General features: G+C 69.4%; 54 protein-coding genes (2 of these 54 cut by a window edge). 39 read left to right on the top strand and 15 right to left on the bottom strand.

The window, feature by feature from the left end; translation table 11 throughout:
* Both bagB and bagA read right to left on the bottom strand, forming a co-directional pair.
* A protein-coding gene (bagB, locus tag ACZ3H8_RS20265; RefSeq protein ID WP_467403678.1) for an ATPase BagB crosses the window boundary here: on the bottom strand, nucleotides 1–573 show its 5' portion. It extends 729 nt beyond the left edge of the window; 573 of the gene's 1,302 nt are visible here — the first part of the coding sequence; it begins with the start codon at nucleotides 571–573; its stop codon lies beyond the left edge, outside the window.
* Entirely contained in the window at nucleotides 570–1,532 is a 963-nt protein-coding gene (bagA, locus tag ACZ3H8_RS20270; protein WP_467403680.1) for an ATPase BagA, read from the bottom strand. Before bagA ends, bagB begins: the two co-directional genes overlap by 4 nt.
* Before the next feature lie 96 nt (nucleotides 1,533–1,628).
* Between bagA and ACZ3H8_RS20275 the strand changes: the two genes are divergently transcribed.
* The 6 genes from ACZ3H8_RS20275 to ACZ3H8_RS20300 all read left to right on the top strand — a co-directional run bounded on the left by ACZ3H8_RS20275 (nucleotide 1,629) and on the right by ACZ3H8_RS20300 (nucleotide 8,418).
* Nucleotides 1,629–1,790 (top strand): DUF4177 domain-containing protein, encoded by a 162-nt coding sequence (locus ACZ3H8_RS20275; RefSeq protein ID WP_307661985.1) that lies wholly within the window; start codon nucleotides 1,629–1,631, stop codon nucleotides 1,788–1,790.
* A 91-nt stretch (nucleotides 1,791–1,881) separates the two neighbouring features.
* Entirely contained in the window at nucleotides 1,882–2,352 is a 471-nt protein-coding gene (locus tag ACZ3H8_RS20280) for a RidA family protein (RefSeq protein ID WP_467403683.1), read from the top strand.
* Nucleotides 2,353–2,704: 352 nt separating this feature from the next.
* Nucleotides 2,705–5,623, top strand: coding sequence for a PQQ-dependent sugar dehydrogenase (locus ACZ3H8_RS20285; RefSeq protein WP_467403685.1), 2,919 nt, complete (start codon nucleotides 2,705–2,707; stop codon nucleotides 5,621–5,623).
* A gap of 70 nt (nucleotides 5,624–5,693) precedes the next feature.
* A complete protein-coding gene (locus tag ACZ3H8_RS20290) occupies nucleotides 5,694–6,575 on the top strand; it encodes an NUDIX hydrolase (protein ID WP_467403687.1) in 882 nt (293 codons plus the stop codon).
* Nucleotides 6,576–6,615: 40 nt separating this feature from the next.
* Entirely contained in the window at nucleotides 6,616–7,446 is an 831-nt protein-coding gene (locus ACZ3H8_RS20295) for an MBL fold metallo-hydrolase (protein WP_307661981.1), read from the top strand.
* Between the two features lie 87 nt (nucleotides 7,447–7,533).
* On the top strand, nucleotides 7,534–8,418 hold the full coding sequence (locus ACZ3H8_RS20300) for a prohibitin family protein (RefSeq protein WP_467403690.1): 885 nt from the start codon (nucleotides 7,534–7,536) through the stop codon (nucleotides 8,416–8,418).
* Nucleotides 8,419–8,511: 93 nt separating this feature from the next.
* Here ACZ3H8_RS20300 and ACZ3H8_RS20305 read toward each other — a convergent pair whose 3' ends face one another.
* Complete coding sequence (locus ACZ3H8_RS20305; RefSeq protein WP_215097273.1) at nucleotides 8,512–9,186, bottom strand: Crp/Fnr family transcriptional regulator; 675 nt, start codon at nucleotides 9,184–9,186, stop codon at nucleotides 8,512–8,514.
* A gap of 271 nt (nucleotides 9,187–9,457) precedes the next feature.
* Between ACZ3H8_RS20305 and nth the strand changes: the two genes are divergently transcribed.
* The 3 genes from nth to ACZ3H8_RS20320 all read left to right on the top strand — a co-directional run bounded on the left by nth (nucleotide 9,458) and on the right by ACZ3H8_RS20320 (nucleotide 12,383).
* Nucleotides 9,458–10,300 (top strand): endonuclease III, encoded by an 843-nt coding sequence (gene nth, locus ACZ3H8_RS20310; RefSeq protein WP_467403692.1) that lies wholly within the window; start codon nucleotides 9,458–9,460, stop codon nucleotides 10,298–10,300.
* 70 nt (nucleotides 10,301–10,370) lie between these two features.
* Nucleotides 10,371–11,066 carry an NUDIX hydrolase gene (locus ACZ3H8_RS20315; protein WP_467403695.1) on the top strand — a complete coding sequence of 232 codons (696 nt, stop codon included), beginning with the start codon at nucleotides 10,371–10,373 and terminating at the stop codon, nucleotides 11,064–11,066.
* 117 nt (nucleotides 11,067–11,183) lie between these two features.
* The gene (locus ACZ3H8_RS20320; RefSeq protein ID WP_398990752.1) at nucleotides 11,184–12,383 is read left to right on the top strand and encodes a MarP family serine protease; all 1,200 of its coding nucleotides are present in this window, start codon (nucleotides 11,184–11,186) and stop codon (nucleotides 12,381–12,383) included.
* Between the two features lie 16 nt (nucleotides 12,384–12,399).
* Here the strand turns inward: ACZ3H8_RS20320 and ACZ3H8_RS20325 are convergent, their stop codons facing one another.
* The 3 genes from ACZ3H8_RS20325 to ACZ3H8_RS20335 all read right to left on the bottom strand — a co-directional run bounded on the left by ACZ3H8_RS20325 (nucleotide 12,400) and on the right by ACZ3H8_RS20335 (nucleotide 14,217).
* Nucleotides 12,400–12,588 carry a hypothetical protein gene (locus ACZ3H8_RS20325; RefSeq protein WP_356227423.1) on the bottom strand — a complete coding sequence of 63 codons (189 nt, stop codon included), beginning with the start codon at nucleotides 12,586–12,588 and terminating at the stop codon, nucleotides 12,400–12,402.
* Between the two features lie 132 nt (nucleotides 12,589–12,720).
* Nucleotides 12,721–13,650 carry an alpha/beta fold hydrolase gene (locus ACZ3H8_RS20330; RefSeq protein WP_467403696.1) on the bottom strand — a complete coding sequence of 310 codons (930 nt, stop codon included), beginning with the start codon at nucleotides 13,648–13,650 and terminating at the stop codon, nucleotides 12,721–12,723.
* 117 nt (nucleotides 13,651–13,767) lie between these two features.
* Nucleotides 13,768–14,217 (bottom strand): phage holin family protein, encoded by a 450-nt coding sequence (locus ACZ3H8_RS20335; RefSeq protein ID WP_467403699.1) that lies wholly within the window; start codon nucleotides 14,215–14,217, stop codon nucleotides 13,768–13,770.
* Nucleotides 14,218–14,522: 305 nt separating this feature from the next.
* Between ACZ3H8_RS20335 and ACZ3H8_RS20340 the strand changes: the two genes are divergently transcribed.
* Complete coding sequence (locus ACZ3H8_RS20340) at nucleotides 14,523–14,864, top strand: DUF6233 domain-containing protein (protein ID WP_467403700.1); 342 nt, start codon at nucleotides 14,523–14,525, stop codon at nucleotides 14,862–14,864.
* Nucleotides 14,865–15,139: 275 nt separating this feature from the next.
* On the opposite strand, the gene ACZ3H8_RS20345 is transcribed toward ACZ3H8_RS20340, so the two are convergent.
* Nucleotides 15,140–15,862, bottom strand: a complete 723-nt coding sequence (locus ACZ3H8_RS20345) for an SDR family oxidoreductase (protein ID WP_175257269.1) — start codon at nucleotides 15,860–15,862, stop codon at nucleotides 15,140–15,142.
* Between the two features lie 96 nt (nucleotides 15,863–15,958).
* On the opposite strand from ACZ3H8_RS20345, the gene ACZ3H8_RS20350 reads away from it, so the two are divergent.
* Nucleotides 15,959–16,906: an AraC family transcriptional regulator gene (locus ACZ3H8_RS20350; protein WP_467403703.1), complete on the top strand. Its 948-nt coding sequence runs from the start codon at nucleotides 15,959–15,961 to the stop codon at nucleotides 16,904–16,906.
* Nucleotides 16,907–17,097: 191 nt separating this feature from the next.
* On the opposite strand, the gene ACZ3H8_RS20355 is transcribed toward ACZ3H8_RS20350, so the two are convergent.
* Both ACZ3H8_RS20355 and ACZ3H8_RS20360 read right to left on the bottom strand, forming a co-directional pair.
* Nucleotides 17,098–17,766, bottom strand: coding sequence for a YdcF family protein (locus ACZ3H8_RS20355; protein WP_467403704.1), 669 nt, complete (start codon nucleotides 17,764–17,766; stop codon nucleotides 17,098–17,100).
* Nucleotides 17,763–18,557 (bottom strand): GntR family transcriptional regulator, encoded by a 795-nt coding sequence (locus tag ACZ3H8_RS20360; protein ID WP_467403705.1) that lies wholly within the window; start codon nucleotides 18,555–18,557, stop codon nucleotides 17,763–17,765. The genes ACZ3H8_RS20355 and ACZ3H8_RS20360 overlap by 4 nt, the downstream gene beginning before the upstream one ends.
* 453 nt (nucleotides 18,558–19,010) lie before the next feature.
* Here ACZ3H8_RS20360 and ACZ3H8_RS20365 point away from each other — a divergent pair, with 453 nt between their 5' ends.
* The 15 genes from ACZ3H8_RS20365 to ACZ3H8_RS20435 all read left to right on the top strand — a co-directional run bounded on the left by ACZ3H8_RS20365 (nucleotide 19,011) and on the right by ACZ3H8_RS20435 (nucleotide 32,477).
* On the top strand, nucleotides 19,011–19,277 hold the full coding sequence (locus ACZ3H8_RS20365; protein WP_467403708.1) for a DUF6284 family protein: 267 nt from the start codon (nucleotides 19,011–19,013) through the stop codon (nucleotides 19,275–19,277).
* Nucleotides 19,274–19,504 carry a hypothetical protein gene (locus ACZ3H8_RS20370; protein WP_467403709.1) on the top strand — a complete coding sequence of 77 codons (231 nt, stop codon included), beginning with the start codon at nucleotides 19,274–19,276 and terminating at the stop codon, nucleotides 19,502–19,504. The genes ACZ3H8_RS20365 and ACZ3H8_RS20370 overlap by 4 nt, the downstream gene beginning before the upstream one ends.
* On the top strand, nucleotides 19,501–20,373 hold the full coding sequence (locus tag ACZ3H8_RS20375; protein ID WP_467403712.1) for a DUF2637 domain-containing protein: 873 nt from the start codon (nucleotides 19,501–19,503) through the stop codon (nucleotides 20,371–20,373). The genes ACZ3H8_RS20370 and ACZ3H8_RS20375 overlap by 4 nt, the downstream gene beginning before the upstream one ends.
* Nucleotides 20,370–21,215 carry a phosphoadenosine phosphosulfate reductase gene (locus tag ACZ3H8_RS20380; RefSeq protein WP_467403713.1) on the top strand — a complete coding sequence of 282 codons (846 nt, stop codon included), beginning with the start codon at nucleotides 20,370–20,372 and terminating at the stop codon, nucleotides 21,213–21,215. The genes ACZ3H8_RS20375 and ACZ3H8_RS20380 overlap by 4 nt, the downstream gene beginning before the upstream one ends.
* A gap of 11 nt (nucleotides 21,216–21,226) precedes the next feature.
* On the top strand, nucleotides 21,227–21,448 hold the full coding sequence (locus ACZ3H8_RS20385; RefSeq protein ID WP_467403714.1) for a hypothetical protein: 222 nt from the start codon (nucleotides 21,227–21,229) through the stop codon (nucleotides 21,446–21,448).
* 98 nt (nucleotides 21,449–21,546) lie between these two features.
* On the top strand, nucleotides 21,547–23,733 hold the full coding sequence (locus tag ACZ3H8_RS20390) for a hypothetical protein (RefSeq protein ID WP_467403716.1): 2,187 nt from the start codon (nucleotides 21,547–21,549) through the stop codon (nucleotides 23,731–23,733).
* A 219-nt stretch (nucleotides 23,734–23,952) separates the two neighbouring features.
* Nucleotides 23,953–24,258 carry a hypothetical protein gene (locus ACZ3H8_RS20395; protein ID WP_467403718.1) on the top strand — a complete coding sequence of 102 codons (306 nt, stop codon included), beginning with the start codon at nucleotides 23,953–23,955 and terminating at the stop codon, nucleotides 24,256–24,258.
* Between the two features lie 83 nt (nucleotides 24,259–24,341).
* Entirely contained in the window at nucleotides 24,342–25,070 is a 729-nt protein-coding gene (locus tag ACZ3H8_RS20400) for a DNA methylase (RefSeq protein ID WP_467403719.1), read from the top strand.
* The gene (locus ACZ3H8_RS20405) at nucleotides 25,067–25,936 is read left to right on the top strand and encodes a bifunctional DNA primase/polymerase (protein ID WP_467403721.1); all 870 of its coding nucleotides are present in this window, start codon (nucleotides 25,067–25,069) and stop codon (nucleotides 25,934–25,936) included. The genes ACZ3H8_RS20400 and ACZ3H8_RS20405 overlap by 4 nt, the downstream gene beginning before the upstream one ends.
* On the top strand, nucleotides 25,933–26,265 hold the full coding sequence (locus ACZ3H8_RS20410; protein ID WP_467403724.1) for a hypothetical protein: 333 nt from the start codon (nucleotides 25,933–25,935) through the stop codon (nucleotides 26,263–26,265). The genes ACZ3H8_RS20405 and ACZ3H8_RS20410 overlap by 4 nt, the downstream gene beginning before the upstream one ends.
* The gene (locus ACZ3H8_RS20415; protein WP_467403726.1) at nucleotides 26,262–27,809 is read left to right on the top strand and encodes a YfjI family protein; all 1,548 of its coding nucleotides are present in this window, start codon (nucleotides 26,262–26,264) and stop codon (nucleotides 27,807–27,809) included. Before ACZ3H8_RS20410 ends, ACZ3H8_RS20415 begins: the two co-directional genes overlap by 4 nt.
* A 302-nt stretch (nucleotides 27,810–28,111) precedes the next feature.
* Nucleotides 28,112–28,339 (top strand): helix-turn-helix domain-containing protein, encoded by a 228-nt coding sequence (locus tag ACZ3H8_RS20420; protein WP_467403728.1) that lies wholly within the window; start codon nucleotides 28,112–28,114, stop codon nucleotides 28,337–28,339.
* Nucleotides 28,340–28,413: 74 nt separating this feature from the next.
* Nucleotides 28,414–29,655, top strand: coding sequence for a site-specific integrase (locus ACZ3H8_RS20425; protein WP_467403730.1), 1,242 nt, complete (start codon nucleotides 28,414–28,416; stop codon nucleotides 29,653–29,655).
* An 80-nt stretch (nucleotides 29,656–29,735) separates the two neighbouring features.
* Nucleotides 29,736–29,969, top strand: a complete 234-nt coding sequence (locus tag ACZ3H8_RS20430) for a hypothetical protein (protein ID WP_467403731.1) — start codon at nucleotides 29,736–29,738, stop codon at nucleotides 29,967–29,969.
* Between the two features lie 414 nt (nucleotides 29,970–30,383).
* Nucleotides 30,384–32,477, top strand: coding sequence for an NACHT domain-containing protein (locus ACZ3H8_RS20435; RefSeq protein ID WP_467403733.1), 2,094 nt, complete (start codon nucleotides 30,384–30,386; stop codon nucleotides 32,475–32,477).
* A gap of 335 nt (nucleotides 32,478–32,812) precedes the next feature.
* On the opposite strand, the gene nhaA is transcribed toward ACZ3H8_RS20435, so the two are convergent.
* The 3 genes from nhaA to ACZ3H8_RS20450 all read right to left on the bottom strand — a co-directional run bounded on the left by nhaA (nucleotide 32,813) and on the right by ACZ3H8_RS20450 (nucleotide 39,058).
* Nucleotides 32,813–34,210, bottom strand: coding sequence for a Na+/H+ antiporter NhaA (gene nhaA / locus ACZ3H8_RS20440; RefSeq protein ID WP_467403735.1), 1,398 nt, complete (start codon nucleotides 34,208–34,210; stop codon nucleotides 32,813–32,815).
* Nucleotides 34,211–34,424: 214 nt separating this feature from the next.
* A complete protein-coding gene (gene acs / locus ACZ3H8_RS20445) occupies nucleotides 34,425–36,380 on the bottom strand; it encodes an acetate--CoA ligase (protein WP_467403736.1) in 1,956 nt (651 codons plus the stop codon).
* Between the two features lie 203 nt (nucleotides 36,381–36,583).
* Complete coding sequence (locus tag ACZ3H8_RS20450; RefSeq protein ID WP_467403739.1) at nucleotides 36,584–39,058, bottom strand: bifunctional SulP family inorganic anion transporter/carbonic anhydrase; 2,475 nt, start codon at nucleotides 39,056–39,058, stop codon at nucleotides 36,584–36,586.
* A 286-nt stretch (nucleotides 39,059–39,344) separates the two neighbouring features.
* Between ACZ3H8_RS20450 and ACZ3H8_RS20455 the strand changes: the two genes are divergently transcribed.
* Nucleotides 39,345–40,628, top strand: coding sequence for a polysaccharide deacetylase family protein (locus tag ACZ3H8_RS20455; protein ID WP_467403740.1), 1,284 nt, complete (start codon nucleotides 39,345–39,347; stop codon nucleotides 40,626–40,628).
* 31 nt (nucleotides 40,629–40,659) lie between these two features.
* On the opposite strand, the gene ACZ3H8_RS20460 is transcribed toward ACZ3H8_RS20455, so the two are convergent.
* Nucleotides 40,660–41,646, bottom strand: coding sequence for an ATP-binding protein (locus ACZ3H8_RS20460; RefSeq protein ID WP_467403742.1), 987 nt, complete (start codon nucleotides 41,644–41,646; stop codon nucleotides 40,660–40,662).
* Nucleotides 41,647–41,748: 102 nt separating this feature from the next.
* Between ACZ3H8_RS20460 and ACZ3H8_RS20465 the strand changes: the two genes are divergently transcribed.
* Entirely contained in the window at nucleotides 41,749–42,579 is an 831-nt protein-coding gene (locus ACZ3H8_RS20465; RefSeq protein ID WP_467403744.1) for a Fic family protein, read from the top strand.
* Nucleotides 42,580–42,941: 362 nt separating this feature from the next.
* Here ACZ3H8_RS20465 and ACZ3H8_RS20470 read toward each other — a convergent pair whose 3' ends face one another.
* Nucleotides 42,942–43,796: an HAD family hydrolase gene (locus ACZ3H8_RS20470; RefSeq protein ID WP_467403747.1), complete on the bottom strand. Its 855-nt coding sequence runs from the start codon at nucleotides 43,794–43,796 to the stop codon at nucleotides 42,942–42,944.
* Between the two features lie 479 nt (nucleotides 43,797–44,275).
* Between ACZ3H8_RS20470 and ssd the strand changes: the two genes are divergently transcribed.
* From ssd to ACZ3H8_RS20505, 7 genes are read left to right on the top strand one after another with little or no spacing between them, the layout of a single operon-like run.
* Complete coding sequence (ssd, locus tag ACZ3H8_RS20475) at nucleotides 44,276–45,376, top strand: septum site-determining protein Ssd (protein WP_467403748.1); 1,101 nt, start codon at nucleotides 44,276–44,278, stop codon at nucleotides 45,374–45,376.
* Nucleotides 45,373–46,521, top strand: coding sequence for a TadA family conjugal transfer-associated ATPase (locus tag ACZ3H8_RS20480; protein WP_467403751.1), 1,149 nt, complete (start codon nucleotides 45,373–45,375; stop codon nucleotides 46,519–46,521). Before ssd ends, ACZ3H8_RS20480 begins: the two co-directional genes overlap by 4 nt.
* A complete protein-coding gene (locus ACZ3H8_RS20485; protein WP_467403752.1) occupies nucleotides 46,521–47,369 on the top strand; it encodes a type II secretion system F family protein in 849 nt (282 codons plus the stop codon). The genes ACZ3H8_RS20480 and ACZ3H8_RS20485 overlap by 1 nt, the downstream gene beginning before the upstream one ends.
* Nucleotides 47,366–48,136: a type II secretion system F family protein gene (locus ACZ3H8_RS20490; RefSeq protein ID WP_467403755.1), complete on the top strand. Its 771-nt coding sequence runs from the start codon at nucleotides 47,366–47,368 to the stop codon at nucleotides 48,134–48,136. Before ACZ3H8_RS20485 ends, ACZ3H8_RS20490 begins: the two co-directional genes overlap by 4 nt.
* 38 nt (nucleotides 48,137–48,174) lie before the next feature.
* The gene (locus tag ACZ3H8_RS20495) at nucleotides 48,175–48,375 is read left to right on the top strand and encodes a DUF4244 domain-containing protein (RefSeq protein WP_467403756.1); all 201 of its coding nucleotides are present in this window, start codon (nucleotides 48,175–48,177) and stop codon (nucleotides 48,373–48,375) included.
* Nucleotides 48,362–48,889, top strand: a complete 528-nt coding sequence (locus ACZ3H8_RS20500) for a TadE family type IV pilus minor pilin (RefSeq protein WP_467403758.1) — start codon at nucleotides 48,362–48,364, stop codon at nucleotides 48,887–48,889. Before ACZ3H8_RS20495 ends, ACZ3H8_RS20500 begins: the two co-directional genes overlap by 14 nt.
* A gap of 38 nt (nucleotides 48,890–48,927) precedes the next feature.
* On the top strand, nucleotides 48,928–49,305 hold the full coding sequence (locus ACZ3H8_RS20505) for an Rv3654c family TadE-like protein (RefSeq protein WP_467403760.1): 378 nt from the start codon (nucleotides 48,928–48,930) through the stop codon (nucleotides 49,303–49,305).
* Here the strand turns inward: ACZ3H8_RS20505 and ACZ3H8_RS20510 are convergent.
* A complete protein-coding gene (locus ACZ3H8_RS20510; RefSeq protein ID WP_467403761.1) occupies nucleotides 49,229–51,724 on the bottom strand; it encodes a DEAD/DEAH box helicase in 2,496 nt (831 codons plus the stop codon). The two genes, ACZ3H8_RS20505 and ACZ3H8_RS20510, sit on opposite strands and share 77 nt — an antisense overlap.
* A gap of 79 nt (nucleotides 51,725–51,803) precedes the next feature.
* On the opposite strand from ACZ3H8_RS20510, the gene ACZ3H8_RS20515 reads away from it, so the two are divergent.
* The 4 genes from ACZ3H8_RS20515 to ACZ3H8_RS20530 form a co-directional block, all read left to right on the top strand.
* Nucleotides 51,804–52,157: an STAS domain-containing protein gene (locus tag ACZ3H8_RS20515; RefSeq protein ID WP_266533145.1), complete on the top strand. Its 354-nt coding sequence runs from the start codon at nucleotides 51,804–51,806 to the stop codon at nucleotides 52,155–52,157.
* A 91-nt stretch (nucleotides 52,158–52,248) separates the two neighbouring features.
* Nucleotides 52,249–52,695, top strand: coding sequence for an ATP-binding protein (locus ACZ3H8_RS20520; RefSeq protein ID WP_467403764.1), 447 nt, complete (start codon nucleotides 52,249–52,251; stop codon nucleotides 52,693–52,695).
* Nucleotides 52,696–52,966: 271 nt separating this feature from the next.
* Nucleotides 52,967–55,372 (top strand): sodium-translocating pyrophosphatase, encoded by a 2,406-nt coding sequence (locus ACZ3H8_RS20525; RefSeq protein ID WP_307661958.1) that lies wholly within the window; start codon nucleotides 52,967–52,969, stop codon nucleotides 55,370–55,372.
* 208 nt (nucleotides 55,373–55,580) lie between these two features.
* Nucleotides 55,581–55,801, top strand: the beginning of a protein-coding gene (locus tag ACZ3H8_RS20530; protein WP_467403766.1) for a small secreted protein. 406 nt of this gene lie beyond the right edge of the window; only the first 221 of its 627 coding nucleotides appear in the window; the start codon lies at nucleotides 55,581–55,583; the stop codon falls past the right edge of the window.

The following is a 55,801-nucleotide window of genomic DNA, read 5'->3' on the forward strand; positions in this document are numbered from 1 at the left end:
GCCGCCCATCTTCGCCGGGGCCATCAGCAGCTTGATGAACTTCCCGTCCAGGAACGACCCGAGGCGCTTGGGCGCGTCCAGGAAGTCCAGCGCGGAGCGCGACGGTGGGGTGTCGACGACGATCAGGTCCCACTCGTCGCGGGCGCGAAGCTGGCCCAGCTTCTCCATCGCCATGTACTCCTGCGTGCCCGCGAAACCGGCCGACAGGGACTGGTAGAAGGGGTTCTCCAGTATCGCGCGGGCCCGCGCGGCGTCCGCGTGCGCCTCGACGATCTCGTCGAAGGTCCGCTTCATGTCGAGCATCATGGCGTGCAGTTCGCCGTCGCCCTCGATGCCCTTGACCCGGCGCGGGGTGTTGTCGAGGGAGTCGATGCCCATGGACTGCGCGAGCCTGCGGGCCGGGTCGATGGTGAGGACGACGACCTTGCGGCCGCGCTCGGCCGCCCGTACGCCAAGAGCCGCGGCGGTTGTCGTCTTGCCGACGCCGCCCGCGCCGCAGCACACGATGATGCGGGTGGCGGGGTCGTCGATCAGCGGGTCGACCTCGAGAGCGGCCGACGCGTCCAGGGTCATGAGCCGGTCCCTTGCTTTCGCAGTTCCTTCGCCAGTTGGTAGAGCCCGGCCAGGTCGACTCCCTCGCTCAGCAGGGGGAGTTCGTACGCGGGCAGGCCGAGGACGGACAGCGCCGCGCGCTGCTCGCGCTCCAGCTCGACACGCTGGGCGTGGTCGGCGGCCTGCTCCAGGAGCGGTGTGACGAGCTTCGCCGAGCCGCTGACGCCGGCCGTGGTGAGCGCCTTGGCGATGTCCGTGCGCCGGTCGCTCGACGCGCTGCGCACCGCCCCCTCGTCGAGGATGTGCGGACGCACCATGTTCACGATCACCTTGCCGACGGGGAGGTCGGCGGCGCGCAGCTCTGCGACGCCGTCCGCGGTCTCCTGGACCGGCATCTCCTCGAGCAGCGTCACCATATGGACGGCCGTCTCGGGGGACTTGAGGACACGCATCACGGCCTGGGCCTGATTGTGTATCGGGCCGAACTTGGCCAGGCCCGCCACCTCGTCGTTCACGTTCAGGAAGCGGGTGATGCGGCCGGTGGGCGGGGCGTCCATCACCACGTAGTCGTACGCGAATGTCCCCTGCCTGGTCTTGCGGCGTACGGCTTCGCAGGCCTTGCCGGTCAGCAGTACGTCCCGGACTCCGGGTGCGACGGTCGTCGCGAAGTCGATCGCGCCGAGCTTCTTGAGCGCACGGCCCGCGCTGCCCAGCTTGTAGAACATCTGGAGGTAGTCGAGGAGCGCGCGCTCGGCGTCGATGGCCAGCGCGAACACCTCGCCGCCGCCCGACGAGACGGCGATTTTCCGCTCCTCGTACGGAAGCGCTTCCGTCTCGAAGAGCTGCGCGATGCCCTGCCTCCCCTCGACCTCGACGAGGAGAGTCCGCTTTCCCTCGGTCGCGAGGGCGAGCGCGAGGGCGGCGGCGACCGTCGTTTTACCGGTACCGCCCTTGCCGCTGACGACCTGGAACCTGCTCACGTATTCGAGCCTAACCAGTCGGGCCGCCGCCTACGCACGAGGCTACCTGCGGACTGCGTCACGAGGCTGCCCCTCGGGACGGCTACAGTCGGCTCCATGACCAAGTGGGAATACGCGACCGTGCCCCTTCTCGTGCACGCGACCAAGCAGATTCTGGACACCTGGGGCGAGGACGGCTGGGAGCTCGTCCAGGTCGTTCCCGGGCCGAACAATCCCGAGCAGCTCGTGGCGTACTTGAAGCGGGAGAAGACTCCGTGAGCGATGCACGCGCGGCTGCCGGGCTGCAGTCGAACACGATGCCGGCACCTCTGCGCCGCGTGGGCGGAGAAGCGATCGAAAGGGTAGGGGCATGAGCGGTGTTGTCGACGCGAAGCTCGCCGAACTCGGGCTGACGCTGCCGCAGGTCGTGCCGCCGCTGGCCGCGTACCAGCCGGCTGTGATCTCGGGTGCGTACGTCTACACCGCGGGCCAGCTCCCGATGGTGGAGGGCAAGCTTCCGGTCACCGGCAAGGTGGGCGGTGAGGTCACCCCGGAGGAGGCCAAGGAGCTCGCCCGCACCTGTGCGCTGAACGCGCTGGCCGCCGTGAAGTCGGTCGTCGGCGATCTGGACCGGGTCGCGCGGGTTGTGAAGGTCGTCGGCTTTGTCGCCTCGGCCGCGGACTTCACCGGCCAGCCCGCCGTGATCAACGGCGCGAGCGAGCTGCTGGGCGCGGTGTTCGGCGACAAGGGTGTGCACGCGCGCAGTGCGGTGGGCGTCGCGGTGCTGCCGCTGGACTCTCCGATCGAGATCGAGATCCAGGTGGAGCTCGTCCAGGACTGAACCTCGGGACTGAACCTGGACTGAACCCCAGGGCTGAGCCTCGGGACTGAATCCCCAGGGCTGAACCCGGACTGAACCGCCGGTCAGCCTGCATATGGCCCCGTGCCTGCCGATTCTCCGGCGGGCACGGGGCCTTGTTCGTCTGTGGCAATCCCCTGCATCGCTCTTGACGTGGACGCGTCGGCTGGTGTGATCTGTCCATGGTTAGGAATGTTTCCTAACCATCTGAACGCCGTACGTCTCCATCTCCCTCGTCCCCCAACGAAAGCGGGAGGGATCCGTGGCACCAATCCCCCGTCGGTCGCGCAGAGCGATCGGCGTTCTCGCGGCTGCGGCCACCGCAGCGTTAACCGTGGCCTTACCGACCCCGAGCAACGCCCAGCCCGCCGACCCCGCAAAGGCAGGGGCCGTCAAGGCCGCACCCGTCCGCTACGAAGCCGAAGCGGCGACCATCTCGCAGGGCGCCGCCGAGTCCAACCACACCGGCTTCTCCGGCACCGGTTTCGTCAACTACACCAATGTCGCCGGTGGCTATGTGGAGTTCACCGTCAACGCCCCGGCGGCGGGCAGCGCCACCCTGGCACTCGGCTTCGCCAACGGCACCACCGGGAACCGCCCGCTGGACATCTCCGTCAACGGAGCCGTCGCCGCCGGCAACGTGGCCTTCCAGCCCACCGGCGCCTGGACCACCTGGTCCTCCGTCACCACCACGGTCACGCTCAAGGCCGGCGCCAACACCATCCGGGCCACCGCAACCGCCGCCGAGGGCGGCCCCAACCTCGACTTCATCGACGTCACACCCGCCGACGGCCAGGCAGGCACGGACTACGAGGCCGAGTCCGGGACGATCTCCCAGGGCACCGTCGAGTCCAACCACGCCGGCCACTCCGGCACCGGCTTCGTCAACTTCCAGGCCGTGACGGGCGCGTATGTGGAGTTCACCGTCGACTCCACGCAGGCTGCGCCCGCCAAGCTGGACTTCCGCTACGCCAACGGCACCACCGCCAACCGTCCGCTGGACATCACCGTGAACGGCACCTCGGTCGCCGACGACCTCGCCTTCCCCGGCACCGGCGCCTGGACCACCTGGAAGACGGCCACCGCCAACGCGACCCTCAAGGCGGGCGCCAACAAGATCCGCGCCACCACGGCAGCGGGCGACGGCCCGAACCTGGACAAACTCACGGTCACCGCGAGCGGCCCGGCCGACACCGAGAAGCCGACGCCGCCCGGGAACCTGCGCAAGGACAAGGAGCCGACGGCGTCCACCGTTTCGCTGGCCTGGGACGCGTCCACCGACAACGTCAAGGTCACCGGTTACGACATCTACCAGCACGGCCAGCTGATGAAGCAGGTCGACGGGAACACGCTCGCCGCCACGGTGGAGAACCTCAGCCCGGAGACCTCGTACGACTGGACCGTCTTCGCCCGCGACGCGGCAGCCAATGTCTCGGCCGCGAGCAACGCCGTCACCATCGCCACGCTGCCCGCCCCGCCGGACAACGAGCCGCCGAGCGTACCGGGCAACCTGCGCTCCACCGGCAAGACCGCGACCAGCGTCGACCTCGCCTGGAACGCCTCCACGGACAATGTGAAGGTCACCGGTTACGAGATCCACCGCGACGGCGCGGCCGCCGGAACCGCCGACTCGACCTCGACGACCATCGCGGGCCTGAAGGCCAACACCGCGTACAAGTTCAAGGTCAGGGCCTTCGACCTGAAGGGCAACAAGTCCGACTTCAGCCCGGAGATCACCGTCACCACCGGCGGCAGCCAGCCGGGCGGTGTCCCGGACCCCGGCAATGTCTCGACCCTCGCCGGCGGCGTGGATGTCGGCTGGGGACTGGGTTTCCTGCCCGACGGCACCGGCGTCTACACCGAGCGGAACACCTTCAACGTCTACAAGCTCACCAAGGCGGGCCAGAAGACCCTCCTCGGCAAGGTGCCCAACTCCCAGACCACGGGCGGCGAGGGCGGCCTGATGGGCATCGAGATCAGCCCGAACTTCAACACCGACCACTATCTGTACTTCCTGCACACCTCCTCGGACGGCAACCGCCTCGCGCGGATGAAGCTCGAGAACAACGCCCTGAGCGGCTACACGGTCCTGCTCGACGGCATGGAGAAGAGCCGCTTCCACAACGGCGGGCGGCTGCGCTTCGGCCCCGACGGCAAGCTGTACGCATCCATGGGTGACGCCCAGAGCAGCAGCCGGGCGCAGGACAAGAACTCCCTCAACGGCAAGATCCTCCGTATCAACCAGGACGGCTCCATCCCGTCGGACAACCCGTTCGGCAACGCTGTCTGGTCGCTCGGTCACCGCAACCCGCAGGGGCTCGACTTCGACTCCAAGGGCCGGCTGTGGCAGGCGGAGTTCGGCAACAGCAACATGGACGAGGTCAACCTCATCCAGAAGGGCGGCAACTACGGCTGGCCCAACTGCGAGGGCACTGCCGGTGACTGCTCCGGCTACATCGCGCCGAAGAAGACCTGGCCGACCGCCTCGGCCTCACCCAGCGGCCTGACGATCATCAACGACCATGTCTTCGTCGCAACGACGAGGGGCGAGCGCGTCTACCGGCTGCGCATCGACTCCAGCAGCAACCTGGTCGAGCAGAAGACGTACTTCCAGGGGACGTACGACCGGCTGCGCACGGTCGAGGTCGACCACGACGGCGACATCTGGCTCACCACGTCGACCGACAAGGACGGCACGAACGGAAACGACCGGATCCTCTTGATCGACATCGTCTACTCGGGCGGCAATCCGCAGCCCGGCGACTTCAAGCTGACCAGCAGTGCCTTCAGCGACAACGCCACCATCCCGGCCAGGTACACCTGTGCCGGCGACGGCACGGCGGGCCAGGATCCGTCGCCGCCGCTGGCCTGGGGCGCGGGAAGTGCCGGGGCGAGGAGCTACGCGGTCGTCTTCGCCGACGTCGCGAGCGGCGGCAACAAGCTGCACTGGGCGATCTGGGACATCCCGGCGGCGAACCTCTCCCTGCCGGAGGGTCTCGGGTCGGGCTTCAACGTCCCGGGCCAGGACGGCGCGAAACAGAAGGCCATGGGCAGCGGGGCCAACTCGCAGAAGTTCTTCGGACCCTGCCCGGGCGGCTCCACGCACCCGTACACCTTCACGCTGTACGCGGTGAACGCGGTGACCGTGCCGGGGCTCACCTCGGGCTCGTCCATGGCTCAGATCGAGACGGCGATCAAGAACGCGAGCACCGCGAATGTGAAACTGCGCGGCAACTCCAACGCCGGTACGTGACGGATGGCTCGAGGGGCGGCCTGCCTGGCCGCCCCTCGAACATCCCGACGGATGCGCATAGCATCCGTCCATGTCCAATGGTCAGTGGTACCCACCGGAGTGGCCGGACCGGATTCGTGCGCTCGCGAGCGGTGAGCTCACCGCCGTGCCGCCGAAGCGGGCCGCGACCGTGATGCTGCTGCGCGACACGCCGGACGGCCCTGCCGTCCACATGCTGCGCCGACGCGCCTCCATGGCTTTCGCCTCGGGCGCGTACGTATATCCGGGCGGCGGCGTCGACCCGCGCGACGACGACCATCTGGTGCGGTGGGCGGGCCCCTCGCTGGACGACTGGGCGGCCCGGCTGGGAACCGGTCGGGCCGAGGCCCAGGCCATTGTGTGCGCGGCGGTCAGGGAGACGTACGAGGAAGCGGGCGTCCTGCTCGCGGGCCTCACGCCCGACACGGTCGTCGGCGACACGACGGGCGACGACTGGGAGGCCGACCGCAAGGCGCTGGTCGACCGGGACCTCTCCTTCGCGGACTTCCTGGACCGGCGGGGCCTGGTGCTGCGCTCGGACCTGCTGGGCGCGTGGGCGCGCTGGATCACCCCGGAGTTCGAGCCGCGCCGCTACGACACGTGGTTCTTCGTGGCCGCGCTGCCGGAGGGACAGCGGACGCGGAACGCCTCGACGGAGGCGGACCGCACGGTCTGGATCCGCCCGGCGGACGCGACGGCCGGCTACGACAAGGGCGATCTGCTGATGATGCCGCCGACGGTCTCGACGCTGCGGGGGCTTCAGCCCTACGGAACGGCGGCCCAGGCGCTGGCGGCGGCGGGGGAGCAGGATCTCACTCCCGTACTGGCGAAGGCGCGGCTGGAGGGCGGGGAGCTGGTGCTGAGCTGGCCGGGCCACGATGAATTCACCAAGCACGTGCCGACGGGCGGCATCACGGCGGAGGGCGAGCGATGACGGAAGCCGCCGCGTCCCGCCGCCACACCGGAGGTGTGCGATGACCGACGCCGCTGCCCTGCCCGGACAGCCCCGTGGTGGCGTGCTCTCCGGGCCCGCCACCGCACGCGCCGTCAATGTCCTCGCGCCCAACGCCTCCGTGATGACTCTCGACGGCACCAACACCTGGATCGTCTCCGAGCCGGACTCCGAACTCGCCGTCGTCATCGACCCCGGGCCCCTCGACGACATACACCTCCAGGCCGTCATCGCCACCGCCGAGAAGGCGGGCAAGCGGGTCGCCCTGACCCTCCTCACCCACGGCCACCCCGACCACGCCGAGGGCGCCGCGCGCTTCGCCGAGCTGACGCGTACGCACGTCCGCGCCCTCGATCCGGCGCTGCGGCTCGGCGACGAGGGGCTCGCGGCGGGCGATGTGATCCGTGTCGGCGGGCTGGAGATGCGCGTGGTCCCCACCCCCGGCCACACCGCCGACTCGCTCTGCTTCCATCTCCCCGCCGACCGGGCCGTGCTGACCGGCGACACCATCCTGGGGCGGGGTACGACGATGGTCGCGCACCCGGACGGGCGGCTCGGCGACTACCTCGACTCGCTGCGCAGGCTGCGCTCGCTGACGGTCGACGACGGGGTGCGCACGGTGCTGCCGGGCCACGGGCCCGTACTCGACGACGCACAGGGCGCGGTCGAGTTCTATCTGGCGCACCGGGCGAACCGGCTCGCCCAGGTGGAGACGGCGGTCGAGGCCGGTCATGTCACGCCGGCGGACGTGGTCGCCCATGTGTACGCGGACGTGGACAGGTCGCTGTGGCCGGCGGCCGAGCTGTCGGTGCGGGCGCAGCTGGAGTATCTGCGCGAGCACGGCCTGATCTGAAACCGCCGCCGGGCCCCAGGCGTCGGATGCCTTGACCCATGCTTTACGCTCCGCTTACTTCTGGCATCCGTTCCTGGGGGGAACCACGTGTTTGTCCTGTTCATCGTGCTCGTCATAGCCGCAGCCGTGATGTTTTTCGCCGCCCGCGGCAGCGAGCGCCGCGGCCTGAAGCTCGGCGCCCTCGGCGCGCTGATCGCCGGCCTGTTCTCCGGGATCTTCAGCTGTGTGCACATCGTCAGCGCCTACGAGGTCGGCGTCCCGGTCACCTTCGGCAAGGTCGGCGCCCCCATGAACCCCGGGGTGAACCTCACCTCGCCGTTCACGAACGTCACCACGTTCTCCACCCGCCCGGTGGACCTCAACCTCTCCGACAAGGACGTGGTCGAGGTGCGGTCCTCGCAGGGCGGCGTGATGTACGTGGAGCTCACCGTGAAGTGGGCGGTCACCCCGGCCAAGGCCGTCGAGCTCTACAGGCTCGCCGGCAGCGAGGACGCCATCCAGCAGCGGCTGGTCTTCCCGGACAGCCGCGAGATCATCCGTAACGTCTTCGCCCGCCACACCAGTGAAGAGGGCTACACCTCGGCCCGCGAGAAGATCAACACCGAGATCGGCGACCTGATCAAGGAGCGGCTCGCCCCGCGCGGCATCGACGTCACCACCGTCAACCTGCGCAATGTGAAGCCGTCCGACCGGCTGCAGGACCAGATCGACCGCAAGATCCAGCAGCAGCAGGCGACGGAGCGGGCGACGGAGGCGGCGCGCACCGCCAAGGCGGAGGCCGAGCGCCGCAGGATCGAGGCCGAGGGCATCGCCAGGGCCAACAAGATCCTGAACGAGTCGCTCACCGACAGGGTGCTCACCAACCAGTGCATCGACGCCTTCAAGGAGGCCGCGGCGAAGCACCCGGTGTACGCGGTGCCGTGCGGCGGCGGCAGCGGAAACCCGCTGATCGTCGACGGCACGAAGAACTGACGGCACCAAGAACTGACGTAACGCCCGTACGGAAGCGAAAGGGCCGCCCCGGTCGACTCCGGGGCGGCCCTTTCGCGTTCGTACGTCAGACGCTCAGCGTGAACGCTTGGCGAGGCGCTCCACGTCCAGCAGGATCACGGCCCGCGCCTCCAGTCGCAGCCAGCCGCGCTGCGCGAAGTCGGCCAGCGCCTTGTTCACCGTCTCGCGGGAGGCGCCGACCAGCTGGGCCAGCTCCTCCTGAGTGAGGTCGTGGACGACGTGAATGCCCTCCTCCGACTGCACGCCGAAGCGGCGCGACAGGTCGAGGAGCGCGCGGGCCACGCGGCCCGGCACGTCGGAGAAGACCAGGTCGGACATCTGGTCATTGGTCTTGCGCAGCCGGCGGGCGACCGCGCGCAGCAGCGCGGTGGCCACCTCGGGGCGTGCGTTCAGCCAGGGCTGGAGGTCACCGTGGCCCAGGCCGAGGAGCTTGACCTCGGTCAGCGCGCTGGCGGTGGCGGTGCGCGGCCCCGGGTCGAAGAGCGACAGCTCACCGATCAGCTCGCCCGGGCCGAGGACGGCGAGCATGTTCTCGCGGCCGTCGGGGGACGTGCGGTGGAGCTTGACCTTGCCATCCGTGACCACGTACAGGCGGTCGCCGGGGTCGCCCTCGTGGAAGAGAGCATCGCCGCGGGCGAGCGTCACTTCACTCATCGAGGCGCGGAGCTCCGCGGCCTGCTCGTCATCGAGCGCCGCGAAGAGCGGGGCGCGCCGCAGAACGTCGTCCACGAGTTCTCTCCTTGTCGACCTGCTCAGGGGACCGTGGCCCCCATGATGCCGGACCGCGCTGTGCTGGTCCGGAGGACAACCCCCGGACCCCCGGCAGTAAAAATTCGTGCGATCAGTCACAACAAGTTTGACGCACGGGAGCGCCTGTTCGTACGGCAGGGGCCCGATTGGGTCCTGATTACCAGGGACCGGGGCGGATGTCAGCGGTGGCCCGTAGGCTGACCGGGTGTCCAATTCGCCGGTGAGAGCGCAGGCCAAGGGGGCTGGGAGAGTGTCCGGAAAGCAGAATTCCGCTGTGGGCGAACAGTCCTCGCCCAACCCTGAGAAAGCGACAAAAGCCCCCAAACCGGAATCGCGACTGGCGATGGTCCGCCGCGCCCGCCGGATCAACAGAGAGCTGGCCGAGGTCTATCCGTACGCCCATCCGGAGCTCGACTTCCGAAATCCCTTCGAGTTGCTGGTCGCTACCGTCCTGTCCGCCCAGACGACGGACCTGAGGGTGAACCAGACCACGCCCGCGCTCTTCGCGAAGTACCCCACGCCCGAGGACCTCGCCGCCGCGAATCCGGAAGAGGTCGAGGAACTCATCCGCCCGACCGGCTTCTTTCGCGCCAAAACCAAGTCGATCATGGGACTCGCGGCCGCTGTCCGGGACGATTTCGCGGGCAAGGTCCCCGGCCGCCTCGACGACCTGGTGAAGCTGCCCGGAGTGGGCCGCAAGACGGCGTTCGTGGTTCTCGGCAATGCGTTCGGAGTGCCCGGACTCACTGTCGACACCCACTTCCAGCGCCTTGTGCGCCGCTGGAAGCTGACCGAGCAGCAGGACCCGGTGAAGATCGAGGCCGAGATCGCCGCGATGTTCCCCAAGAGCGAGTGGACGATGCTCTCGCACCGGGTGATCTTCCACGGCCGCCGGATCTGCCACGCCCGCAAACCGGCCTGCGGCGCCTGCCCCATCGCGCACCTCTGCCCTTCGTACGGAGAGGGTGAGACGGACCCTGTGAAGGCGAAGAAGCTGCTGAAGTACGAGATGGGCGGCCAGCCGGGCCAGCGCCTGAACCCGCCCCCGGACTACCCGGGCAAACCGGCTCCGGCCCTGGGAGCGGCCGGGTGACCTCGCACGTCGTACGACTCACGGAACGATCCAAGCGCCCCAAGGCGTTGTGAATGAGGGGGTGCCAAAGATGCGCGCTGAAGGAGAAACGTACGACCGCGATGTGGCCGTCACGACCGACGGCCTGCCCGCGTGGCTCGACCCCGTCGTGGGCGCCGCGGACACCGTCGAGCCCCAGCAGCTCAGCCGCTTCCTGCCGCCCGAGAGCGGCGGCGGCCGGCAGTCCGCCGTCCTGATCCTGTTCGGCGAGGGCGCCAAGGGCCCCGAGCTGCTGCTCATGGAGCGCGCCGGCAGCCTCCGTTCGCACCCCGGGCAGCCCTCCTTCCCCGGCGGCGCGCTCGACCCCGAGGACGGCGACCCGGCCACCACCGGACCGCTGCGCGCCGCGCTGCGCGAGGCCGAGGAAGAGACCGGCCTCGACCCGACGGGCGTCCAGATCTTCGGCGTACTGCCCAAGCTCTACATCCCGGTGAGCAGTTTCGTCGTCACGCCCGTACTGGGATGGTGGCGCACCCCGAGCCCGGTCGGAGCGGTCGATCCCGCGGAAACCGCGCGGGTCTTCACCGTGCCCGTGGTGGATCTCACGGACCCGGCCAACCGTGCGACGGCCGTGCACCCAAGCGGCCACACAGGACCGGCGTTTATGGTCGAGGGGGCTCTGGTCTGGGGTTTTACCGCCGGTGTGATCGATCGCATTGTGCACTTCGCAGGATGGGAACGACCATGGGACCGCGCCAAGCAGGTCCCGCTCGACTGGCGCTCATGACAGGCTGACCCCGTGCCGCGCCCCCAGGGGCGCGGCATCGAAGGCGGCTCGGCAGCGGGCGGCCAGGACCCCCAGCCGGACGGAGCACCCGGCGACGAATCTGCGAGGCTAATGACGGTGAACGTGCTGGACATCCTGTTGCTGGTCGCCGCCGTGTGGTTCGCGATCGTCGGCTATCGCCAGGGCTTCGTCGTCGGCATCCTGTCGGTGATCGGTTTCCTCGGCGGCGGACTTGTGGCGATCTATCTGCTGCCCGTCATCTGGGGCCAACTGACGAACGATTCCGAGGTGTCCACCACGGCCGCGGTCATCGCCGTCGTACTGGTGATCGTCTGTGCCTCGGTCGGCCAGGCCTTCACCACCCACCTCGGCAACAGACTGCGCCGGCACATCACCTGGTCGCCCGCCCGCGCCCTGGACGCCACCGGCGGCGCGCTGGTCAACGTGGTCGCGATGCTGCTGGTCGCCTGGCTGATCGGCTCCGCGCTCGCCGGGACCTCGCTGCCCACGCTCGGCAAGGAAGTCCGTAACTCCAAGGTGCTCCTCGGGGTCTCCCGGGTGATGCCAAGTCAGGCGAACACCTGGTTCACGGACTTCTCCTCCGTCCTCGCGCAGAACGGCTTCCCACAGGTCTTCAGCCCGTTCGCCAACGAGCCCATCACCGAGGTCCAGGCCCCGGACCCGGCGCTCGCGGGCAGCCCGGTGGCCGCCCGGGCCCAGCAGTCCATCGTCAAGGTCGTCGGCACCGCGCAGAGCTGCGGCAAGGTCCTCGAAGGCACCGGCTTCGTCTTCTCCGACCGCCGGGTCATGACCAACGCGCACGTCGTCGGCGGCGTGGACGAGCCGACCGTGCAGATAGGCGGCGAGGGCAGGCTGTACGACGCGAAGGTCGTGCTCTACGACTGGCAGCGCGACATCGCCGTACTGGACGTACCAGACCTGAGGGCGCGGCCGCTCCAGTTCGCCGACTCCGACGCGCGCAGCGGCAACAGCGCGATCGTCGCGGGCTTCCCGGAGAACGGCTCGTACGACGTGCGCTCGGCCCGCGTCCGCGGCCGGATCAACGCCAACGGCCCCGACATCTACCGCCGCGGCACCGTGCAGCGCGACGTCTACTCGCTCTTCGCGACGGTCCGTCAGGGCAACTCCGGCGGTCCGCTGCTCACGCCCGACGGCAGGGTGTACGGCGTCATCTTTGCCAGGTCACTGGACGACCCGGACACCGGCTACGCCTTGACGGTCGACGAGATCCGCGACGACATCGCAGTCGGCCTGACCGCCAACCAGCAGGTCGACAGCCAGGGGTGCGCGCTGTAGCGGGAGGGGGCCGACGTCAGCTTCGGGTATGCCGCAGTCGCGCCGAGACCCAGCGGGCCCGGCGCCTCAGGATGCGGGAAATGCCGATCCCTTGCCCCGGATGCTCATGGCCCTCGCTCTGAGGGCCACCTCTCTCGTGGGTGATCGGCCCACTGGCCGAGCGGCGGTTGCGTGCTGCGTCACCATAGTCGTGCGTCCAGCCCATACCCCGAGGTTTGCCCGTGCCCCATGGTCGGTAATCGCGTCAGGGGCGGCCAATTGGCCTATGCGCCGGGCATTTGGCCACTGGTCGTACAAGCGTTCACGGGGGTGTGTGGCGGCGGGGCCGTAGCAGCGACTACCGGTCGGGCTCGGGGTCCTTCAGCCAGTTGATGAGCTCGGTGGAGAACGCCACGGGGTCCTCCTCATGAGGGAAGTGACCGAGGCCGTCAAACAGCCGCCAGCGGTACGGCGCTTCCACGTACTCGCCCGACCCCGCGGCGCTGCGCGTCCGCATCGCCGGGTCCAGCGAGCCGTGCAGATGCAGCGTCGGAACCCGCACCGGCCGCTTCATCCGGCGGTTGAACTGGATCCCGTCCGGCCGTGCCATCGACCGCACCATCCACCGGTACGGCTCGATCGAGCAGTGCGCCGTCGACGGGATGCACATCGCCCGCCGGTAGACGTCGACCGCGTCCTCGTCCGGCAGCTGCGGCCCGGACCAGTCCTGGATCAGCTTGCCGACCAAGGCCGCGTCGTCCGTCACCAGCTGACGCTCCGGCAGCCACGGCCGCTGGACGCCCCAGATGTACGACCCCGCACGGCTCTGCGAGAAGTCGGAGAGCATCGCCGAACGCCACCGGCGCGGATGCGGCATCGAGGAGACCGCGAGCCGGCGCACCAGCTTGGGCCGCATCACCGCCGCGGTCCACGCCAGATAGCCGCCCAGGTCGTGCCCGACCAGCGCGGCGTCCGGCTCGCCCAGCGAGCGCACCACGCCGGTGATGTCGAGCGCGAGGTTCGCGGGGTCGTAACCCCGCGGCGTACGGTCGCTGCCGCCCACACCCCGCAGATCCATCGCCACCGCCCGGAACCCGGCGTCGGCGAGCGCGGTCAGCTGATGCCGCCATGTCCACCAGAACTGCGGAAAGCCATGGAGCAGCAACACAAGCGGCCCATCGCCCATCTCGGCGATATGGAAGCGCGCACCATTGGCAGCCACGTCGCGATGTGTCCAGGGACCATCGATGCGTACGGGGCTTCCAGTACCGGTATCAGGGGCCGTCATGCAGACGAGCGTGCCACAACTGAGCACCCCACGGTCACCAAGCCCGTCCCCAACAGGGCGACGGGCCGCCCCCGAGGCCCGCTGCGCCGGTGCTCACCGGCTCCACGACCGCGGGCCTCAGACCGGGACCTTGTCCTGCGCCGGCCGGGGGTGCGGCTTGACGCCCTGCAGTACGGTCGCCGTCTGCTTGGCCGAAGCGATGGACCTCTCCGGCGGCTTGACCTTCTTGAACTTGGCGACGGCGAGCAGCGCCAGCAGCCCCGCAAGCAGCAGGAATGCCACGCCCACGATCAGGAAGGACCAGGCCAGACCGAGCCCCAGATTGTGAATCCCGTACGCCGCCGCGAAGCTCAGAACCGGCAGCGAGAAGAGCACGAACACTCCAGCGATGGTGATGGCCAATCCGCCGATCGCGCCGCGCTTGACGTCCTGTCGCAGCTCCGCCTTGGCCAGGGCGATCTCGTCGTGCACAAGCGCGGACATCTCGGCGGTCGCCGAGGCAACCAGCTGGCCGAGACTGCGTTCGGCGCCGACAGCCTTCGCCGCGCTGTTGCCGGGGTCGCTCATCGCTGACTCCCTCTCCTCATCAACGGATCCGTCGTCAGATCATGCCGGACTGTCGAGCATTGTGCCCCGCCAGGGGGGTTGTGGCGCTGCCTGCGCCTGACATGCTGCCGGGCGGTGAACGTTGGTCGTTGCTGGTCGCCGTCGGCGGCTCTCCGACGGCCCACAGACGGCCCGCGTTCGGCAGCCCACGCAGCGTCTGGACGACAGCATTGCTTTCCATCGCGGGCGGAGGGTGACCCCTTGTCCTCCTTAATAAGAGGGGAGCCCTGTGGTGCGAGCGGGTGCCCGAGTCTAGGATCGAATGCATGTCCGAATTTTTGTCCCGCCTGGATCGTCTGCGCATCGTGCGTGAGTGGCAGGCGTACCAGCTGGGCCGGACCGACCGGACGATCGCAGAGCTGGAGCGGCAAGAGACTGCGGCCGTCCGAAAGGCGCGCACCCTATCTCCGCCGGAGGCCAGCTGGAAGCTCGGCATGCACAGGGCGGGGGGCCAGCCAACTCCCGAGGCCGTCCACACCAGCGACTGCGGCATGGCGGGGAAGCGCACCAGGCCCATGACCTGCGAACAGGCTCTTTATGCGATCACGAAAGACGGCATTCCGCCGTGCCCGTACTGCCGGCCTGACACCGACCTCGGTGTGCTGTGAGCCTCGAACCATCGCAGCCTGAAGGTATGGGCGATGCGCCGATCATTGAAGCTTCGCCATCTTCGAACGTGCTGGTCAGCGGGGCTGGTGTGACGGGCTGCTGGCGTACTCGTGCTGGTGGTGGGCGGCAGTCTGGCGTGTAGATCGTTTGGCAGGGGGGTCTTTGCGGATTCCGCTCTGTCCCTGTCCGTGTAGCTCCTATTCTCCGGCAGAACATGCCGGGGGTGGCGCCCGAGGCTGTCGGACCGGGCTTGTCGGTCCGACAGCCGCCGATGTCAGGCCAGTGCGGCTCCGCCGTCGAGGGTGAGCACCGTGCCGGTCGCGTAGCCGTTGCTCAGGAGGTAGAGGTAGGCCGCCGCAGCCTCCTCGGGGCTGCCGACGCGCTGCACGGGAAGGCCGCTGCCTTGCGCTTGGAGGAAGGCCTCCGGCTCGGGCACGGTGCTGTCCCAAAGCTCGGTGCGGATCGCGCCGAGGCGGACCGCGTTGACCCGCAGTGGGGCGAGTTCAAGGGCTAGGGCTCGCGTCAGACCCTCGACGGCTGCTGTGATGCTTGCGCCGAGCGAGGCTCCGGGGGCGGGCCGGGTGGCGAAGGCGCCGGAGGTGAAGGTGATCGAGCCGCCGGGACGGAGCTTCGGCGTCGCGTACTTCGCGGCGAGCAGGGCACCCCAGAAGCGGCGCTCGAAGAACGCTCGGGACTCCTCGGCGGTGAGGTCGGCGAGCGGCTTCAGCAGCAGGGACTCGCCCGCCGTGTAGACGAGGTGGTCGAACTCGCCGATCCGGTCGAAGAAGGCGGCGAGCGCGGCCTCGTCGGCGACGTCCAGCAAGATGCCTTCGGCCGGGCCACCGAGCTTCTTCACCGCCAGGTCGACCCGGCCCTGGCTGCTGGAGGCGACGACCACGTTCGAGCCCTGAGTCGCTGCGGCCTGCGCAACGGCGAATCCGATGCCGGAGGTACCACCTATGACGACGACACGCTGGGTGTCTGCTGTGTTGTTCATAGCGAGGACGCTACGTGTCACGACCGAGACAATGAATGGCCTGAAGTCTTGATTCTTTGTCTGATCGTCTCGATCTCGGTACGCTATGGTGAGTGTATGGACATACTCAGCGACACGCTTGCGGCCCTGCGCACCGGGCGTCCGTCTGTTGTCCGTACCGACGCGCAGGCGCCGTGGGGTGTGCGCTTCCAGCCCATCGCGGGAGCCGGATTTCACGTCGTCGTCGAAGGACACTGCTTTCTCCTGCCGGTCGGCGGCGATCCGATAGCCCTGGGCCCCGGCGACGTCGTGTTCCTGCGGCGTGGCACCGATCACGCCATCTGTGACGCGGTCACCAGCGAGCTGGTCGCCTTCGAACCCGACCGCGTCGACACCTCCTCGCCGATCGGGTGTTTCACCGTCGAGGGCGACGGCGCTCGCAGCGTGCTGGTATGCGGGGCCTACCACCTCGACATCGACCGGCCGCATCCGCTGCTCGGCGACCTCCCGGAGGTCATCCACCTCCCGGCCAGCCCCGGTCGCCATCCGGCGCTGCGCTCGGCGGTCGACCAGCTCTGCGCCGAGATCCACCAGCCTCAGCCGGGTTCGGACTCAGTGGTCACGACGCTCGTCGATCTGCTGCTTCTCTATATTCTGCGGTCCTGGTACGCCGAGTTGCCCAGGGAGCAGACGCAGAGCTGGGCCTCGGCACTGAACGACCCGTTGATCGCCCCGGCGCTGAAAGCGATCCACGACGACCCGGCGCATCCGTGGACCGTCGAATCGCTGGGGAGCCGGGCCGGGCTGTCGCGCGCCGCGTTCGCCCGGCGGTTCACCACGGTGGTCGGCGAGCCGCCGCTCAGCTACCTGACGACGTGGCGGATGGCCATCGCGGCGCGGATGCTGCGCGAGACGGTCGACTCGCTGAGCGCCGTGGCCGAGAACGCTGGCTACACCTCGGAATTTGCGTTCGCGAAGGCCTTCAAGCGGCACTTCGGCGCCCCGCCTGGGGCATATCGGCGGGAGCGGCGGACGGCGTCGGCTTCGCTGTCGGTGCCGGTTTGATTCTCTTGGGCGGGAGTCTGGGTTCTTGATCGTTCGTCAGCGTGTCGCGGCGGCCGGGCCGGAGCGGGGCGAAGACAGGAGCATCGGGCAAGGCGCCAGGCCGCACGCGCCGCGCTGGGCTCGACGGATGCGACTTGAAATCGTTGAGAAGGCTTCTACTCAAATTACGGTGCTGCTGGGCACCCATTGGCTCAGCGACTCGCACCTGCGCCGTGCGGCATGAGTCGACTCGTGAAGCCCGCTCGGCACAGCCTGTCGTAGGCCGCCGTCACGTCAACCGGCACCGGCTGGCTGATGATGAACCCATGCTTCGGGTAGATCAACAGCCGCTGTAGAGCACCGACAAGCATGTCGATCACCAGGCCCGCATCCTGGATGGAGTCCACGTACTCCTCAAGGGTCATCGGAGTGGACGCGCTCACGATTTCAACCTCGGGCCATAGCTTGCGTGCCGTTGCGTACGCGCGCCGTTCCTCGTACGGCTTGCTGATCAGCAGCACGGACGAGACCCCGACGCCAGCAGTTTCCAGGACCGCCCGCGAGAAGCGGATGTTCTCGCCTGTGTTGCGCGCGTGGGGCTCGACCAGCACCGCGTCACCGGGAACACCCAACTCCAGCGCCCGCTCGCGATAGTGGACCGCCTCGCCGCGCGGCATGCGGTCCTGCGTCGTGCGGCTCGTAGCCCCCGTGAAGACGATGAGCGGCGCCAAGCCTCGCTTGTAGAGGTCCACCGTGGTGTCGGCGACGCCGAGGTCGTGGCTGCCGAGACCGATCGCGACCGAGCACTGCCGCAGCTCGTGGTGCATCTGCTGGTAGTCCCAGAGGAGCTGCGCATCCGCCCACGACTGCTCCGAGATCACTGCCCCGCCTCCTGATCCTGTGCCGAGTCGGGCACCTTGAAGTCGTACTCCCACGCGAAGCGCGAGGCGGCGTGGAGTCCGATGGCGAACTCAACCACCGTGCCGTCGGCGGTGAACGTGGTGCGGTGCAGCTCGACGACCCATTCACCGGGCGTCAGTTGAAGGAGCTTCGCCTCCTCTGCCGTGGGGACTCGGGCGAAGAGCTGTTCCTTCATATGGTCGATCTCGTATCCCGCGTCGTACAGGACCCGGAAGCCTCCACCGCGGCCGGCCGGACCGGGGCTTGGGTCGACGATGCGCGTCCCCTCGACGTGTTCGGGACGGTAGTAGCTGGTCAGGGTGTGCGTGGGCTGGTCGCCTTCCTTCACCAGGCGGGCGCGTGCGTACACCTCGGCACCGACTGGCAGGCCGACCGCCTCAGCGACAACCGGCGGGGCTTCGACGCGGGAGACCGTCTGCGTCTGCTCTCCGCGGCGATAGGCCCGGCCCGACGCCACGCGGTCCGCGATGAACGCCACCTCGTCACCGTCACGCCATTTCGCCTTGTCGTACCGCGCGATCCCCAGCCGCTTGAGCGGGGACTGCTGCCGTACGACCGTGCCGTGCCCGCGGGACGAGGTGACCAGCCCTTCCCCCTCCAGCGCCTTGTAGGCCGCGTGGACCGTGGACTTTGAGCCCTCTCCAGCCTCGACGAGATCGCGGATGTGCGGCAGTTGCTGGCCTGGCGCGTACTCGCCGTCCCTGATGCGTGCGGCCAGCTTGTCCGCCAGCTCTCGCCACTTCGGTGCCATGCACGACTCCTCTCAACCCGACCAGTGAAACACAGTCCCAGGACTGTTGACAGTCCTGGGACTGTGGGTGCATGGTCTCCATAGGTCGCTCGCAGTCCTAGGACAGCGAAGCGAACTCGTTCGGAGGGCCTTCTTTGTGCTGCTCCGAAACGCACAACAAAGGGGCCCCGGACAGAGGGGGCCGAGGGACCCGGACCCCTGGTCAACCGGAGGGCACAGACCGAAAGGTCACGTCTCTGCCTAAGACGGGAGCTCGTGTTCCCGAAGGAGACATACGCACTGCTCAACCCATTCGCTGCGCTAGGAGCGCTGCGGCCGGTTGCCTCCTCCGCCCGTCTCGTACGGGCGGGGCTGAGGGGAGCCGGAAACCCCTGGTTCCAACGGCGTGCGCCCCCGGAGCGGCTACTCCGGGGGCGCTGTTTGGGCCGTTCCTGTCTGAGAGGAGCACGACCCATGGAGCACATCGGCACTGTTCGCGCGGTTGTTACCGCCTTTGAGAGCGACCCCGAGCCGACGGCTGCGGAGCTGGACGCGATCGAGCTGGAGATGCCTGTCATCGCGGCGGAAGTCGAGCTGCTGGACGCGCAGATCACGACGCTTGACCGTCCGGCGTCCGAGCTGGACGAGCGGCGGATCCGGCGGGCCCGCCGCAAGGTCCTGGCGGCCCGCCGGGACCTCGCCAACCGCAACAAGACGAGCGCTGCGGAGGTCGGGGCATGACACCGATCACGCACACCGAACGGGCGCTGTTGCTGCTGGCGCGGCTGCGGGTCGGTCTGGCGATCGCGGGTGTGGCCTGGCTGTTGGGCTACACCCCCTCGATCGGCGGCCGGATCACGGTCGGCGTACTGGTCGTTGGCGTTCTCCTGCTGGACGCGGCGGCCGCCACCGTCCGCGAGCCGGTCACGGTCACCATCGGGCGTCGCCAGCACGGGGGTGCCCGATGAACCGCAAGGGCAAGATCCTCCTCGTTTCGGCGCTGGTCGCGGTGGTCGGCATGGCGTTCCGGGTTTCCTGGAACGCGCTGCACGACGTGGCCAAGGCGGTGGGTGCCGACGCTGACGCGGCGACCCTCTATCCGTTCGTGGTCGACGGCCTGATGGCCCTCGCTTTGGTCGCCACGCTCGTGCTGACCGACAAGAAGGCCAAGGATGGCGCGCTGCGGGTGCTGGCCGGATACACGGTCGCCTCTCTGGTCCTGAACTACGTGCACGGCCTGGTACCGGAGCTGCACGGCCGGTCGGTCGACTGGAGTCGACTGGCCGACTGGGACCCGGCGAACTACGCGCTGGTACTGCTGGCGACGTCGCTGCCGGTCGGGTCGATCTACTTCGGCTCGGACCTGGTGGCGAAGGTGCTGCACCACCAACCCGACACCACCACAGATACTAAGAAATCGACTCAGATCGATGGAAATCGGTCTACCCCTGACCTGGGGGAGTCGACCTCCGAGCCCCCGGCTGCGGTGGCCGAACTCCCTGCCCTTGGGGCAGCCGACTTGGTCACCCCGACCGCTCGTGAGCGCGTCCTGAAGGGTCTTGGGCTGCCGACCGAGCCGATTCCCGCAGCTGCGCACACACCGCGTCGGCCGACTGGTCGGGTACCGCAAGCGGCCCGCACGCCTCGACCGACCCGCACCCCGGACCAACTACTCAGCGAGGCCCGGTCGGTCACGGCCGACTGGACCGACGGGCAGTTGACGGCGGAGGGCATCCGCAAAGCGGTGCGTACGTCGGCGGACAAGGCACGTGGGCTGCGCGACACCCTGCGCAGCGAGCGCGAAGGCGCTCCTCCCACTCGTGGTAGGGCGGCATGACCCCGCTGCGCACGTTCAGCTACGGGGGCGGCTGGCAGTCCAACGCCGCGATGGTCCTGGCCGCACAGGGGCGGCTCGACTTCCGCACGTTCCTGTTCGCCAACGTCGGCTCGGACAGTGAGAATCCTGGAACCCTGCGCTATGTCGAGCGGTACGCGGCGCCCTACGCCGCCGCTCACGGACTCGATCTGATCGAGCTACAGCGCGAGCGTAAAGGCGAGCCGGAGACAATCCGGCAGCGCATCATTACCAGCCAGGGCCGCCGTCAGACCATCCCGGTGTACCTGAGCAACGGAAAGCCCGGCTCTAGGGTCTGCACCCGGGAGTTCAAGATCGAGGTGTGCGGGGCCTGGCTCAAGGCGCACGGTGCCAGCCGCGACAACCGCGCAACGGTCGCTGTGGGCATCAGCGTGGACGAGATGAGCCGCGCCAACCCCACCAAGGCCATGCCGTATGAGCAGCTGGTCTACCCGCTGCTCGAGCTCGGCATACGGCGGGCTGACTGCCCGCGCATCATCCGCTCCGCCGGCCTGCCCGTGCCGCCCAAGAGTTCGTGCGACTTCTGCCCCGTGCGGAAGATCCCCGAATGGCAGGCCATGTACGAGCAAGACCCCGAGCGCTTCGCCCGGGCCTGCGAGGTCGAGGACACCATCAACGCTCACCTCGCGGCCCAGGGAAAGCCCCCGGTCTACCTCACACGCGCAGGTCGCCCGTTGCGAGAGCTGTTCAAGTACGGCACCCAACTGCCCCTGTTCGACAACGACGACGAGGGCTGCGAAAGCGCCTCCTGCTGGACCTGCCCACCGTCTACAGCGCGCCGCCTGACCATCCCAACGCATTGAGGAGATCCAGCGTGACCACCGCCACCGCGACCACGGCCTTTCACTACGTCATGACCGTCCAGACGGCCGAGGGGACGCAGGGCACGTTCAGCGCCACCGTCGTCCTCGACACCAGCCGCCCGGGTGCCACCCGCCACGACGTCTACCAGCAGGTGCGTGCCTACGCGGCTCAGCAGATGGGGGTGGACCGGGTGACGGTCCTGCTCTTCACCATCGCGCCGAACCAGCTCTGACCTCGCACAACAACCCCACCGCTTCGGGGCCCGGACGCCTGCCGGCCAAAGCGCCGTCCGGGCCCCTTCTCTACTCCCAGAACAGGAGCAGTCCCATCGTGACCGAGCACGCTGCACGCTCCAACTCCACCCCCAACGTGGTGGACCTGGACGACTACCGCACCACCGGGCCCCGGATCATCGAGGGCACGGTCCTGGACAAGACCGACCCCTACCCCGACTTCACCTCGTTCGCCGACTTCGACGACGACCCGGCGGCCGACGCGCCCCTGATCCCCGCCTGGATCCGCACCAAGGCAGGCCGTCGCGCCCGCCTGCGCTACGTCCGCCGTCTGTCCGTGCGGGCCGCGCGTCGCAACGCGCGGCGGCAGCTCACCACGCATGGCACCCTGCCCCGGGCGTTCCGGGGGGTGCGGCGTACGCATGAGTGGGTGCGCGGTACGGAAGGCATCCGTGTCACGACAGCGGCCGACCGCGCGCACCACAAGGCCAAGCTCGCGCGCACGGCGGAGCGCCGGGCCCGGTGGACGCTGATGGATCGCGACATCGCCGCGAAGAAGGCCGACAAGGCCAAGGACGAGGCGGACCTTGCGGCGCTGGAGCACGCGAAGCTGAAGAAGGCCTCCCGCCGCGCGACAATGCTGCGCGCTGCTGCCGCCTACGGGCCCATCGCCGCCCTGGAGACCGGCGGCTACGTGCTTGAGCAGGGGCTCGGCATGGCGGTGGCCACCCTGCTCACCGTGTCCGTGGCCGCGTGGCGCGGTCGGCGGTTGAATGAGGATGAGGCGGCGTTCTACGACGACCCGGAGCGCTCGATCCTGGACCCGGGTATGACGCCGCGGGCGTTCGGCCGGATGCTGCGCGACGCTCTCGAAGAGGACCTGGGGGTGAACGTCACCGACCTGCACGTCATCGCCCACGCGTGGGGTTTCGAGGCGAAGGTGCAGCTCAACAAGGCCAAGCCCGCTGATGTCACGGCCAAGCTCGATGACCTCGAAGCCGCCCTGATTGCCCGACCGGGCTCGCTGCTGTTGCAGCAGTCCGCGAAGGCACGCCCGCTGTTCACGCTGCGGGCTCTGGGTGAGAACCCGTGGGAGGGGCAGCAGCCCATCCCCTACCGCGCACCCAAGTCGGTGTCCTGCCACGACAAGGCCGACCTGGGAGTGGAGCTGTCACAGCGCCCGCTGCTGATGAACTTCCTGCGCACCAACGCCGTGTTCGTGGGCGGCCCCGGATCGGGCAAGTCCAACGCCCTGCTCTCCGTTGCGGAGTACCTGACCGCGTGCCGGGACGCGGTGGTGTGGGACATCGACCTCGGCTCCGCCGGGGCCGGACTCGACCCCATCAGCGACGGCATCGCACGGCGGGCGACGAACAAGGCTGCTGCCAAGCAGATACTTGAGGACGCGCTCGCGATCTCCATCACCCGCCCCAAGCTGTTCAAGTCCCTGGGCATGGGCCGGAACTGGGAGCCCACGGAGTCGCATCCGGCGATCTATCTCATCATCGACGAGTACCCGGCTCTGGTCGCGGCGGGTCTGTGGCCGCTGGTCGCGGAGATCATCAGGACCGGGCGTAAGAGCGCGGTGAACCTGGTTATGGCTGCGCAGGGCGCGACCAAGTCGTTCCTCGGTTCGGCTGACCCGGGCGCGGTGCAGAACCGGGTGGCGCTGCCGTGCCGTCCGCAGGACGTGACGCAGCTCTTCGACGGCGGCGCGATCGGCGAGGGATGGGCGGCGCACAAGCTGCGACCGGCGGAGGGCAAGACCCTCAACGACGTGTCCGTGGCCTACGTACGCGGCGGCGACCACATCGAGCCCGTGCCCAAGCGGTTCAACTACCTCGATGACGACAGCTTCGAGGCCAGGGGAGCCGAACGGAAGGCGGCCGGTCTGGTCGCGGTCGACAGCGACTCGCTGACCATCGCCGCCGTGGACCTGGACGCCGAACTGCCCGCAGGGGCCGACGCGTTCGAAAAGCGCATCCACGTGGTCGAGGACCTCGAGGACGCCGAGAGCGCCGTGGAGATCCCGCCACTGCTGGCTGGAGCGATCGAGGTGTTGCAGGACAGCGGAGAGACCGCGATGACCCCCGGCGACCTGCTCGCCGCGCTCAAGTCCCGCGACGCGGCCACGTTCGGAGACCTCAACCCGGTCACGCTGGGACGCACGCTGTCCCGTCTCGACGCGGGTGCCCGCAAGTGGGGTGAGGCCCGGGGCGTCTACCTCTCCGACCTCCTCACCGCCGCTGCCATCTACCGGCGCGAGAGCGCACAGAGCGCCTGAACTATCCGTCCGCGCATCCGTCCGGGCGGACACATCATCCGTCCGGCCCGGACGGATGCCAGGACGGATCGGAAACCGGTCCTGAGCTGCACGGATGATCGCGTGGACGGATCGGACGGATACACCGCCACACCCCCTCACAGCCCCGAACACCCCCTCTGCGGGCCCCTCGCCCATGCGTCGGCGCGAGGGGCCCGCCTCACAGAAGGAGGCACCGCCATGGCCCACCACGACCCGCCCGGGAGGTTAGCCCCGCACATACCCGCCGACGTCTACCGGCAGGCCGAACGCGAGGGACGGCCGATCATCATCGTCCACACCACCGCCCCGGCTCCCCGGCCCGCGCGCACCTACCTGGTCCCGCTCGGCATCGGACTGGCTGCCGCGATCGGGGTTGCGGGCACGGTCGCCGCGGTCCTCGCGCTCTTCGAGTTCGCCATCCACACCGCGACCCTCATCGGCGGAGCCGCAGGGCCCATCGGCATCGGCGGACTCACGTTCAAGCTCACCCGCCCCAAGCAATGACGCCCGGGGCGGCCCCCTCTCACGCCAATGACATGGGGCCGCCCCGGCATCCAGCAATCACAAGAGAACTGGAGACCTCCAGCATGACCCAACCCACCGACATCAGGCGAGCGGGCGGCCCGCGGCCGTTACTGCTCGATGTCTTCTCGTGCTCAGGCGGTGCCAGCATGGGCTACCACCGTGCCGGATTCCACGTGGACGGCATCGACCTCGCCCACCGGCCCAAATACCCCTTCCCCTACCACCAGGGCGACGCCCTCGACCGCCTCGCGCACCTCATCACCACGGGCGAGATCCATAGGTACACCCTCTTGCACGCCTCCCCGCCGTGCCAGGACAAGTGCGCGCTCACGGTTGGCACGAACAGCTCACGCGGTTGGGGCGGCACGCATGAGGACCTCGTGGCCCCCACCCGTGAGCTGCTCGACCGCACGGGTCTGCCGTACGTGATCGAGCAGCCCAACGGCCGCGCGAAGATCCGCAAAGACCTGACCCTGTGCGGCGAGATGTTCGGCTTCGGGGTGCTGCGGCACCGTAACTTCGAGTTGGGCGGCTGGACGGTCGCGCGGCCGGCCCATCCGAAGCATCGCGGGTACGTGCGCGGCTACCGGCACGGCGTCTACCGGGACGGCCCCTGCGTCGCCCCGTACGGATCGGGCGGGGGCAAGGCCACCGTGCCCGAAATGCAGCAAGCCATGGGCATCACCTGGACCGATGTTCGCGAGGAACTCACCGAAGCCATCCCGCCCGCCTACAGCGAGTGGATCGGCCGCGCCTTCCTGTCCTCCCGTACGCGGGAGGTGGCCGCGTGAGCGACCATCTGCGAACCGCCTTGGAGTTGGCAGCAACGGGCGTGCCGGTGCTGCCGCTGCGGGAAGGGAAGGTGCCGTTCGGGAACTGTCGTGCCTGCTCCGCCAGCAGGTGTGGCGGGCGTCCCCAGATGAAGAGCGCGGGAAAGTGCCGCTGTCCCGAGGTCTGCCACGGCTGGGCAGCCGCCACCGCCGACATTGCCGTGCTCACCTCGCCTGCATGGGCTGTGGCCTGGCGGGAGGCTCAGGCGGTCGCCTACCACCCGGCAGGGGCCCGGCTGACCGTCGTGGACCTGGACAACGCACAAGCCGTTACATGGGCGCGTAAGAGCCTGCCGCCCACCAGGACCGTGCCCACAACACGTGGGGAGCACTGGATCTACCTGGGCGTCACACGGTCGGCCAACTCGGTTCGGCCCGGCGTGGACATCAAGTCGCGCATGGCCTACGCCCGTTGGCTCGGGCCTGGGACCGGCACCATGGCGGAACTGCCGTCTGCCGTTCTGGCCCTGGTCGCAGGGGAAGAGACCACCCTCGCCCCGGGGCGGGTGGTCTCTTCGGTCCCCGAGCGCGCCAAGTGGGACGCGGCCGTGGCCACCGGATGTCGGCACACCGTGCGGTACGTGCGCACCGGCCTGGAGCGGGGTGTGGCCATGGTGCGAGCCCGCACCGAATCGGGCGCCGGATCGCAGGCGTTCGGGGTGGCCCAGTTCCTGGGCCGTCTGCACGCACAGTGCCCCGGACCCTGCGGCCTGGAGGCCATGGGGCGGCAGATCATCGTTGCGGCCGTCTCCGTCGGCGTACCCGAGGCCTACGCGGAACGCGCCGTCGCCAACGGACTCAACACCGGCGCGGGGAGGGCCGCATGACTCTCCCACGCGTCCCGCAGGACGCCACACCGGCCGTACCCCGGCCGGACGTGGGCGGCTCGAAAGTCGCCGCCCGAAGGGCGTCCGCATCTGCCTTTCGCACTGACCCGCCGGCCGACGACGGGCGTCGGCCCGTGGCGTGGCTGCGCATCGTTGCCGCGCCCTCCTATCAGGTCACCCCGTCCGCACGGTCCTGGTGCTCCTGCGGCCGGGACCTGAGCGCGATCGGCAGGGCCGCCGTACAGCGCCTGGTCCTGGACCACAACGACCACCGCGACACCTGCCCCCTGCTCAACCCCGACATCCTGGAAAGGAGGAACGCAGCATGAGCGCACAGGAGTTCAGCTCCGATCTGTGGGAGGGGTTCGACCACCTCGACCTCGAACAGATCACCGGCCCGGCCTGGGACGAGCCGATCCCCCTACGGGCCCGCCCACCTCTGCCCGCCTTCCCCGTCGATACCCTCCCCACCTGGCTGCGGGACATGGTGCACGGCGTCACGGAGGAGACCCAGACCCCTATCGACCTTGCCGGATGCCTGGCCCTCGCGGTCATCGCGACGGCTGCGGGCGGCAGGGTGAAGGTGTGCGTGCGCGGGCACTGGCGCGAGCCGGTCAACCTCTACACCGCCGTGGCCCTGGACCCCGGCAACCGCAAGAGCGCCGTCTTCGACCTGATGGTCCGCCCCCTGCTCGCTGCGGAAAAGGCCCTCATCGAGCTGTCCGGGCCGATGCGGGCCGAGGCCGAGACACTCGCCCACCTGGCCAAGGACGCAGCCGAGAAAGCCGCGCAGAAAGCCGCAGCCGCCGAAGCGGACAAGCGCGACGCGCTCACGGCCGAAGCCATTGAACTGGCCCAGGCCGCAAGCGAACTGAGTACTCCGGTCGTGCCGCAACTCGTCGCGGACGACGCGACCCCCGAGACGATCGGCACGCTGCTCGCCCAGCAGGGCGGGCGGATCTCCTGCCTGAGCGCGGAAGGAGAGCTGTTCGACATCATCGCCGGCCGCTACAGCGGCAAGCCCAACATGGGCATGTTCCTCAAGGGCCACGCCGGCGACATGCTCCGCGTCAACCGCCAGGGCCGCGAAGCCGAACACATCGACTCACCCGCCGTCACCATCGGCCTGGCCATCCAGCCGGAAGTTCTGGACGCGCTCTCCCGCATCGACGGGGCCGACGGACGTGGACTGCTGGCCCGCTTCCTGTATTCCAAGCCGCTCTCCCTGGTCGGCAGCCGCAACCTGTCCCCGGATCTGCTGGACGAGCAGGTGGCCGCCACCTACGCCAAGCACCTCGGCGGCCTCACGCTGGCGCTGGCCGACTGGACCGACCCCGCGCTGTTGCCGCTCACGCCCGAGGCGGATGCGGTCCTGCTCGCCTTCCAGAGGGTCACCGAAGCACGCCTGGGACCGGATGGGAGCTTCGCACCGATCGTGAAGTGGGCATCCAAGCGGGACGGAGCCGTGGCCCGCATCGCGGGACTGCTGCACCTGGCCGCCCATCCTGAGGACGGATGGCACCAGCCCATCGAAGCGGCCACCATGGCCGCCGCGACCGAGTTGGGCGTCTACTTCACCGCGCATGCCCTGGACGTGTTCGACACCATGAGCGCCGATCCCGCCCACGACGCCGCCCTGACCGTCCTCACCCACCTCCAGACCGCCACTCCGTCCCGGTTCACCAAGCGGGAACTGTTCCGAGGGCTGCGGAGGGCGGACTTCCCCGCCATCGGTGACCTCGATCCCGCCCTGACCCTGCTCGAAGCCCACGGCTGGGTGCGCCAGCAGCCCCCGCCCCCGCGCACCGGACGCGGCGGCCGGCCGCCCTCGCCCCGCTACGAAACCCACCCCCGCATCGGCCGGGGCCTCTGACACAACCCCCACACCGCTGACAGAACTGACAGAACTCTCCGACTGTGGCGCTGACCTGCACAAATAAGCGTGACCGCGGTTTTGACAGAACCTAGTTAAAACTCGACAGAACCCCCTGCCCGTCGGCCGAGGGGCCTGTGACAGAACCCCCGCCCAGGAGGTTCTGTCAGGTTTTAATTCAGTTCTGTCAAAGATCCAGAACCCCGCGAAACCACAGGTCAGCGGCACAGCGGCGAGGTTCTGTCAGTTCTGTCAGCGATTCCCCGGCTCCCGCACCACCAGCGGCCCCGAAGGAGAACCGCATGGCGGCAACATCACCCACCACCACGCTCAGGTCCGGCCTACCTGACTGCTACCTCACACCCGAAGACCTCGTGGTCATCTTCAAGCTGGAGAGCGTCGAGACCCTCTACACCTGGCGCAAGAAGCGCGTCGGCCCGCCCGGATTCCGCGTCGGCAGGCACATCCGCTACGACCCCGCCGACGTGCGCGCCTACGTCACCCAACGCAAGACGGCCGAGGACGCATAAGCCAGACCAACCACAGCAGGGGCACGACCCACACGGGTCGTGCCCCTGACCCGTTCCCACCCCAAGGAGCCCACGTGGCCGGCCACATCCAAGACCGCTGGTACAAGACCGAAACCGACGCCAACGGCAAGACCACCCGCGTCAAGACCGACCGTCACGGCACCGGCATGCGCTACCGCGCCCGCTACGTCGGCCCCGACGGCACCGAGAAGAGCAAGTCATTCCCCGACCGACAGAAACGCCTTGCTGAGCTGTGGCTCGCACAGATCGAAGCCGACATGGCGCGCGGTCAGTACATCGACCCGAAGGCGAGCCGCATCACGTTCCAGCAGTACGCCGAGAAGTGGCTCAGTGCACAGACATCGGACATCGGAACACGCCACGCTGTGGAGATGCGGCTCCGGTTGCACGCCTTCCCGTACATCGGGACGCGCCCACTTGGGTCCTTCCAGCCCGGACACGTTCGGAGCTGGGTCCGTCAGCTTGAAGACACGGTGCCGGCCGCCTCGTACCGGCGCGCCATCTTCGGGAATGTCTCCGCTGTGCTCACTGCGGCCGTAGACGACGGACTCCTGCCGAAGAATCCGTGCCGAGCCGAGTCCGTTAAGGCCCCCAAGCCCTCGCCAACCCGGGTGAAGCCATGGCCTGCTGAGTGGGTGTTCGGGGTGCGCGCAGGTCTCCCCAGCCGGTACCGGGCCACGGCCGATCTCGGAGGCGGCTGCGGACTGCGGCAAGGGGAGATCTTCGGACTTCCCACCGACGAAGTCGACTTCCTCGGTGGCTGGCTGCACGTGGCCTATCAGGTGAAGCTCGTAAGGGGGCGGCCGGTCTTCGCACCCCCCAAGGGTGGAAAGGAGCGGGACGTCCCGCTCTCCGGGGCGGTAGGCGAAGCTCTGGTGACCCACATGACGACGTATCCGCCTGTGGAGATCACCCTCCCGTGGCGCGAGCCCGACGGACCGCCCGTGACCAAGACGCTGTTCTTCACGAACAGCGAGGGGCAAGCCATTCGGCGGAACGCCTTCAACCTCCGAGCCTGGAAACCCGCTCTGGCAACCGCTGGAGTCATCCCCACCCCGGCGGCAGGCGAGAAGTACGAGAAGGCCCCAGAGCACGGCATGCACGCACTGAGGCACTTCTACGCGTCCGTTCTGCTGGACGCCGGGGAGAACATCAAGGCTCTGAGCCAGTACCTCGGACACAGCGACCCGGGGTTCACCCTGAGGACGTATACGCACCTGATGCCCAGCAGCGAGGGACGCACCCGGAAGGCCGTGGACAGCGTCTATCGGCCCGGGACTCCTATCTCTCTCTGACCCAAGGGCAAAGTAGCGGTGTCCCCACCCACTGGTCCGCTCGACATGTGCGCGTCGCGCCCCTGCCACACGCTGTAGGCATGACCAACGATGCTCAACAGGGGTTCCACCCCGCCCCCGTCGTCGTCCTTGGCGTCGTGCCGGGCGACCCGCCGTACCGGGTGGTGCAGATCAACGGGGAGGTGGCCGGGCCTGCCTACGACATGCTGGATGTGATCAGGCTGACGCACCAGGCGGGGCTGACCCATCTCGACCTCGACGATCCCGCGGTCGTGAGATGGGTCGGCGGAGGCAAGTACAAGTGGGTCCCCTGAGCGGGTGGGTTTCTGGCGTATCTGGGTCTGCCCCCGATAGCGCCCGCTTTCGCAACACGGACCCGGACCCTCGGACAGGGGACAAGTAACCGGCGAGTCGGTCCGTCGGAGTCCACCGTTATGGGATGCCGGGCCACTGACCAGTGGGGACAGCGCTACTTTGCCCCTGGGGGTCAGAGATAGGAGACCCGAGCCCTGAGACCCATGGGTTGACGCGAACCGAAAGGTGTTCAGCGGGAACCTGTGGGTCGGATCCGTCGGTTCCCAAGCCCGTGCCCATGGGTTCGGTGTGAACCGTCCGGACGCCGTATGAGTTTCGTCATCCCTCCCGCAGGCCCTGGCCACGACCTTGCGCCCTCTCGCCTTCCGGCATGGCTCACCCTCCGGCACCAACGGAAGGGTGATGATCAGGGAGTGGCGAGGATCGGAGGGCGCGGGTACCGGCGCTGGCGGGTGTGGCTCGGCGGGGTGGGCGGGCTGCTGGTGGCGGCGAGCATGCTGTTCGCGGGGGTGCAGTTGACCCGCGAAGATCTGGACGCGGTCGGCACCTCGACCCTGCTCGGGCTGCCACTCGGGGTGGCGGCCCTGGTGGTCGCGGTGGTGGTGGGGCTGCGGCGGCCTCCTCAAGGTGACCTGGCGCAGCTGGCGTGCGGCTGGGCATCGAGCTTGGCCGAGCAGGTGAAGGAGGACGGGCAGCGGCAGTGGCGGCAGTTGATCGGGAACGACACCCAGAGGATCAATCTCACCTTCACCCTCCGCCCTGACCCGGGACGGGTCGCGGTGGCTCCTGCTGGCGCGGGGCGCTTGTTCGAGGGGACCCCGACCATTCCAGAGGTGGCCGCGTACTACCGGCAGACGCGCCCGCGCCGCCTGGTGGTCACTGGCGAGCCGGGGGCGGGCAAAACCGTGCTCGCCCTGGAGCTCATGCTGGCCCTCCTCGAGGAGCGGGAGGAGGGGGATCCGGTTCCTGTGCGCCTGTCGCTGGCCGAGTGGGACACCACCATCGCCCTGCCCGAGCGGCTGGCCCGCCACCTGGTGGACGTCTACGACTGGCGGGCCGAGATGGCCGATGAACTCGTCCGCCAGCGCCGCGTGCTGCCGGTGCTGGACGGCCTGGACGAGATGGACCCCACTGCGCCCGATGGCACCCCGTCTCCCGACGCATCGCGTGCCCGGGCCGCCGTGGATGCGCTCAACGCGTACCAAGACGGCCGCGCGGCGGGCCCGGTGATCCTGACCTGCCGCACTCGCCACTACGAAGCCCTGGGCAGCCGGGTGCGGCTGCTCGACGCCGCGCACATCGACATCGACGACGTCACGGCCCTTACCGCCCGCACCTACCTACTGCAGCGCGCCAGCGATCCCGCGCGCTGGCAGCCGGTGCTGGATGTCCTGGAGGGGGAACCGAACGGCACGCTCGCCACAACATTGTCCACGCCGTGGCGGCTGAGCCTGGCCGCCACTGTTTACGCCCAGGACTGCGACCCCTCTGACTTGCTCCGCCACACCAACCCAGCCGATCTCGACGCACGCCTGCTGGCCCGCTTCATCCCTGCCGCCACCGCCCTCCATCCGCACCCCCGCCACTCCTACGCCGCGCTCGAGGTGCACCGCTGGCTCGCTCAGCTCGCCGCGCACCTGAACACCCCGTCCCCCAGCCAGGACGCACCAGCAGGGGCAGGCCCCGGTCCTCGCACCGACCTGGTCTTGCACCAGTTGTGGCCAGTGGCCGGCCCCCGCAGGGTACGCACCATTGACGCCGTGCTGACCACGCTCACGGTCCTGCTGCCGCTTCTCTTCGTACTGGCCAGTGCCCGGCAGGTCAGTTCTGTCCTCATCGTCGCAGTGCTGGCCGTTCTAGCCGGCCGCTCGGCGGCACGGGCTCGGGTGGGTCCGCCGGCGCACGCGGACTGGGGACGCTTGCACACCCGAGCGGGGCGCCGCGACCTGGCGGTCAGGCTCGGGATCTGCCTCGCGGCGGGGCTCGCGGCGGGGCTCGCGGGCGGGCTCGGGATCATGCTTTTCGGGGGCTGGTTCGAGTTCCCGATCTGGCTCGCGATCTGGCTCGCGGCGGGGCTCGTGGTCGGGCTCGGGGCCGGGCTTACCAAAGCCGTCACGCGCGAGCCATCAACAAGTGCAAGGCCCCGTGACATCATCCGTGGTGATCTTCTACAGGGACTGGTAGTCGGGCTCGCGGCCGGGCTCCCGGTCGGACTCGTGGCTTGGTTCGTGTTCGGACATCCCATGTTCGGGGTCCTAGAGGGCGGGCTGATCGCGTGGGAACTCGCGTTCGTGCTCGCGTTCGGGCTCCTGGCAGGCACCACATCGGGACGCCGGTACCTGGTCTTCGTGCTGTGCTCCAGGGGAAAGCTGCCACAACGGCTCGGAGTCTTCCTGGATTGGGCCTGCGCCGCTGGGCTGCTGCGCCTCGCAGGTGCCGCCTACCAGTTCCGGCACCGTGAACTGCAGGAATGGCTGGCGCGTCATCCCGATCCCCCAGCGGTATAGCCCGACCGCACGGGCGGGAAACCGACCTCCACGGCCGCCAGTGCCGACCCGATCCTCCTCACCTTCAGCCCGACTGCGGATCAGTCGGACAGAGTGAGAACGCTTCAAGAATCCCGAAGTTCCGTCAGCTGGAGGTCATGTACCTGGAAGAGGAAGGACTCCCTGGCCACAGGGGCAGACTCTCAGCGGGGCTCAGGAGAACTCACGTGATGTCGCACAATCGGACGACCACCGAGGCGAACGACGGCCCCGACACGGCCCGGCGGCATGACCGAGCCCCCTACCGGTGGGAAATCCACTGGTAGGGGGCTTTTTCATGGTCGGATGCCGTCAGATCATGCCGGACTGTCGCCGCCGTCGCGCGACGCCCCCGCAAGTTCGGCCATGCGCCGGTGCTCCGCGGCCTTCTCCTCGTAGATCGCGGCCATCCGCAGGTGGTACTCGGGTTTGTCCTGCTCGTAGATGTCGGGGATGCCGTCCTGGTCGTCGTCGCGCTCCTCCTCCTCGGTGAGCGCGCGGTACTTGCGGTCACGCAGCTTGAGCAGGATTCCGGCAAGTACGGCGGCGATCAGCGAGCCCATCAGGACCGCGGCCTTGACCTCGTCGGTCAGCACCGGGTCGCCGGAGAAGGCCAGTTCGCCGATGAGCAGTGAGACGGTGAAGCCGATGCCGGCGAGCGAGGCGACGGCGAAGACGTCCGGCCAGGCCAGATCGTCATTGAGCTCGGCGCGGGTGAAGCGCGCCGCGAGCCAGGTGCCGCCGAAGACCCCGACGGTCTTGCCGACCACCAGACCGAGGACGACACCGAGGGTCTCGGGCTTGGAGAAGACGTCGGTGAGAGAGTTGCCGGAGACCGAGACACCCGCGGAGAAGAGCGCGAACAGCGGTACGGCGAGTCCCGCCGACAGCGGCCGTACAAGGTGCTCGATGTGCTCCCCCGGGGACTGCTCCTCGCCCTTGCGCTTGGTGCAGCGCAGCATCAGGCCCATCGCGACACCGGCGATGGTGGCGTGCACGCCGCTGTTGTACATCAGCCCCCAGATGACCAGGGCGAGCGGCACGTACACGTACCAGCCGCGGACGCTCTTGCGCAGCAGCAGCCAGAAGACGCCGAGGCCGATCACGGCCCCGCCCAGCGCCGCGAAGTTCAGGTCGCTGGTGAAGAAGACCGCGATGATCAGGATCGCGAACAGGTCGTCGACGACGGCGAGGGTCAGCAGGAACGCCCGCAGCGCGGACGGCAGCGAGGTGCCGATGACGGCGAGGACGGCGAGGGCGAAGGCGATGTCGGTGGCGGTCGGGACGGCCCAGCCGGCGGCGGATCCGCCGCCGGTGGTGGCGACCAGGACGTAGACGAGCGCGGGCACCGCCATGCCGCAGATCGCTGCGATCACGGGGAGGGCGGCGGCCTTGGGGTCGCGCAATTCGCCGGCCACCAGCTCACGCTTGAGCTCGATGCCGGCGACGAAGAAGAAGACGGCGAGCAGGCCGTCGGCGGCCCAGTGCTGGATCGAGAGGTCCAGGCCGAGGGCGGAGGGGCCTATGTGGAAGTCGCGTACGGATTCGTAGCTGTCGCCCAGCGGGGTGTTCGCCCAGATCAGAGCGGCGATCGCGGCGGCGAGGAGGAGTACGCCGCCGACTGTCTCGGCACGCAACGCGTCCGCCACGAACGTCCGCTCGGGTAGGGACAGACGCCCGAGAAACTTACGGTCGGTGGGGGGCGGCGCGGCCACGTCGGGGGACCTCCGGTCGGGTAGGCAGGACAGAGCACATGCCGACCAGACTTCCCGGCGCACCTAGGTTCTCTTGTCGCGTCGTTGACGCATTCATTAGCTTACCCAAGCGTGCAAGGGCGTATCCGGTGAGTGTCACTTTAGGTTCATAAAGGGCACCCGGCGCGTCTTCGCCGGGTGCCCTTCAGCGCTGTTCTCGGTGGCTCTTCCCTGGTCAGTCCTCGCTGGCGGCGGTGGGCAGCCTCGACTGAATCAGGTCCATCACGGACGAGTCGGTGAGCGTGGTGACATCACCCAGCTGGCGGTTCTCCGCCACATCGCGCAGCAGTCGGCGCATGATCTTTCCGGAGCGGGTCTTGGGCAGCTCCGCCACCGGCAGGATCCGCTTCGGCTTCGCGATCGGGCCGAGCGTCGCGCCGACGTGATTACGCAGGTCGTTCACGAGGTTCTCGTCCTCGCTGGCCGTGCCGCGCAGGATCACGAAGGCCACGATCGCCTGGCCGGTCGTCTCGTCCGTCGCGCCCACGACCGCTGCCTCGGCGACCTTCGGGTGCGAGACCAGCGCCGACTCCACCTCGGTCGTCGAGATGTTGTGGCCGGAGACCAGCATCACGTCGTCGACCCGGCCGAGCAGCCAGATGTCGCCGTCGTCGTCCTTCTTGGCGCCGTCGCCCGCGAAGTACTTGCCCTCGAAGCGTGACCAGTACGTGTCGAGGAAGCGCTGGTCGTCGCCCCAGATGGTGCGCAGCATCGACGGCCACGGCTCGGTGAGGACGAGATAGCCGCCGCCCCCGTTCGGAACCTCGTTCGCCTCGTCGTCGACGACGGTCGCCGAGATGCCGGGCAGCGCGCGCTGCGCCGAACCGGGCTTGGTCTCGGTGACGCCCGGCAGCGGCGAGATCATCATCGCGCCGGTCTCGGTCTGCCACCAGGTGTCCACGATCGGCGTCTTGCCTGCGCCGATGTGCTCCCGGTACCAGATCCAGGCCTCCGGGTTGATCGGTTCACCGACCGACCCCAGGACGCGCAGGCTGCTCAGATCGAACTTGGCGGGGATGTCGTCTCCCCACTTCATGAAGGTGCGGATCGCGGTCGGCGCCGTGTAGAGGATCGTGATGCCGTACTTCTGCACGATCTCCCAGAAGCGGCCCTGGTGCGGGGTGTCGGGCGTGCCTTCGTACATGACCTGCGTCGCGCCGTTGGCAAGCGGCCCGTACACGATGTACGAGTGGCCGGTCACCCAGCCGATGTCGGCGGTGCACCAGTAGACGTCGGACTCCGGCTTGAGGTCGAAGACGGCGTGGTGGGTGTAGGCCACCTGGGTGAGATAGCCGCCGGAGGTGTGCAGGATGCCCTTCGGCTTACCCGTGGTGCCGGAGGTGTAGAGGATGAAGAGCGGGTGCTCCGCCCCGAAGGGCTCCGGGGTGTGCTCGGCGGACTGGCGGGTGACGATGTCGTGCCACCACACATCGCGGTCCTCGGTCCACGCCACGTCCTGGCCGGTGCGGCGTACGACCAGCACATGCCGGATGCGGTCGACGCGGTCGATGGCGTCGTCCACGGCGGGCTTGAGCGCGGCGGGTTTGCCGCGGCGGTAGCCGCCGTCGGCGGTGATGACAACCTTGGCGTCGGCGTCCTCGATACGGGTGGCGAGCGCGTCGGCGGAGAAGCCGCCGAAGACGACCGAGTGAGCGGCGCCGATACGGGCGCAGGCCAGCATCGCCACGACGGCCTCGGGGATCATCGGGAGGTAGACAGCGACCCGGTCGCCCTTCACAACTCCCAGCTCACTCAGGGCGTTGGCCGCCCGGGAGACCTCGTCCTTGAGCTCGGCGTAGGTGATGGTGCGGCTGTCGCCCGGCTCGCCCTCGAAGTGGATGGCGACGCGGTCGCCGTTGCCCGCTTCGACATGGCGGTCCACGCAGTTGTACGCGACGTTCAGCTTGCCGTCCGCGAACCACTTCGCGAAGGGCGGGTTGGTCCAGTCGAGGGTCTCGGTCGGTTCGGTGGCCCAGGTGAGCCGCCTCGCCTGCTCGGCCCAGAAGCCAAGCCTGTCTACCTCGGCCTGCTCGTACGCCTCCGCCGTCACGTTGGCGTTCGCGGCCAGCTCGGCCGGCGGCGCGAACCGCCGCTCTTCCTTGAGCAGGTTGGCCAGGCTTTCGTTGCTCACGACATCTCCCTTTCCCAGGGCGTCCTATGTGCCTATGTGTCCCAGGCCATAGCTCATCAGCCAGATGGCCGGGTGACAAGAGCCTTCCGGAAATTGGTTTAGACCTGTGGGTGAATTCAGGGGTGAAGCTATGAGTGGCCCCTCCTCCCCGGGCGGTGGGAAAGAGGGGCCATACGTTCTCACGGACAGGACCGGTGAGCGGTTCAGGCTCGCGACTTCTCCAGCGCCGAAGGTGCGGGAGCGACCCGGTCGAAGACCTCGTCGATCTCGTGCTCGTCGCTGCTCGCGAGCAGATACGCCTGGGCCTCGCCGACATGGAAGTACATGCCGTGCAGCGCCAGCGTGCCCTCGGCGAGCCGCCTCGCCACCGCCTCATGGGCGCGCAGATGCTCCAGCTGCTGCACCACATTGGTCAGGCACAGCTGCTCCACCGCGTCGCTGGGCATCCGGCCGGAGATCCTGGCCCAGGAACGGTGCCGGCTCCGCATCCGCTCCAGGCTCGGCATTCCGTGCCGCAGCCACCGCCACAGCGGAGTCTGGGCGCCTCCGGGCGGAGTGCTCAGCAGGGCTTGCATCGCGCCGCAGCCGGAGTGTCCACAGATGGTGATCGAGTCCACCTCCAGCACATCGACGGCGTACTCGATCGCGGCCGCCACCGAGTCGTCGCTGCTCTCCGCGCCGAGCGGCGGCACGAGATTTCCTACGTTCCGCACGGTGAACAGATCGCCCGGACCGCTGGCCGTGATCATGCTGGTGACCAGGCGGGAGTCGGCGCAGGTGAGGAAGAGCTGGGAGGGCCGCTGTCCTTCCCGCGCCAGCCGGGCCAGCTCCTCGCGCACCAGCGGGGCCGTATTGCGCTGGAAGGTGCTGAGCCCGCTGGCCAGTTGATGCGTGGAGGCGTTCCGGGGGCTCGCGTCGCAGTGGTGGTTGCGCCAGGGCGTCCAGGGGCGGCAGGAGCAGTGTGTCTCCGTGGCGGGCTCGCTTATCCGGCCCCCGGACCGGCCGGTGAACTCCACCGTCCCGCCCTGCGCGACATGCGAGGTCTGCCAGTCGTGCAGCGCCTCGTACGCGGCGTGGTCCATGAAGGAACCGTCCAACTCCACGACACAGTCGGTTCCATGGGGCACCTGCCCCAGCGTCCGGCTCAGCCGCGGCACGGCAAGGAAGGTCAACTGGCCGCGCACCCGCACCCGGTGGATCCCCTCCTGCTCGTCCGCGGTGATCCGCGTCCTGGTCAGCCGGTGCAGCGCGACCGCGACCGCCACCGCGACCCCGATCACCACGCCTTCGAGCACGCCGGTGACGACGACGGCGGCCAGCGTCACCGCATACACCAGCATCTCCCGGTTCCGCTTCACGCTGCGCAGATGCGTGATGCTGACCATCTGGATGCCCACGACCATCACCAGCGCGGCCAGGGCGGCCAGCGGGATCAGATCGAGCACGGGTACCAGCAGCAGCGCGGCGACCGCGATCCACAGCCCGTGCATCATCGTGGCGTTACGGCTCACCCCGCCCGCGGACACATTGGCGGCGCTGCGGACGGCGACCCCGGTAATGGGCAGCCCGCCGAGCGCGCCGGAGACGACATTCGCCGCCCCCTGCCCGGCCAGCTCCCGGTCGAGCCGGGCGCGCGGAATGTGAACGTCCGGCTCCTTGCGGGCAGCCGCCAGCTTGTCGACGGCGACTGCCGACAGGAGTGACTCCACGCTGCCGACCAGGGTGATGGTGAGGACGGCGGCGAGGACGCCGAGCATCGGCCCTTCCGGCAGCTGGGGCAGGGCGTGGTTGCTCCAGGACGGCAGGTCGACGCGCGGCAGGCTCAGCCCGGCGACCGCGGCGAAGGTGGTCGCACCCGCCACCGCGGCGAGGGCGGCCGGGATCTTCCGTACGAGCTGACCCGCGCGCCCGGGAATCCGTGGCCACAGCAGCAGTACGGCAATGGTCAGGACGCTGGCCGAGAGCGCGGCCGGGTGGAGCTCGGCCAACTGGGCGGGCAGAGCACGGACGTTGTCGACGGCGGAGCTCTGCGGGGTGCCGCCGAGCACGATATGGAGTTGTGCGAGGGCGATCGTGACGCCGATGCCGGCCAGCATGCCGTGCACGATCGCCGGGCTGACGGCGAGAGCCGAGCGGGCGACCCGCAGGGCGGCCAGCCCGAGCTGGGCGAGTCCGGCGAGGACGGTGATGGCGCAGGTGGTGCGCCAGCCGTACTGCTGGATCAGATCGGCGGTGACGACGGTGAGCCCGGCCGCGGGACCGCTGACCTGCAGCGGTGACCCGCCGAGCCGCCCGGCGACGATGCCGCCGACGGCGGCGGCCACCAGCCCGGCCTGGAGTGGTGCGCCGGTGGCCAGTGCGATGCCGAGGGAGAGCGGCAGCGCGATCAGGAAGACGGAGATCGAGGCGGACAGGTCGGCGCCCGCGATGCGGAAGCGGCGGCGGCCGCCGCCGGGCGATGGCGGGCTGTGCGGGCGCTGGAAGCGCGAGGGGAGAAATGTGCGGGACGGGCGGCCCTCGCGTGACGTGCCGGCGGTGCCGTCCTTCTGCGGCGTGCCGGGCTTGCGGTTCTTTTGGGGCTTGCCGTTCTTTCGGGACTTGCCGTTCTTCCGGGACTTTCGGGATTTGCGGGACTTGCGAGATGGGTCGTCGGTGCGAGTGGGGACGCAGGCAGACATGGTTCCCGTCTCCTCCGGGGCAGCGCGGTCGCGGAATGTGGGGGACGCGGCCGTGGGTCACGGCGTGCAGCGGCGGGATTCTCAACTCTCGGTAAATGGATAGTAATGCAGAGTAAAGGCCGAGGCGGGATTACCGGGGCAAATGGGGCACTCTTTCACCCGTACTGGTGATTAGTGATTTGAATGCGGCTCGTCGCACCTCCCCCCTCACCACCTCGATGCGAGCTTGTCGGCGCCGTAGGTAATGCGTCGTACAGGCATATATGCATAGAAAGAGGGTGGGCTGATGAAGGCCGCCACGAGGAGGTTCGCCGTCGGCGCAGTCGCCACGGCCCTGATCGCAGGACTCGCCGGCTGCTCCGGATCGGACGACTATCGCGCGGCAACGAAGGGCGCCCCCGGACCGAAGGGCGCCGCGGCTCCCGTGAGCGCGGTACGTCTCATCGGCGACGGATCCACCGCGTTCACCGGAGTCCAGCCGGGGCTGCTCAAGCCGGTGCGCCTGAAGCCCGGTCAGCAGCCCCCGCAGTTCGTGGTCTTCTCCTGGGACGGGGCCGGCGAGGACAGCCAGAGGCTCTTCTCCCACTTCCGCAACGTCGCCAAGAGGTACGACGCGACGATGACCTACTTCCTCAGCGGGGTCTATCTGCTCCCAGAGGAGAAGGCGAGCCTCTACGACCCGCCCCAGCACTCTCCCGGGCGCTCCGACATCGGCTTCAATGACAGCCAGGGCATCAAGGACACCGTGCGTGAGCTGCGCGGCGCCTGGCAGGAGGGCAGCGAGGTGGGCACCCACTTCAACGGCCACTTCTGCGGCGAGGACGGCGGGGTCGGCAACTGGTCCGTCCCCGAGTGGAAGAGCGAGATCAGCCAGGCCAAGTCCTTTGTGAAGAACTGGAAGACGAACGCGGACCTGCAGACCGAACAGCCGCTGCCCTTCGACTACGAGAAGGAACTCATCGGCGCCCGCACCCCCTGCCTGGAGGGCCGCGCGAACTTTGTGCGCGCCGCGAGCGAACTGGGCTTCCGCTACGACACCAGCGGTATCAACGACCAGGTCTGGCCCAAGAAGGAACTGGGCCTGTGGGACCTGTCACTGCAGATGGTGCCGGTGCCCGGCCGCGCCTTCGAGACGCTCGCCATGGACTACAACTTCATGGTCAACCAGTCGGGCACGTCCAAGGGTGACCCCTCCCAGTACGAGTACTGGGGCGACCAGATGCGCGACGGCCTGGTGCAGGCCTTCGACCGTGCGTACCAGGGCAACCGGGCCCCGCTGATCATCGGCAACCACTTCGAATCCTGGAACGGCGGCACGTACATGCGGGCCATCGAGGAGACGATCGCCACGGTCTGTGTGAAGCGCGACGTGAGGTGCGTGTCCTTCCGCCAACTCGCCGACTGGCTGGACGTCCAGGACCCACAGGTCCTGGAGAAGATGCGCACGCTCGGAGTCGGCGAGGCCCCGAAGGGCGGCTGGGCGACGTTCCTCGCCGCCCAGCCGGCGAACTCGGCAGTCTCACCCGCGGTCAAGCAGGCCCAGCAGGCCCAGCAGGCCCAGCAGGACTGACGACTGACATCCGCTCCCTCGAGCCGTTTCCTCAGCTGGGCTGCGGAACTGCCGAATACTCGCCCAGCACGAAGGCGGGGTCGACCTGCGCGGCAAGGTCGGAGCCCGTCTTCGCGTTGCCCCAACTCTCCGCGTTCTTCAGGTGGAAGTGCACCATCTGGCGTGTGTAGCGCCCCCAGTCGCGGTGGGCGTACGAGTCCTCCGCGGCGTTCTGCAGGGTCTGCAGCGACATCCGGTTCTCGGCCTCCAGGAGCTCGAAGCGCGCCGGCCGGCCCTTCTCCATCCCCCGCACCCAGTCGGAGTGCCCGACAGTGACGAGCAGGTCGTCCCCCAGCTCCTCGCGCAGGAAGTCCACGTCGTCCTGGCCCTGCACTTTGTTGCCGATGACCTTCAGCGCGATGCCGAAGTCCCTGGCGTACTCCTTGTACTGGCGGTAGACGGACACGCCCTTGCGGGTCGGTTCAGCCACCAGGAAGGTCATGTCGAAGCGGGTGAACATCCCGGACGCGAAGGAGTCCGACCCGGCCGTCATATCCACGACCACATACTCCTCGGGGCCGTCGACCAGGTGGTTGAGACAGAGCTCCACCGCGCCGACCTTGGAGTGGTAGCAGGACACCCCGAGATCCGACTCGGTGAAGGGGCCGGTCGCCATCAGCCGGATGTCCCCGTCGTCCAGCCGGACGGTGCGGGCGCAGGCCTCGTAGACCGGGTTGTCCTCACACACACGCAGCAGACGCGAACCTGTGCCGGGGGGCGTGGTCTTGATCATCGTTTCGGCTGAGGCGATCCGGGGGTTCGTTCCCCGCAGATAGTCCTTGATCAGCGGCAGATGCGCGCCCATCGCTGGCAGCGCGGCTGCCTCCGTCTCGTCGAGACCGAGCGCGGCCCCCAAATGCTGGTTGATGTCGGCGTCCACCGCGACGACGGGGGCTTCATTGGCGGCCAGGTGGCGGATGAAGAGCGAGGACAGCGTCGTCTTTCCGCTGCCGCCCTTCCCTACGAAAGCGATCTTCATGTTCACGAAGGGTAGTGGGTCGATCGCGTGGCGCAATCAGGCTGAGTGAGGAAGACCACTCCAAGGTGGGACGTGCGGCGGGGGCGCGTAGCCTCGCTACCTATGAGTACGAATGCCTCGTCGGTCGACCCCCTCGCCACACTCGGCTCCCTGCCGGGCGTCGCCGACTCCGTGGACTCCGTACGCAAGGCCGTCGACCGTGTCTACGGCCATCGGGTCATGCGCCGTCGCAGCAACGAGGTCACCTCGGAGGCGGCGCTGCGCGGAGCGCGTGGTTCCGCCGCGCTGTCCGGGGCGGACTGGGCACTGGAAGAGGTCCGCAGGCGCACCGACTTCGGCGTCGAACCCGAGGCGCGCACGGTCGGGGCCGCGCTGCGGCTGACCGCCGAAGCCGGTCAACTCCTTTCCATCTGGCGGCAGTCGCCGCTACGGGTACTGGCCCGGCTGCATCTGGTCGCGGCGAGCGGCGCGGGCGACGACGACACGGTGGGCCGGCCACGTCTCGCGGGTGAGACGGTCGACGAGCCGCTGATCGAGGCGCCGCTGCCGGACGCGAGTGAAGTGACCGGCCGGCTGGACGGCCTGGCCGAACTGATCATCGCGGGCAGCTCAGCACCGGCCCTGGTGACCGCGGCCGTGGTCCACGGCGAGCTGCTGGCGCTGCGCCCCTTCGGCTCGTACAACGGGCTCGTCGCCCGTGCGGCCGAGCGCATCGTGCTGATCGGCAGCGGGCTGGACCCGAAGTCGATCTGCCCGGCAGAGGTCGGGCACGCGGAGCAGGGCCGGGCCGCGTACGTCGCGGCCTTCGAGGGGTATCTGACGGGTACGCCGGAGGGCATGGCCGCCTGGATCGCGCACTGCGGGCGCGCGGTGGAGCTGGGGGTCAGGGAGTCGACGGCGGTGTGCGAGGCGCTGCAGCGCGGGGCTGCCTGAATCTCCCCGTAGAACTACCGCTTGAACTAACCCCGGAGAAGCCCCTGAACAGGGTTGCGGCGGTACCAGAATTGGTACCGCCGCTGGCACGTCCACCGAGTTACCATGCGTCCTCGAATGTTGCCCATCAGGTCGGGAACTCCTGCCCGTCACCTGGTGCGGCTGGCCCGTAATCGACGGGTCGACGTCGCGTGGGTGCTCGGTTTTCATGCTCGGTCCGTGGGGCCTTCATGCGTTAAAGGTGATCCTCTCGGATGTCCTTGGTCTCGCGGGCCGTTGACTCATTTGTACTCCTGCGGGAGGGCAAGTGGAAGCCCTAGCTGCAGTTCTTTACTTTTAGGTTCAAATACGAGCGAATTGTTTCACGCGGTTGCGGTAGCGATTTGAGCGGCCGCGCTGCGCCGCCGGCTCGCGTACCAGACCAGTCCGGCGGTGGCCGCCGCCGCACCCACCGCGGCCACGGCGACAAGGGCTGGACGCGTCGGCATGGAGAACGCGGGCAGCCGCTGCTTGAGGCGGACCGGCCGATTGAAGACGAGAATCGGCCAATCCCGCGCCGTCGCCTCCCGGCGTAGCGCACGATCCGGATTCACGGCATACGGATGGCCGACGGACGCGAGCATCGGAACGTCCGTGGCAGAGTCGCTGTACGCGTAGCAACGCGCCAGGTCGTACCCCTCGGAGGCGGCGAGCTCCGTGATCGCCTCCGCCTTGGTCGGTCCGTACGCGTAGTACTCCACCTCTCCCGTGAAGCAGCCGTCGTCGCCGACCACCATGCGGGTGGCCACCACCCGGTCAGCGCCGAGGAGCTCGCCGATCGGCTCGACCACCTCCGCGCCGGAGGTGGAGACGATGACGACGTCGCGGCCCGCGGTGTGGTGCTCCTCGATGAGCGAGGCGGCCTCGTCGTAGATGATCGGGTCGATCAGGTCGTGAAGAGTCTCGGCGACGATCTCCTTGACCTGCTGGACGTTCCAGCCCTTGCAGAGCGCGGAGAGGTACTCGCGCATCCGCTCCATCTGGTCGTGGTCGGCGCCCCCGGCGAGAAAAACGAACTGGGCATAGGCGGTGCGCAGTACGGCGCGCCGGTTGATCAGCCCGCCTTGGTAGAAGGACTTGCTGAAGGTCAGCGTCGAAGACTTCGCAATGACCGTCTTGTCCAGGTCAAAGAAGGCGGCTGTGCGCGGCAAGGAGTGGTTTTCCACGAGCCTGAGCATAGGTGCCCGCCATTCGGCGTACGCTCGGGCGTGTGGGTTTGCCTGAGAAGGCTCTCGGGTACACCATGGAAGTCACGGATCGTTCGCGACCGTGCTAACCCGGTCCGGCTCCTCCCCCCCCGAGTCGGCCGGAGAGACGACCCCCGCTCTCCCCCCCGGCGGGGGTCGTCGCATGTCCGGACGCGTTTTCGTCCATGCGCTGCGATCCACTTTGATCGTTCTCCTCTCATGTGAGCCGTGTCGGCGTCGGCCTTCCATCACTCTGCACCGTCACTGTGCGTAGTGGAAGGGCTGCTCCCGGGAGTCACCGGTATGGGCGACGGGGATATTCACAAGTGGCCAGTTGTCCACAGTTTTTCAGCAAGATCCACACGATTTTCCGGTGCGCTGCACGGTGATTCCACCCGCGTAGTTCGCGGACCGCAGGAATCGCAGATCTCGGAACGAAGCGAGATCGAAGTAAGTAGGGGGTGGAGATCGTGGCTGGATCCATCACATCGCAGCGGCCGCCGGTCGTCGAAGGGCGGCGGGACGGGCCTCTGATCGTCACCGAAGATATGGAACTGCTCGACGATCTGCTGCGGCTGTGCGCCGCGGCGGGAGCCGAACCGGACGTCCATCACTCGGTGCCGGAGCGAAGCGGAAGCTGGGAGGGCGCGCCGCTGGTGCTCGTCGGCGACGACGCGGCGGCGCGCTGCCGCGGCGCCACGCGCAGACGGGGTGTGCTGCTCGTGGGGCGGGACCAGGACGACCCGGACGTCTGGCGACGGGCGGTGGAAATCGGGGCCGACTGCGTGCTGCGGCTGCCCGATGCGGAAGGCTGGCTCGTCGACCGGATCGCCGATGTGGTCGAGGGTGTCGGACGCCAGGCGCTGACCGTCGGTGTGATCGGCGGCAGGGGCGGAGCCGGGGCATCGACGCTGGCCTGCGGGCTGGCGGTCTCTGCGGCCCGGGCCGGCCGGCGCACCATGCTGGTCGACGGGGACCCGCTCGGCGGCGGACTGGACGTGCTGCTCGGCGGAGAGCAAGTGGAAGGCAGACGTTGGCCGGATTTCGCCGCTTCCAAGGGACGGGTCGCCGGCGGGGCGCTGGAGGAGTCGCTGCCCGAGTTGCATGCGCTGCGGGTGCTCAGCTGGGACCGCGGGGACTCGGTGGTTATCCCGCCTGAGGCGATGCGTTCGGTGCTGGCCGCGGCACGCAGGCGCGGCGGGGTGGTGGTCGTGGATCTGCCGCGCCGGGTCGACGAGGGCGTGGCGGAGGCGCTGGCCCAGCTCGATCTCGGGCTGCTGGTGGTGCCGGGCGAGCTGCGGGCGGTCGCCGCGGCGAACAGGGTGGCGTCGACGGTGGGCATGGTGCTCCAGGACCTGCGCGTGGTGGTGCGCGGGCCGTATGCGGCGGGGCTGGACGAGCAATGGGTCGCGGATGCTCTGGGACTGCCGCTGGCGGGCGAACTGCCCGTGGAGGCCGGACTGTTGGCCGCGCAGGACGGGGGTGCTCCGCCGGGCCGTGTGCGCGGGCCGCTGGCCAGGTTCTGCACGGCCTTCTGGGAGCGGGCGCTGACCGGGGGCGGTGTCTCGTGAGCACCGGACTGCTGGACGCCGTACGACAGAGGCTCGCGGAGAGCGGGGCAGAGCCCACGCCTGCCCGGGTAGCGGCCGCGCTGCGGGCCCAGGGGCGGCTGCTCGGGGACGCCGAAGTGCTCGGCGGCACCGAGAAGTTGCGGTGCGAGTTGGTGGGGACGGGACCGCTCGAGCCGCTGCTGGCCGATCCGTCCGTGACCGACGTCCTGGTGTCCGCGCCCGACCGGGTGTGGGTGGACCGGGGGCGCGGTCTCGAGCTCACCGGGGTCACCTTCGCGGACGCGGCGTCGGTGCGCAGGCTGGCACAACGGCTCGCCGCGGTGGCGGAGCGGCGGCTGGACGACGCCCGGCCCTGGGTGGACGCCCGGCTGCCGGACGGGACGCGGATGCATGCCGTGATCCCGCCGGTGGCGGTCGGCTCGACGTGTCTGTCGCTGCGGGTGGTGCGGCCCAGGGCGTTCTCGGTGGGGGAGCTCGTCGCTGCGGGGACGGTGCCGCCGGGCGGGGACCGCGTGCTGAGGGCGCTGATCGACGCCCGCCTGTCGTTCCTCATCAGCGGCGGCACGGGCTCGGGGAAGACGACCTTGCTGTCCAGTCTGCTGGGGCTCGTGGGGGAGCGGGAGCGGATCGTCCTGGCCGAGGACTCGGCGGAGCTCAGACCCGAGCATCCGCATGTGGTGCGGCTGGAGTCGCGCACGGCGAACCAGGAGGGCGCCGGCCGGGTGACGCTGCGGGACCTGGTGCGCCAGGCGCTGCGGATGCGGCCCGACCGGCTGGTCGTCGGGGAGGTGCGAGGAGCCGAGGTGACCGAGTTGCTGGCCGCGCTCAACACAGGGCACGAGGGCGGTTGCGGGACCGTCCACGCCAACGCGGCAGCGGATGTGCCCGCGCGGCTGGAGGCGCTCGGGACGGCGGCGGGGCTCGACCGGGCGGCGCTGCACAGCCAGTTGGCGGCGGCCCTCTCGGTGGTGATCCATCTCGTACGGGACCGGGGTGGGCAGCGGCGTATCGCCGAGGTGCATGTGCTGGAGCGGGACTCGGCGGGGCTGGTGGTGACCGTGCCCGCGCTGCGGTGGGGCGCGGAGGCCTTTGCGTACGAGCGGGGCTGGGAGCGGCTGCTGCCGCTGATCGGGGGTGCGCGGTGATGGCCAGTGAGCCGATGTACGCGGCCGCGGTGTGCGCGGGTGCGGCCGCGTGGCTGACGGTCGGGCGGGACCAGGGGCTCAGGCGCGCGCGGCTGCTGCTCGCGGGCGGCGGTGCCGTGGAGGTCTCTCCGAGGCGGTCGTGGGAGCGGGTGCTGCCATGGGTCAGGCTGCGGCGGGAGTGGCTGTGCCTGCCGGTGGCGCTCGTCCTCGCCGCGCTGGGGGAGTCGGTGCTGCCGCTGATCGCGGGGGCGGCGGCGGTGCCGCTGGTGAGGCGACGGCTGCGGGCCCGGGAGCGGAGGCGGGAGCAGGAGCGGCGAGCCGAGGGGGTGATCACCTTGTGCGGTGCCGTCGCCGGGGAACTGCGGGCAGGGCTGCAGCCGGGGCAGGCGCTGCTGTTCGCCGCCAGATCCACGGGGGCACTGGGTGGCACGGAGGCCGCCGTGCTGGCCGCGGCGCGGTTCGGGGGCGATGTGCCCCAGGCGCTGCGGGAAGCGGCGCGCGAGCCGGGCGCGGACGGGCTCGCCGGAGTCGCGGCCTGCTGGCGGGTGGCCGTGGACAGCGGGGCCGGACTGGCCGCGGGGCTCGACCGGCTGGAGGCGGCGCTGCGGGCGGAGCGGGACCAACGGGCCGACCTGCGCACCCAGTTGGCGGGTGCATCGTCGACGATCGCCCTGCTGGCGGCGCTTCCGCTGGTGGGCCTGGGGATGGGCTGGGCGCTGGGCGCCGATCCCCTGAGGGTCCTGCTGCACACCCCGGCGGGCCTGGTGTGCCTGGTGGTGGGCGGGCTGATGGAGGCCGCGGGCCTCTGCTGGGCCGCGCGGATCGTACGGCGGGGGGAGGAGCCATGACCGGGGACGCCGTCCACAGGCTGGGGGCAGTGGTCTTTCTGCTGGCCGTGGTGGCCTGCCTGGGCTTCACGATCGCGGGGCGGCGGGACGGGCGCAGGGTACGCAAGCGGATCGAGTCGCTGCTGGCGATGGAGCGCGAACGGCAGCGGTGGCGACCGGAGTACAGGGCGTGGGTGCGGCAATTGGCCTACCCGCTGGGCGCGGTGATCACCGGCTATTTCCTCGTCGGCGGGCTGATCGGCTGTGCCGTCGGGCTCGGCGGGGCCTATGGCGTACGGCGCTGGCAGCGGAACCGCAAACGGGACCCGGGTCCCGTGGACCGGGATGCCGGCCGTCAACTGCCGCTTGCCGCCGACCTTCTGGCGGCCTGCATCTCGGCCGGGGCGGGGCCACGGGAGGCGGCGGAGGCGGTCGGGGAGTCGCTGGGCGGGCCGGTCGGCGAGCGGCTCGTGCGGGCGGCAGCCGAATTGCGGCTCGGAGGTGAGCCGGCACGGGCCTGGGGGTGGTTGGCGCAGATACCGGGCGCGACGGGGCTGGCCCGCTGTCTGGAGCGTGCCGACTCCACGGGCGCGCCGGCCGCGGAGCCGGTGTCCCGGCTGGCCGAGCGCTTCCGGGCCGACCGGGCGCGGTCGGCCACGGCCCGGGGCCGCAAGGCGCAAGTCCTGATCACCGCACCCGTGGGGCTGTGCTTCCTGCCCGCCTTTCTGGCGGTGGGGGTGGCTCCGGTGGTGATCGGCCTGGCGGACGGACTGCTGAACGGCAACTGAGCAACTGAGCAACTGAACGAGATCTCTTGGGGGTTGAAATGTGGAATCAGATGCGGGGATGGCTGCGCGGGCTTTCGCGCCGGATGCGCACGGACTCGGGGATGACGACGTCCGAGTACGCGATGGGGACGATCGCCGCGTGTGCCTTCGCGGCCGTTCTGTACAAGGTCGTCACGAGCGGGGCCGTCTCGGGGGCGCTCCAATCGGTGATCGGGAAAGCCCTCAATGCGCAGTTCTGAGGTGCGCGACGAGGTGCGCGACGAGGTGCGGTACAAGATGCGCGACGAGGCGCGCGGCAGGGTGCACGACCGGGGGTCTGTGACGGCGGAGGCGGCTGTCGCGGTGCCCGCCCTGGTGGTCTTCGCCATGGCCCTGGTCTGGGCGCTGATGGCGGCCTCCGCGCAGATCCAGTGCGTGGACGCGGTTCGGGCCGGAGCCCGGGCGGCCGCCAGGTCCGAACCGCGGGCAGCCACGCTGGCCGCCGCCCGCTCGGCGGCCCCGGCTGGTGCGCAGGTCACGGTGAGGCGGGCGGGGGACCTGTGGCGGGTACGGGTCGAGGCGCACACTCCGGGCCCGGGCGCGCTGGCCCTGACGCTGAGTGCGGAAGCGGCGGCCCTCGCCGAGGACACGGTGGGCCGGGACGCGGCCGGGCGGGACGCCTCCGCCGAGCAACCGGCTACCAGTGAGGCAGCTACGCGCCGGACCGCCACCGCGGGCCCGGCCCCTCTGGAGACTCCGGAGGTGACCCGATGACCCGGGACCGCGGGCCGATGACCCAGGATCGCGGGCCCATGACCCGGGACCGCGGGTCGGCGACCGTCTGGGCTGCCATGGTCACCACCGTGCTGTGTGCCGTCTTCGCCGTCGCCCTGGCCATGGGGCAGGCGGTCGTCGCCCGACACCGGGCCGGCTCCGCCGCCGACCTGGCGGTGCTTGCCGCGGCCGATCACGCCCTGCGGGGCACGGCCGCGGCCTGCGCCAAGGCGGCCGAGGTGGCCACGGCGCAGGGTGCTGCGGTGCTGCGGTGTGCCGTGCGGGGCGAGATCGCCGAGGTGACGGCTCAGGCCCGCTTCGGGCCGTACACGCCGACGGTCAGGTCGCGGGCGGGGCCGCCGGTGCTTCCCGGAGCCCGGGCGGGGCCGCCGGTGCTTCCCGGAGCAGTTCCGTGAGGAGGCGGACCGCGCCGCGCTTGTGCAGCGGGTCGTTGCCGTTGCCGCACTTGGGGGACTGGATGCAGGAAGGGCAGCCCGCGTCGCACTCGCAGGAGGCGATCGCCTCACGGGTGGCCGCGAGCCACTCACGGGCGGTGTGGAAGGCCCGCTCGGCGAAGCCCGCGCCACCCGGGTGGCCGTCGTACACGAAGACCGTCGGCAGCAGCGTGTCCGGATGGAGCGGCACGGACACGCCGCCGATGTCCCAGCGGTCGCAGGTGGCGAAGAGCGGCAGCATCCCGATGGAGGCGTGCTCGGCGGCGTGCAGGGCCCCGCCCAGCTGCTCCGGGCCCACCCGGGCGGCGTCCAGCTGGTCCTCGGTGACCGTCCACCACACGGCCCGGGTGCGCAGGGTGCGCGGCGGCAGATCGAGTTTGGTCTCGCCGAGCACCTCACCGGTTATGAGCTTGCGGCGCAGGTAGGAGACGACCTGGTTCGTGACCTCGACGGAGCCGTAGCAGAGGCGTCCCTCGCCCCACGGGATTTCGGTGTCGGTTTCGAGTACGGAGATGGAGGTGGTGTCGCGGGCGGTGGTGGAGTACGGCGGGTTGGCCTCCTCGACGAGGGCGGCCGAGTCCTCCAGGTCCAGGTGTTTCACCAGGTATGTACGGCCCTGGTGGAGGTGGACGGCACCGTCGTGGACGGCAGTGTGGGCGGCCGACTCGTCGACCGTGCCCAGCAGCCGGCCGGTGGCGGCCTCGACGATCTGGACGGGTCGGCCGCCCTCGCCCCGGATGTCGGTGAGGTCGGCGGCCCGCTCGCGGCGGGTCCAGTGCCAGCCCGACGCCCGGCGGCGCAGCAGCTTGGCGGACTCCAGCTGGGGCATGAGCTCGGCGGTCGCCGGGCCGAAGAGATCCAGGTCGGCGTCCGTGAGCGGGAGCTCGGCCGCGGCAGCGCACAGATGGGGGGCGAGGACGTACGGATTGTCGGGGTCGAGGACCGTGGACTCCACGGGCTGCTGGAACAGGGCCTCGGGGTGGTGGACGAGGAAGGTGTCCAGCGGGTCGTCGCGGGCGACGAGGACGGCCAGGGCGCCCTGGCCGGAGCGGCCCGCGCGGCCCGCCTGCTGCCACAGGGAGGCGCGTGTGCCGGGGTAGCCGGCGATCACGACGGCGTCGAGACCGGAGACGTCGACGCCGAGTTCCAGGGCGGTGGTGGCGGCCAGGCCGAGGAGCTCCCCGGAGTGCAGGGCCCGCTCCAGGGCGCGGCGCTCCTCGGGGAGGTAGCCGCCCCGGTAGGCGGCGACACGCGGGGGCAGTGAGCGGTCCACCTCCGCCAGACGTTCCTTGGCGATGACGGAGATGAGCTCGGCGCCACGCCGGGAGCGTACGAAGGCGACGGTGCGGACTCCCTGCACGGTCAGGTCGGTGAGGAGGTCGGCGGTCTCGGCGGTGGCGGTGCGGCGTACGGGCGCGCCCTTCTCGCCGTGCAGCTCGGTGAGCGGCGGCTCCCAGAGGGCGAAGACGAGCTCGCCGCGGGGCGAAGCGTCGTCGGAGACCTCCTGGACGGGCAGTCCGGTGAGCCGGCCGGCGGCCACAGCGGGTTCCGCGGCGGTGGCGGAGGCGAGGAGGAAGACGGGATTCGCACCGTAGCGGGCGCATACGCGGCGAAGGCGGCGCAGCACCTGGGCCACGTGGGAGCCGAAGACACCCCGGTAGGTGTGGCACTCGTCGATGACGACGTAGCGCAAGGAGCGCAGGAAGGAGGACCAGCGGGCGTGGGAGGGAAGTATCCCGCGGTGGAGCATGTCCGGGTTGGTGAGGACGTAGGTGGCGTACTGCCGCACCCATTCGCGCTCCTCGACGGGCGTGTCGCCGTCGTAGACCGCGGGGCGGATGCGGTTACCGAGCGGCGCGCTGAGCGCCTTGACCGCGCGGAGCTGGTCGGCGGCGAGGGCCTTGGTCGGGGCGAGGTAGAGGGCCGTCGTACCGCGTCCATTCGGGGCCTCGGCTCCGTCGAGGAGGGTGGTGAGTACGGGAGCGAGGTAGGCCAGCGACTTGCCCGAGGCGGTTCCGGTGGCGATGACGACCGATTCGCCGTCCAGAGCGTGCTCGGCGGCGGCTGCCTGGTGGACCCAGGGGTGGTCGATGCCCGCCTGCTGAATGGCGTTGATCACTTCCGGGCGGATGCGGTCGGGCCAGACGGCATGGCGGCCGGGCCTCGGGGGCAAGTGCTCCGTATGAGTGATGCGCGCGGCCCGGCCCGCCCCCGCGGTGAGCCGGTCAAGGACCATACCGGGGGAGGGGCGGGTGTCCCCGCTCTCGGGAGGTCGTCTGGGACGGTGATTCATGGCCATCGGCACCGAGTGTGTCACCGGCGTGACGGACAATGGTCCCAAGGCGTCGTGCATGGCTGCTGGTAAGTGATTGAATGCCATCGCGGCTGGCGACCGTCCTCCGGCTCCGCCGGGGAGACCTCAGGGGGCGGCCGCTCGATAGCAAGGTGCTGGAGGATCCGTGGACCTGTCCCTGTCGACTCGCAATGTGTCCGGCCCTGGTGGCGACCGTACGGTCGTCGAGGTCGGTGGCGAGATTGATGTGTATACCGCGCCCAAGTTGCGTGAGCAGCTGGTCGAGTTGGTGAACGACGGCAACTACCACCTGGTTGTCGACATGGAAGGTGTGGACTTCCTCGACTCCACCGGCCTCGGCGTGCTCGTGGGCGGCCTGAAGCGCGTTCGCGCGCACGAGGGCTCGCTGCGCCTGGTCTGCAACCAGGAGCGCATTCTCAAGATCTTCCGGATCACAGGTCTGACCAAGGTGTTCCCCATCCACACCACGGTCGACGAAGCTGTCGCGGCCACCGACTGAGGTCGGCCGGAGACTGCCGGAAGAAGGGAGGGGCACCGGGCATCCAGCCCGGGCCCCTGAGATGCACGCCCGTACGTCCAAGGGGGATTGCATGGCCACCGTTGAACTCCGCTTCAGTGCTCAGCCTGAGCATGTCAGGACCGCCCGCCTGGTGGCCGCTGCCGTGGCTCGCAGGGCCGGGGTCGACGAGGCCGTGCTGGACGAGGTCCGGCTCGCGGTCGGCGAGGCGTGCAGCCGTGCTGTCGGGCTGCACCGCAGCTATGGCATCACCTCCCCCGTGAAGGTCGCGCTGTCCGAGGAGGAGAAGACCTTCTCCATCGAGGTCAGGGACGAGGTCCCGGGTGCGGGCGCCGAGGGGGCCACCGCGGCCCCAGGCGGGCGCAGAGGCACGGACGAAGACGCGGACTCCGAGGGTGAGGACGAGATGGGCCTCGCGGTCATCAGCGGTCTCGTCGACGACGTGGAGGTCAGTTCCAGTGAGGAGGGGGGCGTAATCCGGATGAGTTGGCCGACGACGCCCGTCACCGTGCTGCCCTGACTCCTGATGATCGACAACGGGCGCATACCACCGGCCCTTTGATCGTCTTTATTGGATACGGCCCTGCTGAGCAGGGCCTTTTCCCTTTTCTCTAGATCATTCAATACGCGTCAATGCCTTTGCCCCATTACTTCTTTCGGGGGCTGTTTCGGGACCCGATCATTTGCTGAGTAGCAAGCGAAGGTCAATTTCATTTGCCGCGCCCTGTTTCGATCAGGTTCCGCTCCCTACAATCCGTCCACATCTTGAGCTTGAGCGTCAAGGAGGACGAATGGCGGGGCTCGTCAATACAGAACTGTCCGATCAACCCACTTCTCTCGCAGCCGCGGTACTGACCGACGACAACCGGCTGATCGTGATCGTCATCGCCGCAGTCGCGGTGGCGGCCTTGATCGTCGCCCAGCTGCTGGTGCGCCAGGTGCTGGCCGCCGGCGAGGGCACCGATTCCATGAAGAAGATCGCGGCAGCCGTGCAGGAGGGCGCGAATGCCTATCTCGCACGGCAGTTGCGCACCCTCGGTGTCTTCGCCGTCGTGGTGTTCTTCCTGCTGATGCTTCTTCCGGCGGACGACTGGTCGCAGCGCGGCGGTCGATCGGTGTTCTTCCTGGTGGGTGCGCTGTTCTCGGCGGCCACCGGATACATCGGCATGCGTCTTGCCGTAAGAGCAAATGTGCGCGTGGCCGCGGCCGCGCGTGAGGCAACACCGGCGGAGGGCGAGCCGGAAAAGGATCTGACGGCCGTATCGCACAAGGCTATGAAGATCGCTTTCCGGACGGGAGGCGTGGTCGGCATGTTCACGGTGGGCCTCGGCCTGCTCGGTGCCTCCTGCGTGGTTCTCGTCTACGCGGCCGACGCCCCCAAGGTGCTCGAGGGCTTCGGCCTCGGCGCCGCACTGATCGCCATGTTCATGCGTGTCGGCGGCGGCATCTTCACCAAGGCCGCCGACGTCGGCGCCGACCTCGTCGGCAAGGTCGAGCAGGGAATCCCCGAGGACGACCCGCGCAACGCCGCGACCATCGCGGACAACGTGGGCGACAACGTCGGCGACTGCGCAGGCATGGCGGCCGACCTCTTCGAGTCGTACGCCGTCACGCTCGTGGCGGCACTCATCCTCGGCAAGGCGGCATTCGGCGACGCCGGCCTCGCTTTTCCGCTGATCGTCCCGGCGATCGGCGTGGTCACCGCGATGATCGGCATCTTCGCGGTCGCCCCGCGGCGCGCCGACCGCAGCGGGATGACCGCCATCAACCGCGGATTCTTCATCTCCGCGGCTATCTCGCTCGCGCTGGTGGCCGCAGCGGTCTTCATCTATCTGCCGTCTTCGTACGCCAAGTTGGACGGCGTCACCGAGGCCGCGATCCGTTCGCACCCAGGGGACCCGCGAGTTCTGGCGCTCGTCGCCGTCGCCATCGGCATCGTGCTGGCGGCCCTGATCCAGCAGTTGACGGGGTACTTCACCGAGACCACCCGCCGTCCCGTGCGGGACATCGGCAAGTCCTCGCTGACCGGACCCGCCACGGTCGTGCTGGCCGGCATCGCCATCGGTCTTGAATCCGCCGTCTACACCGCGCTGTTGATCGGCCTGAGCGTGTACGGGGCGTTCCTGCTCGGCGGTACGTCGATCATGCTCGCCCTCTTCGCGGTGGCGCTCGCCGGCACCGGCCTGCTCACCACCGTCGGTGTCATCGTCGCCATGGACACCTTCGGTCCCGTCTCCGACAACGCGCAGGGCATCGCCGAGATGTCCGGCGACGTCACGGGCGCGGGCGCGCAGGTGCTCACCGAGCTCGACGCCGTCGGCAATACCACCAAGGCCATCACCAAGGGAATCGCCATCGCCACGGCCGTACTGGCCGCGGCGGCGCTCTTCGGCTCGTACCGCGACGCCATCGCGACCGCCGCCCGGGAGGTCGGCGAGAAGGTCGGCGACGGCGCCCCGATGAACCTGGTGATGGATATTTCGCAGCCCAACAACCTGGTGGGGCTGATCCTCGGCGCCGCGGTCGTCTTCCTCTTCTCGGGTCTCGCGATCAACGCGGTGTCCCGGTCGGCGGGCGCGGTGGTCTACGAGGTGCGGCGGCAGTTCCGCGAGCACCCCGGGATCATGGACTACACCGAGAAGCCGGAGTACGGGCGCGTCGTCGACATCTGCACCAAGGACGCGCTGCGCGAGCTGGCCACGCCAGGTCTGCTCGCCGTACTGACCCCGATCGCGGTCGGCTTCTCGCTCGGCGTCGGAGCCCTGGGCTCCTTCCTCGCGGGCGCCATCGGCACCGGCACCCTGATGGCCGTCTTCCTCGCCAACTCCGGTGGCGCGTGGGACAACGCCAAGAAGCTGGTCGAGGACGGCCACCATGGCGGCAAGGGCAGCGAAGCCCATGCCGCGACCGTCATCGGCGACACCGTCGGCGACCCGTTCAAGGACACCGCGGGCCCGGCCATCAACCCGCTGCTGAAGGTGATGAACCTGGTGGCGCTGCTGATCGCGCCCGCTGTCGTCCAGTTCAGCTACGGGGACGACTCCAGTGCCGGAATGCGTGCGCTGGTGGCGGTGCTCGCCATTCTCGTCATCGTCGGCGCCGTGTACATCTCCAAGAGGCGCGGCATCGCTGTGGGTGACGACGACAACCTCGCGGAACGGAGCGCGAAGTCGCCTGATCCAGCGGTGGTTTCGTAACACCTGCTCAAGAGGCGGGCGGGCGGCACGTATTGACGTGCTGCCCGTCCGTTTTGCATGCCGCCGCGGGCCATCGTGAGGCGTCGTGAGCCTTGTCTCCCTTGGTGCAAATGGTCACAAAAAGCAATCAATCGGATGTGCGACATGCGGTTGTCGCCCACTTGGCGTGTATGTTCCGGGGCCGAGAGCCTTGGAAGGGACCAATCCGGTGAACAAGAAGCTTGCGGCCGCACTGTCCGGCGGCGCGGTACTGGTACTGGCACTGTCCGGCTGCAGCAGCGACGACGGTGACAGCAAGGTGAATGCCTGGGCCAAGAAGGTCTGTGACCAGGCACAGCCGCAGATCCAGAAGAGGGCCAACGCCCAGCAGGCCATCATCTCGACGGCGGCGGACGGCAAGCCGTCCGACATCCAGGCCGCCGACTCGAA

The organism is Streptomyces sp. NPDC002868, assembly GCF_055563295.1.

Excerpts from the sequence above, each read along its gene's own strand:
- ACZ3H8_RS20420 (WP_467403728.1), top strand. The coding sequence starts at position 28,112 with ATGGCGGCAACATCACCCACCACCACGCTCAGGTCCGGCCTACCTGAC.
- ACZ3H8_RS20335 (WP_467403699.1), bottom strand. The coding sequence starts at position 14,217 with ATGAGCGACCCCGGCAACAGCGCGGCGAAGGCTGTCGGCGCCGAACGC.
- ACZ3H8_RS20295 (WP_307661981.1), top strand. The coding sequence starts at position 6,616 with ATGACCGACGCCGCTGCCCTGCCCGGACAGCCCCGTGGTGGCGTGCTC.
- ACZ3H8_RS20510 (WP_467403761.1), bottom strand. The coding sequence starts at position 51,724 with ATGGCATTCAATCACTTACCAGCAGCCATGCACGACGCCTTGGGACCA.
- ACZ3H8_RS20455 (WP_467403740.1), top strand. The coding sequence starts at position 39,345 with ATGAAGGCCGCCACGAGGAGGTTCGCCGTCGGCGCAGTCGCCACGGCC.
- ACZ3H8_RS20450 (WP_467403739.1), bottom strand. The coding sequence starts at position 39,058 with ATGTCTGCCTGCGTCCCCACTCGCACCGACGACCCATCTCGCAAGTCC.
- ACZ3H8_RS20400 (WP_467403719.1), top strand. The coding sequence starts at position 24,342 with ATGACCCAACCCACCGACATCAGGCGAGCGGGCGGCCCGCGGCCGTTA.
- ACZ3H8_RS20490 (WP_467403755.1), top strand. The coding sequence starts at position 47,366 with ATGACCGGGGACGCCGTCCACAGGCTGGGGGCAGTGGTCTTTCTGCTG.
- ACZ3H8_RS20350 (WP_467403703.1), top strand. The coding sequence starts at position 15,959 with ATGGACATACTCAGCGACACGCTTGCGGCCCTGCGCACCGGGCGTCCG.
- ACZ3H8_RS20465 (WP_467403744.1), top strand. The coding sequence starts at position 41,749 with ATGAGTACGAATGCCTCGTCGGTCGACCCCCTCGCCACACTCGGCTCC.
- ACZ3H8_RS20280 (WP_467403683.1), top strand. The coding sequence starts at position 1,882 with ATGAGCGGTGTTGTCGACGCGAAGCTCGCCGAACTCGGGCTGACGCTG.
- ACZ3H8_RS20325 (WP_356227423.1), bottom strand. The coding sequence starts at position 12,588 with ATGGGCTGGACGCACGACTATGGTGACGCAGCACGCAACCGCCGCTCG.
- ACZ3H8_RS20470 (WP_467403747.1), bottom strand. The coding sequence starts at position 43,796 with ATGCTCAGGCTCGTGGAAAACCACTCCTTGCCGCGCACAGCCGCCTTC.
- ACZ3H8_RS20500 (WP_467403758.1), top strand. The coding sequence starts at position 48,362 with ATGCGCAGTTCTGAGGTGCGCGACGAGGTGCGCGACGAGGTGCGGTAC.
- ACZ3H8_RS20520 (WP_467403764.1), top strand. The coding sequence starts at position 52,249 with ATGGCCACCGTTGAACTCCGCTTCAGTGCTCAGCCTGAGCATGTCAGG.
- ACZ3H8_RS20370 (WP_467403709.1), top strand. The coding sequence starts at position 19,274 with ATGACACCGATCACGCACACCGAACGGGCGCTGTTGCTGCTGGCGCGG.
- ACZ3H8_RS20315 (WP_467403695.1), top strand. The coding sequence starts at position 10,371 with ATGCGCGCTGAAGGAGAAACGTACGACCGCGATGTGGCCGTCACGACC.
- ACZ3H8_RS20485 (WP_467403752.1), top strand. The coding sequence starts at position 46,521 with ATGGCCAGTGAGCCGATGTACGCGGCCGCGGTGTGCGCGGGTGCGGCC.
- ACZ3H8_RS20375 (WP_467403712.1), top strand. The coding sequence starts at position 19,501 with ATGAACCGCAAGGGCAAGATCCTCCTCGTTTCGGCGCTGGTCGCGGTG.
- ACZ3H8_RS20525 (WP_307661958.1), top strand. The coding sequence starts at position 52,967 with ATGGCGGGGCTCGTCAATACAGAACTGTCCGATCAACCCACTTCTCTC.
- ACZ3H8_RS20345 (WP_175257269.1), bottom strand. The coding sequence starts at position 15,862 with ATGAACAACACAGCAGACACCCAGCGTGTCGTCGTCATAGGTGGTACC.
- ACZ3H8_RS20330 (WP_467403696.1), bottom strand. The coding sequence starts at position 13,650 with ATGACGGCCCCTGATACCGGTACTGGAAGCCCCGTACGCATCGATGGT.
- ACZ3H8_RS20380 (WP_467403713.1), top strand. The coding sequence starts at position 20,370 with ATGACCCCGCTGCGCACGTTCAGCTACGGGGGCGGCTGGCAGTCCAAC.
- ACZ3H8_RS20495 (WP_467403756.1), top strand. The coding sequence starts at position 48,175 with ATGTGGAATCAGATGCGGGGATGGCTGCGCGGGCTTTCGCGCCGGATG.
- ACZ3H8_RS20340 (WP_467403700.1), top strand. The coding sequence starts at position 14,523 with ATGTCCGAATTTTTGTCCCGCCTGGATCGTCTGCGCATCGTGCGTGAG.
- ACZ3H8_RS20395 (WP_467403718.1), top strand. The coding sequence starts at position 23,953 with ATGGCCCACCACGACCCGCCCGGGAGGTTAGCCCCGCACATACCCGCC.
- ACZ3H8_RS20360 (WP_467403705.1), bottom strand. The coding sequence starts at position 18,557 with ATGGCACCGAAGTGGCGAGAGCTGGCGGACAAGCTGGCCGCACGCATC.
- ACZ3H8_RS20275 (WP_307661985.1), top strand. The coding sequence starts at position 1,629 with ATGACCAAGTGGGAATACGCGACCGTGCCCCTTCTCGTGCACGCGACC.
- ACZ3H8_RS20410 (WP_467403724.1), top strand. The coding sequence starts at position 25,933 with ATGACTCTCCCACGCGTCCCGCAGGACGCCACACCGGCCGTACCCCGG.
- ACZ3H8_RS20430 (WP_467403731.1), top strand. The coding sequence starts at position 29,736 with ATGACCAACGATGCTCAACAGGGGTTCCACCCCGCCCCCGTCGTCGTC.
- ACZ3H8_RS20365 (WP_467403708.1), top strand. The coding sequence starts at position 19,011 with ATGGAGCACATCGGCACTGTTCGCGCGGTTGTTACCGCCTTTGAGAGC.
- ACZ3H8_RS20415 (WP_467403726.1), top strand. The coding sequence starts at position 26,262 with ATGAGCGCACAGGAGTTCAGCTCCGATCTGTGGGAGGGGTTCGACCAC.
- ACZ3H8_RS20460 (WP_467403742.1), bottom strand. The coding sequence starts at position 41,646 with ATGAAGATCGCTTTCGTAGGGAAGGGCGGCAGCGGAAAGACGACGCTG.
- ACZ3H8_RS20290 (WP_467403687.1), top strand. The coding sequence starts at position 5,694 with ATGTCCAATGGTCAGTGGTACCCACCGGAGTGGCCGGACCGGATTCGT.
- ACZ3H8_RS20505 (WP_467403760.1), top strand. The coding sequence starts at position 48,928 with ATGACCCGGGACCGCGGGTCGGCGACCGTCTGGGCTGCCATGGTCACC.